The organism is [Clostridium] ultunense DSM 10521 (assembly GCF_000511955.1).
Lineage (GTDB): Bacteria > Bacillota > Clostridia > Tissierellales > Tepidimicrobiaceae > Schnuerera > Schnuerera ultunensis.
In genome coordinates, this window is the sequence record NZ_AZSU01000003.1 from 148,812 (window position 1) to 206,482 (window position 57,671).

Annotated in this window: 65 protein-coding genes and 1 pseudogene (1 of these 66 only partly in view); 64 read left to right on the top strand and 2 right to left on the bottom strand. The window is 32.2% G+C overall.

Annotation, left to right across the window (positions count from 1 at the left end):
- Positions 1-230 (top strand): annotated as a pseudogene (locus CUL_RS19125) (ATPase); the annotation flags it as partial.
- Here the strand turns inward: CUL_RS19125 and ylbJ are convergent.
- On the bottom strand, positions 231-1,421 hold the full coding sequence (gene ylbJ / locus CUL_RS0107820; RefSeq protein WP_025641052.1) for a dipicolinic acid transporter SpoVV: 1,191 nt from the start codon (positions 1,419-1,421) through the stop codon (positions 231-233).
- 112 nt (positions 1,422-1,533) lie between these two features.
- On the opposite strand from ylbJ, the gene CUL_RS0107825 reads away from it, so the two are divergent.
- Positions 1,534-1,764: a hypothetical protein gene (locus CUL_RS0107825; protein ID WP_025641054.1), complete on the top strand. Its 231-nt coding sequence runs from the start codon at positions 1,534-1,536 to the stop codon at positions 1,762-1,764.
- Here CUL_RS0107825 and CUL_RS0107830 read toward each other — a convergent pair.
- Positions 1,718-2,974 (bottom strand): nucleotidyltransferase, encoded by a 1,257-nt coding sequence (locus tag CUL_RS0107830; protein ID WP_005583358.1) that lies wholly within the window; start codon positions 2,972-2,974, stop codon positions 1,718-1,720. The genes CUL_RS0107825 and CUL_RS0107830 overlap by 47 nt on opposite strands.
- Before the next feature lie 128 nt (positions 2,975-3,102).
- On the opposite strand from CUL_RS0107830, the gene CUL_RS0107835 reads away from it, so the two are divergent.
- The 62 genes from CUL_RS0107835 to CUL_RS0108140 form a co-directional block, all read left to right on the top strand.
- Positions 3,103-4,299, top strand: a complete 1,197-nt coding sequence (locus CUL_RS0107835) for an acetate/propionate family kinase (RefSeq protein ID WP_005583357.1) — start codon at positions 3,103-3,105, stop codon at positions 4,297-4,299.
- Positions 4,300-4,367: 68 nt separating this feature from the next.
- Positions 4,368-4,880, top strand: coding sequence for a YceD family protein (locus CUL_RS17995; protein ID WP_025641055.1), 513 nt, complete (start codon positions 4,368-4,370; stop codon positions 4,878-4,880).
- A 13-nt stretch (positions 4,881-4,893) separates the two neighbouring features.
- Complete coding sequence (gene rpmF / locus CUL_RS0107845; RefSeq protein WP_025641056.1) at positions 4,894-5,073, top strand: 50S ribosomal protein L32; 180 nt, start codon at positions 4,894-4,896, stop codon at positions 5,071-5,073.
- 187 nt (positions 5,074-5,260) lie between these two features.
- Positions 5,261-6,259: a phosphate acyltransferase PlsX gene (gene plsX / locus CUL_RS0107850; RefSeq protein ID WP_025641057.1), complete on the top strand. Its 999-nt coding sequence runs from the start codon at positions 5,261-5,263 to the stop codon at positions 6,257-6,259.
- A 27-nt stretch (positions 6,260-6,286) separates the two neighbouring features.
- Positions 6,287-6,517, top strand: a complete 231-nt coding sequence (acpP, locus tag CUL_RS0107855; RefSeq protein WP_005583353.1) for an acyl carrier protein — start codon at positions 6,287-6,289, stop codon at positions 6,515-6,517.
- A 62-nt stretch (positions 6,518-6,579) separates the two neighbouring features.
- Positions 6,580-7,302, top strand: a complete 723-nt coding sequence (rnc, locus tag CUL_RS0107860; RefSeq protein WP_025641058.1) for a ribonuclease III — start codon at positions 6,580-6,582, stop codon at positions 7,300-7,302.
- Positions 7,295-8,392: an elongator complex protein 3 gene (locus tag CUL_RS0107865; protein ID WP_025641060.1), complete on the top strand. Its 1,098-nt coding sequence runs from the start codon at positions 7,295-7,297 to the stop codon at positions 8,390-8,392. Before rnc ends, CUL_RS0107865 begins: the two co-directional genes overlap by 8 nt.
- Positions 8,393-8,405: 13 nt before the next feature.
- Positions 8,406-11,984 carry a chromosome segregation protein SMC gene (gene smc, locus CUL_RS0107870; protein WP_025641063.1) on the top strand — a complete coding sequence of 1,193 codons (3,579 nt, stop codon included), beginning with the start codon at positions 8,406-8,408 and terminating at the stop codon, positions 11,982-11,984.
- A gap of 11 nt (positions 11,985-11,995) precedes the next feature.
- On the top strand, positions 11,996-13,060 hold the full coding sequence (ftsY, locus tag CUL_RS0107875) for a signal recognition particle-docking protein FtsY (RefSeq protein WP_025641065.1): 1,065 nt from the start codon (positions 11,996-11,998) through the stop codon (positions 13,058-13,060).
- A gap of 101 nt (positions 13,061-13,161) precedes the next feature.
- Positions 13,162-13,545, top strand: coding sequence for a YlxM family DNA-binding protein (gene ylxM, locus CUL_RS0107880; RefSeq protein ID WP_025641067.1), 384 nt, complete (start codon positions 13,162-13,164; stop codon positions 13,543-13,545).
- A complete protein-coding gene (gene ffh, locus CUL_RS0107885) occupies positions 13,545-14,885 on the top strand; it encodes a signal recognition particle protein (protein WP_025641069.1) in 1,341 nt (446 codons plus the stop codon). The genes ylxM and ffh overlap by 1 nt, the downstream gene beginning before the upstream one ends.
- A 30-nt stretch (positions 14,886-14,915) precedes the next feature.
- A complete protein-coding gene (gene rpsP, locus CUL_RS0107890) occupies positions 14,916-15,188 on the top strand; it encodes a 30S ribosomal protein S16 (RefSeq protein ID WP_005587772.1) in 273 nt (90 codons plus the stop codon).
- Positions 15,189-15,206: 18 nt separating this feature from the next.
- Complete coding sequence (locus CUL_RS0107895) at positions 15,207-15,437, top strand: KH domain-containing protein (protein WP_005587773.1); 231 nt, start codon at positions 15,207-15,209, stop codon at positions 15,435-15,437.
- A gap of 85 nt (positions 15,438-15,522) precedes the next feature.
- Entirely contained in the window at positions 15,523-16,026 is a 504-nt protein-coding gene (gene rimM, locus CUL_RS0107900) for a ribosome maturation factor RimM (RefSeq protein WP_025641072.1), read from the top strand.
- Positions 16,023-16,757, top strand: coding sequence for a tRNA (guanosine(37)-N1)-methyltransferase TrmD (trmD, locus tag CUL_RS0107905; protein ID WP_005587776.1), 735 nt, complete (start codon positions 16,023-16,025; stop codon positions 16,755-16,757). The genes rimM and trmD overlap by 4 nt, the downstream gene beginning before the upstream one ends.
- Before the next feature lie 109 nt (positions 16,758-16,866).
- Positions 16,867-17,214 carry a 50S ribosomal protein L19 gene (gene rplS, locus CUL_RS0107910; protein WP_005587778.1) on the top strand — a complete coding sequence of 116 codons (348 nt, stop codon included), beginning with the start codon at positions 16,867-16,869 and terminating at the stop codon, positions 17,212-17,214.
- 53 nt (positions 17,215-17,267) lie between these two features.
- A complete protein-coding gene (gene ylqF / locus CUL_RS0107915; RefSeq protein WP_005587779.1) occupies positions 17,268-18,116 on the top strand; it encodes a ribosome biogenesis GTPase YlqF in 849 nt (282 codons plus the stop codon).
- Between the two features lie 14 nt (positions 18,117-18,130).
- The gene (locus CUL_RS0107920) at positions 18,131-18,742 is read left to right on the top strand and encodes a ribonuclease HII (RefSeq protein WP_005587780.1); all 612 of its coding nucleotides are present in this window, start codon (positions 18,131-18,133) and stop codon (positions 18,740-18,742) included.
- A gap of 15 nt (positions 18,743-18,757) precedes the next feature.
- Positions 18,758-20,122, top strand: a complete 1,365-nt coding sequence (locus CUL_RS0107925) for a hypothetical protein (RefSeq protein WP_025641075.1) — start codon at positions 18,758-18,760, stop codon at positions 20,120-20,122.
- 2 nt (positions 20,123-20,124) lie between these two features.
- Entirely contained in the window at positions 20,125-20,415 is a 291-nt protein-coding gene (locus CUL_RS0107930; protein WP_005587783.1) for an EscU/YscU/HrcU family type III secretion system export apparatus switch protein, read from the top strand.
- A complete protein-coding gene (locus tag CUL_RS0107935) occupies positions 20,405-20,761 on the top strand; it encodes a YraN family protein (RefSeq protein WP_005587784.1) in 357 nt (118 codons plus the stop codon). Before CUL_RS0107930 ends, CUL_RS0107935 begins: the two co-directional genes overlap by 11 nt.
- A 70-nt stretch (positions 20,762-20,831) precedes the next feature.
- Positions 20,832-22,361, top strand: coding sequence for a YifB family Mg chelatase-like AAA ATPase (locus CUL_RS0107940; RefSeq protein WP_005587785.1), 1,530 nt, complete (start codon positions 20,832-20,834; stop codon positions 22,359-22,361).
- A 9-nt stretch (positions 22,362-22,370) separates the two neighbouring features.
- Positions 22,371-23,465: a DNA-processing protein DprA gene (gene dprA, locus CUL_RS0107945; RefSeq protein WP_005587786.1), complete on the top strand. Its 1,095-nt coding sequence runs from the start codon at positions 22,371-22,373 to the stop codon at positions 23,463-23,465.
- 28 nt (positions 23,466-23,493) lie between these two features.
- Complete coding sequence (gene topA, locus CUL_RS0107950; RefSeq protein WP_005587787.1) at positions 23,494-25,578, top strand: type I DNA topoisomerase; 2,085 nt, start codon at positions 23,494-23,496, stop codon at positions 25,576-25,578.
- A 106-nt stretch (positions 25,579-25,684) separates the two neighbouring features.
- The gene (hslV, locus tag CUL_RS0107955) at positions 25,685-26,215 is read left to right on the top strand and encodes an ATP-dependent protease subunit HslV (RefSeq protein WP_005587788.1); all 531 of its coding nucleotides are present in this window, start codon (positions 25,685-25,687) and stop codon (positions 26,213-26,215) included.
- 13 nt (positions 26,216-26,228) lie between these two features.
- Positions 26,229-27,614 (top strand): ATP-dependent protease ATPase subunit HslU, encoded by a 1,386-nt coding sequence (gene hslU / locus CUL_RS0107960; RefSeq protein WP_025641079.1) that lies wholly within the window; start codon positions 26,229-26,231, stop codon positions 27,612-27,614.
- Between the two features lie 13 nt (positions 27,615-27,627).
- The gene (codY, locus tag CUL_RS0107965; RefSeq protein WP_005587791.1) at positions 27,628-28,410 is read left to right on the top strand and encodes a GTP-sensing pleiotropic transcriptional regulator CodY; all 783 of its coding nucleotides are present in this window, start codon (positions 27,628-27,630) and stop codon (positions 28,408-28,410) included.
- 259 nt (positions 28,411-28,669) lie between these two features.
- The gene (gene flgB, locus CUL_RS0107970; protein ID WP_005587792.1) at positions 28,670-29,077 is read left to right on the top strand and encodes a flagellar basal body rod protein FlgB; all 408 of its coding nucleotides are present in this window, start codon (positions 28,670-28,672) and stop codon (positions 29,075-29,077) included.
- 2 nt (positions 29,078-29,079) lie between these two features.
- On the top strand, positions 29,080-29,520 hold the full coding sequence (gene flgC / locus CUL_RS0107975) for a flagellar basal body rod protein FlgC (RefSeq protein WP_005587794.1): 441 nt from the start codon (positions 29,080-29,082) through the stop codon (positions 29,518-29,520).
- Positions 29,521-29,524: 4 nt separating this feature from the next.
- Positions 29,525-29,824 (top strand): flagellar hook-basal body complex protein FliE, encoded by a 300-nt coding sequence (gene fliE / locus CUL_RS0107980; protein ID WP_005587795.1) that lies wholly within the window; start codon positions 29,525-29,527, stop codon positions 29,822-29,824.
- Positions 29,825-29,855: 31 nt separating this feature from the next.
- Positions 29,856-31,382, top strand: a complete 1,527-nt coding sequence (gene fliF / locus CUL_RS0107985) for a flagellar basal-body MS-ring/collar protein FliF (protein ID WP_005587796.1) — start codon at positions 29,856-29,858, stop codon at positions 31,380-31,382.
- A 12-nt stretch (positions 31,383-31,394) separates the two neighbouring features.
- Positions 31,395-32,399: a flagellar motor switch protein FliG gene (fliG, locus tag CUL_RS0107990; protein ID WP_005587797.1), complete on the top strand. Its 1,005-nt coding sequence runs from the start codon at positions 31,395-31,397 to the stop codon at positions 32,397-32,399.
- Entirely contained in the window at positions 32,392-33,156 is a 765-nt protein-coding gene (locus CUL_RS0107995) for a FliH/SctL family protein (RefSeq protein ID WP_040354246.1), read from the top strand. Before fliG ends, CUL_RS0107995 begins: the two co-directional genes overlap by 8 nt.
- Before the next feature lie 5 nt (positions 33,157-33,161).
- Entirely contained in the window at positions 33,162-34,493 is a 1,332-nt protein-coding gene (fliI, locus tag CUL_RS0108000) for a flagellar protein export ATPase FliI (RefSeq protein ID WP_025641082.1), read from the top strand.
- A 17-nt stretch (positions 34,494-34,510) separates the two neighbouring features.
- On the top strand, positions 34,511-34,945 hold the full coding sequence (gene fliJ, locus CUL_RS0108005; RefSeq protein ID WP_025641083.1) for a flagellar export protein FliJ: 435 nt from the start codon (positions 34,511-34,513) through the stop codon (positions 34,943-34,945).
- A gap of 14 nt (positions 34,946-34,959) precedes the next feature.
- Positions 34,960-36,195 carry a MotE family protein gene (locus tag CUL_RS0108010; RefSeq protein WP_025641085.1) on the top strand — a complete coding sequence of 412 codons (1,236 nt, stop codon included), beginning with the start codon at positions 34,960-34,962 and terminating at the stop codon, positions 36,193-36,195.
- Positions 36,196-36,226: 31 nt separating this feature from the next.
- On the top strand, positions 36,227-37,543 hold the full coding sequence (locus CUL_RS0108015) for a flagellar hook-length control protein FliK (protein ID WP_005587805.1): 1,317 nt from the start codon (positions 36,227-36,229) through the stop codon (positions 37,541-37,543).
- A gap of 12 nt (positions 37,544-37,555) precedes the next feature.
- Positions 37,556-38,152 carry a flagellar hook assembly protein FlgD gene (locus CUL_RS19450; protein WP_005587806.1) on the top strand — a complete coding sequence of 199 codons (597 nt, stop codon included), beginning with the start codon at positions 37,556-37,558 and terminating at the stop codon, positions 38,150-38,152.
- A 29-nt stretch (positions 38,153-38,181) separates the two neighbouring features.
- Positions 38,182-38,562 carry a TIGR02530 family flagellar biosynthesis protein gene (locus tag CUL_RS0108025; protein ID WP_025641087.1) on the top strand — a complete coding sequence of 127 codons (381 nt, stop codon included), beginning with the start codon at positions 38,182-38,184 and terminating at the stop codon, positions 38,560-38,562.
- A gap of 77 nt (positions 38,563-38,639) precedes the next feature.
- Positions 38,640-39,911 carry a flagellar hook protein FlgE gene (locus CUL_RS0108030; protein ID WP_005587808.1) on the top strand — a complete coding sequence of 424 codons (1,272 nt, stop codon included), beginning with the start codon at positions 38,640-38,642 and terminating at the stop codon, positions 39,909-39,911.
- 64 nt (positions 39,912-39,975) lie between these two features.
- A complete protein-coding gene (locus tag CUL_RS0108035) occupies positions 39,976-40,188 on the top strand; it encodes a flagellar FlbD family protein (protein ID WP_005587809.1) in 213 nt (70 codons plus the stop codon).
- 3 nt (positions 40,189-40,191) lie between these two features.
- Positions 40,192-40,977, top strand: coding sequence for a flagellar motor protein (locus tag CUL_RS0108040; protein ID WP_005587810.1), 786 nt, complete (start codon positions 40,192-40,194; stop codon positions 40,975-40,977).
- Positions 40,977-41,696, top strand: a complete 720-nt coding sequence (locus CUL_RS0108045; RefSeq protein WP_005587811.1) for an OmpA/MotB family protein — start codon at positions 40,977-40,979, stop codon at positions 41,694-41,696. Before CUL_RS0108040 ends, CUL_RS0108045 begins: the two co-directional genes overlap by 1 nt.
- An 18-nt stretch (positions 41,697-41,714) precedes the next feature.
- Positions 41,715-42,140 carry a flagellar basal body-associated FliL family protein gene (locus CUL_RS0108050; RefSeq protein WP_025641091.1) on the top strand — a complete coding sequence of 142 codons (426 nt, stop codon included), beginning with the start codon at positions 41,715-41,717 and terminating at the stop codon, positions 42,138-42,140.
- 18 nt (positions 42,141-42,158) lie between these two features.
- Positions 42,159-43,145, top strand: coding sequence for a flagellar motor switch protein FliM (fliM, locus tag CUL_RS0108055; RefSeq protein ID WP_005585542.1), 987 nt, complete (start codon positions 42,159-42,161; stop codon positions 43,143-43,145).
- Positions 43,135-44,262: a flagellar motor switch phosphatase FliY gene (fliY, locus tag CUL_RS0108060; RefSeq protein ID WP_236616450.1), complete on the top strand. Its 1,128-nt coding sequence runs from the start codon at positions 43,135-43,137 to the stop codon at positions 44,260-44,262. The genes fliM and fliY overlap by 11 nt, the downstream gene beginning before the upstream one ends.
- A gap of 30 nt (positions 44,263-44,292) precedes the next feature.
- Positions 44,293-44,655: a response regulator gene (locus CUL_RS0108065; protein WP_005582666.1), complete on the top strand. Its 363-nt coding sequence runs from the start codon at positions 44,293-44,295 to the stop codon at positions 44,653-44,655.
- A 2-nt stretch (positions 44,656-44,657) separates the two neighbouring features.
- Positions 44,658-45,170, top strand: coding sequence for a flagellar biosynthetic protein FliO (locus CUL_RS0108070; protein WP_005582668.1), 513 nt, complete (start codon positions 44,658-44,660; stop codon positions 45,168-45,170).
- Positions 45,154-45,900, top strand: a complete 747-nt coding sequence (fliP, locus tag CUL_RS0108075; protein WP_005582669.1) for a flagellar type III secretion system pore protein FliP — start codon at positions 45,154-45,156, stop codon at positions 45,898-45,900. Before CUL_RS0108070 ends, fliP begins: the two co-directional genes overlap by 17 nt.
- A gap of 10 nt (positions 45,901-45,910) precedes the next feature.
- Positions 45,911-46,180 carry a flagellar biosynthesis protein FliQ gene (gene fliQ / locus CUL_RS0108080; protein ID WP_005582670.1) on the top strand — a complete coding sequence of 90 codons (270 nt, stop codon included), beginning with the start codon at positions 45,911-45,913 and terminating at the stop codon, positions 46,178-46,180.
- A 13-nt stretch (positions 46,181-46,193) separates the two neighbouring features.
- Positions 46,194-46,973 (top strand): flagellar biosynthetic protein FliR, encoded by a 780-nt coding sequence (fliR, locus tag CUL_RS0108085; protein ID WP_005582671.1) that lies wholly within the window; start codon positions 46,194-46,196, stop codon positions 46,971-46,973.
- Between the two features lie 4 nt (positions 46,974-46,977).
- Positions 46,978-48,066, top strand: a complete 1,089-nt coding sequence (gene flhB / locus CUL_RS0108090; RefSeq protein ID WP_005582672.1) for a flagellar biosynthesis protein FlhB — start codon at positions 46,978-46,980, stop codon at positions 48,064-48,066.
- 11 nt (positions 48,067-48,077) lie between these two features.
- Positions 48,078-50,102, top strand: coding sequence for a flagellar biosynthesis protein FlhA (flhA, locus tag CUL_RS0108095; protein WP_005582673.1), 2,025 nt, complete (start codon positions 48,078-48,080; stop codon positions 50,100-50,102).
- The gene (locus CUL_RS0108100) at positions 50,102-51,178 is read left to right on the top strand and encodes a flagellar biosynthesis protein FlhF (protein ID WP_005582674.1); all 1,077 of its coding nucleotides are present in this window, start codon (positions 50,102-50,104) and stop codon (positions 51,176-51,178) included. The genes flhA and CUL_RS0108100 overlap by 1 nt, the downstream gene beginning before the upstream one ends.
- A gap of 1 nt (position 51,179) precedes the next feature.
- Entirely contained in the window at positions 51,180-52,073 is an 894-nt protein-coding gene (locus CUL_RS0108105; protein ID WP_005582675.1) for a MinD/ParA family protein, read from the top strand.
- A 1-nt stretch (position 52,074) separates the two neighbouring features.
- Positions 52,075-52,740, top strand: coding sequence for a flagellar brake protein (locus CUL_RS0108110; protein ID WP_005582676.1), 666 nt, complete (start codon positions 52,075-52,077; stop codon positions 52,738-52,740).
- On the top strand, positions 52,741-53,793 hold the full coding sequence (locus CUL_RS0108115) for a protein-glutamate methylesterase/protein-glutamine glutaminase (protein ID WP_005582677.1): 1,053 nt from the start codon (positions 52,741-52,743) through the stop codon (positions 53,791-53,793). It begins immediately after the preceding gene.
- Between the two features lie 2 nt (positions 53,794-53,795).
- Positions 53,796-55,799, top strand: coding sequence for a chemotaxis protein CheA (locus tag CUL_RS0108120; RefSeq protein WP_005582679.1), 2,004 nt, complete (start codon positions 53,796-53,798; stop codon positions 55,797-55,799).
- Positions 55,800-55,815: 16 nt separating this feature from the next.
- Complete coding sequence (locus CUL_RS0108125; protein WP_005582680.1) at positions 55,816-56,247, top strand: chemotaxis protein CheW; 432 nt, start codon at positions 55,816-55,818, stop codon at positions 56,245-56,247.
- 14 nt (positions 56,248-56,261) lie between these two features.
- The gene (locus CUL_RS0108130) at positions 56,262-56,864 is read left to right on the top strand and encodes a chemotaxis protein CheC (protein ID WP_005582681.1); all 603 of its coding nucleotides are present in this window, start codon (positions 56,262-56,264) and stop codon (positions 56,862-56,864) included.
- A gap of 1 nt (position 56,865) precedes the next feature.
- A complete protein-coding gene (locus CUL_RS0108135) occupies positions 56,866-57,348 on the top strand; it encodes a chemotaxis protein CheD (RefSeq protein ID WP_005582683.1) in 483 nt (160 codons plus the stop codon).
- Between the two features lie 27 nt (positions 57,349-57,375).
- Positions 57,376-57,671, top strand: the 5' portion of a protein-coding gene (locus CUL_RS0108140) for a FliA/WhiG family RNA polymerase sigma factor (protein WP_005582684.1). 451 nt of this gene lie beyond the right edge of the window; the window shows 296 of its 747 coding nt (coding positions 1-296); its start codon is at positions 57,376-57,378; its stop codon lies off the right edge, out of view.

A 57,671-nucleotide genomic window follows, 5' to 3' on the forward strand; every position in this document is an offset into this window, starting at 1 on the left:
TAAATGAGGCGGAATCTAAATTAGAGGAGTTAATAGAAGAAGACGAAATTACAAAAAAAGCCAAAGAAAGGGCTGAAGAGATTATTACTAAGGCTCAAAACAATGCTAAGAGCATTCGTTTAGGTGCTTTAGAATATGCAGATAATATTTTGCATGAAACCCAAGAAGATTTAAAAGAGATTATTGACCTATTAAACAAAAATAGGCAGGAGTTAAGAGGGGATAAATAATCAATCCTGTGGAAGTAAATAGTATATTATCAATAGGATCAAAGAACATATTAACATGTAGACCGTTATAAATATTGCAAGTTTAAAAGAGTTAAAAAATAAATAAGGCCAACTTAAAGGGTATAGGGATTCTTGCCAAGGAAGGCCTGGCATAAAGGAGGGCTTGATTATATTTTTATACTTTATTAAATATAGTATTAGTCCATAGATAGAAGAAAAAATACCATGAAGAAATTTGGCAAATATATAAATTTTACTATCAATATCTGTACCGTTAATAAAGTTTAGAGCTTGGCTATGGATGGATAAACCGCTCCAACCGATTAAAAAGTTGATGATTAATACTTTATATATTAGGTCTATAGGAGCTTGGGATATAACCTTACAGCCGGTGGTTAACTCTAATAGTCCAGCTATAATTCCTTTAACTACATCCATATTTAATGGAATTATATGAACTATCATATGGGCTATTTGGTTGAACAATTTAGAAATAAAAAGGAGTTCTACTAATACGGAATAAAATATTATGAACCCACCGATTAAGGCTATTGTATTCAGACTGTTTTTAACACTATTGCCTAATGCTGAGCCAATGGAGAAATTATTCTTAAGGGTTGGTATTTTAAAATTCTTTTTATTCCATTTATTTTTAATACTTATAGTAGATGGATTATCCTTACTTTTGTAAAACCTAAATATAACCCCTAATGTTATAGTACCCAAATAGTGGGGGTATAGAATTAATGGTGCAATTGTAGGGTTATTCAACATGCCTATAGCTACTGCACCTAGCATAAATAGAGGACCCGATGTACTGGAAAAACAGATAGTTCTTTCTGCCTCAATTTTCGATATAATATTTTTTTTTCTTAAATTGGATACTATTTTTGCACCTATTGGGTATCCAGATACTAGGCTCATGGAAAGGGGAAAAGCTGAAGCACCTGGGGTATTGAATAAGGGTTTCATCAAAGGCTCTAAAAATCTACCAACTAAATCTACAAATCCAATGGCTGTTAATACTTCTGTAACTATGAAAAAAGGTAGTAAGGAAGGAATGATTATGTTAAACCATATTAATAAACCTTCATAACTACTGTCCAAAGATAATTTTGGGTATTTAATTATACCAACTAAAATCCAAAGAATAATTACTAAAAAGAGAAAATTGGTAAAGGACCTTTTCATTTATTGACCTCCTTTGTTTATTTAGCAGTTTTAGTATAAAGGCTTTTATTTTAATTATATTTTTTATAAATATTAATATGATAATAAAGTAGTAGCATAAGGAGCTAAAACGATGGCAGCCTTAATATCAACAATCGTTTTTTCTGAATTGTTTTTCATTAATTTTGTAAATATATTAAAAAAGATCAATGAAGATAAAGATACAATTAGTGAAACCATATTGGGTTCAATATTAGTTGGATTTATTATTCTGGGTATAGCAAACCTTCTTTTAAAAAAACAGCAGAGAAATTCTGCTATTTTTTCTTTATATAGGGAGTTGTATAATAGTCCATGTCCATAAATGTGTTATTGGTATCTAGTCCAAGAAAGAATAGATCTGTAGCTTTTTTATCAAACTCTATGATCTTTTGTAAATATAAATCTTCATATTTAACATGATCAGAAAACTTTATTATTATCGGTAGCTTTGATTCTTTTTTAATCTTATTTAGTAGGATAAAACCTTTTTCATTTGAGCCTAAAACCCTTATATAAGCAGGATAATGAGAATATAAATCTTGAAATAAAGGCTTAGTCAGGTTTGCCATTAGGTGAACTAATATTCTTTGAATTCTAGTCTTAGTATATCTTTTAGTTGATACCGCTTGGGCTAAGGAGTTTATGTCGTTGTGTTGAGCACTCTTTCTAATTATCCGATTTTCAAGACCTGGTTCAACATCCATAATTTGAATTAAATTATCAATAGGGCCAATATTTAATAAATAATGGATTATTTGGGTATAATTATCTAACATATTGAATTTTTTATATTTATTGATATAATTTATTAGGTGGTTATAGGATGGGACAGGGACATATTTTTCTATAGCATCCATATTACCATTTATAATTTTTTTTCGTATGCTAGTAGCACTTGCTATTCTGTGGTTTAGCTGGGTTTCTGTATAGGGGCTGCCAACCCGTTTAATGGTTACAGGTTGGATATTGCTATTTAAAAGTATTAGAGCTTTTAGGTACTCAATAGCTAATATATTGTTAGACATTCTTATAATTTCCTTAAGCTCCATATTGTATTTTCTATTGAGTTTAAATTTACTAAAACAGTCTTCTAATGCATTGCTGCGAGATACGGAATAGGAATTTCCTGTATTTAGATATTTTTTTAGTCTTTCTTTATAATAGGGAGGTTCGTCGACTAAAATCAAGGCTATTTCTTTTAGGTAGTCAAGACTACCTAATTCACTACCAAAGACAACATAATCAATAATGTTTAGATTATGGAGTAAAGCAATACTGCCGTAGGCAAATAGTTCTGCTGATTGAGTCGAAAATATAAAGGGTAGTTCTATAACTAAATCTACTCCATTATCTATTGCCATTTTAGCTTTAGTCCATTTATCTATTAAGGATGGTTCACCTCTTTGAACAAAAGAACCACTCATAATGGCTACAGAATAGTCTGCACCAGTCAATTTTTTTGACTTGGTCAGGTGATATTTGTGCCCAAGATGAAAAGGATTATATTCAGTTATTAAACCTATTACTTTCATATTGGTAACCTCCAAAAGGGTTTTACCAATATTATAACATAAAATTTATGAACTATAATATCGTTGATTTTTTAACAAATATATAATAAGATAATCATGAGAAAGGAATTTGATAGGAGGAGTGTAGTATGAATATTTTAGTTATTAACTGTGGTAGTTCTTCGTTAAAATATCAGTTAATCGATATGGAGAATGAAGAAGTATTAGCAAAGGGTTTAGTTGAAAGAATAGGAATTGAAGGTTCAAGAGTTAAACATACAACTACGGGTAAAGAAGAAGTTATAATAGAAGAACCTATGCCAGATCATAGAAAAGCCTTAGAGTTAGTGCTAAATGCTTTAGTAGACACTAATTATGGTGCCATAGAATCCATGGATGAAATTGGAGCCGTTGGTCATAGGGTAGTTCACGGTGGAGAAAAGTTTGCAAATTCTGTCTTAATCGATGATGCAGTAATGGAAGCTTTAAATGATTGTATAGAATTAGCCCCTCTCCATAATCCACCAAATATAATGGGGATAGAAGCTTGCAAAGAACTAATGCCTAATACACCTATGGTAGGCGTTTTTGATACTGCCTTTCATCAAACAATTCCTATGTCCAACTATATATATCCACTACCTTATGAGTTATATGAGAAATATGGTATTAGAAAATATGGTTTTCACGGAACATCCCATAAATATGTATCTCAAAGAGCAGCTGAAATGTTAGATAAACCTATTGAGGAGTTGAATATTGTAACTTGCCATTTAGGAAATGGAGCTAGTGTCTGTGCTGTACAAGGTGGTAAATCTATTGAAACAAGTATGGGCTTTACTCCATTAGAAGGTTTGGCAATGGGTACTAGATCGGGAGATGTAGATCCTGCAGTAATTCCATTTATTATGGAGAAGGAAGGTTTAACCTTTGACGAAGTTAACGAAATGCTTAATAAAAAATCTGGTGTGCTTGGAATATCAGGAATAAGCAGCGATTTTAGAGATTTAGAAGAAGCTGCAGCCAATGGGAATAAAAGGGCAAAATTAGCTTTAGAATTGTTCTGTAATAGGGTTAAAAAATATATTGGTGCTTATGCCGCTTTAATGTGCAATATCGATGCATTAGTTTTTACGGCAGGAATTGGAGAAAATTCTATTTCAATTAGGGAACAAATATGCGATGATTTAGAATGTATCAATATTAAACTTGATAAGGAATTAAATCAAGTTAGAGGAGAGGAAGCAATATTGAATAAGGACCTCACTTCTACTTCAATCCTTGTTATCCCAACCAATGAGGAATTGATGATAGCTAGAGATACTTTGGAGCTAGTTGAAAAATAATTTAAATTTCTTGACAAATAGGAGCCTCCTTTATATAATAAAGTGTGTTAGTTCAAGAGGTGAAAACAATGAGTATTGATCTTTCAAACTTTCGTGATAAAGCTGTTGCTAGTATTCCCGTTAAAGGGAAATTGAAGAAGGATAATTTAGATGTTAATGGGAGGAAGATTAATTTTATTGAACCTATAAAGTATGAAGGTGAAATCTACAGGGTAGATAGGGATAAACTATTACACCTAAATGTAATTTACTCCTACCAGGAAGCTTGTGGAAGATGTCTAGAATCTTTTACTAAGAAAGAAAGGGCAGTTTTATCAGGAAAGCTAGTTGAGAAAACGGATAAAATTGAGCAAGATGGAGAAGATGAAATTATTTACTACGTAGACGAAAAACTAGATTTAGCCGAATATATAATTAGCACAATAATTTTATCCCTTCCCATGAAACCTCTTTGCCATGAAGAGTGCAAAGGATTATGCCCCAAATGTGGTACTAATCATAATAAAGAAGATTGCCAATGTGTTATAGAAGATGTAGATCCAAGATTAGCAATACTTAAAGATTTGTTCCCAAAGAAATAAGGAGGTGTTTTAGTTGGCAGTACCAAAGCGAAAAACGTCTAAAGCTAGAAGAGACAGAAGGAGAGCTTCTGCGTACAGATTGACAAAAGTTACTATTTCAGAATGTCCACAATGTCATGAACCTAAGTTGCCACATAGGGTTTGCAGAGCCTGTGGATATTATAAAGACAGGGAAGTTATAGATGTAGAATAATCATTAAAGATTTTATTCTATTAACTTAGTAGTATTGAGAATACGGATTTTTTAATACTTTCCTAAGGTTAGAAAAGATAGTGAATAGATATCACTATCTTTTTTTCTATAAATATTGCAATTTTATATGTTCTATAATATATTTAATATCAGTAGTCCTATTTATAGTTGGATTAGGAGGTTGATTATGAAGATTATTGTAGATGGTATGGGGGGAGACAATAGTCCCGAAGCTGCTGTTAAAGGATCTGTAGATGCAGTTAAGGAACTAGGTCTAAATATAATAATTGTGGGTAGAAAGGAAATAATAGAGAGGGAACTTTCTAAATATGAGGTTCCTAATGGAACAATTGATGTTATTAATGCTAAAGAGGTTATTTCCAACGATGAGGAACCAGTACTTGCCATAAGGAGAAAGAAGGATTCTTCAATGGTTATAGGATTGAAGGCTTTAGTAGAAGGAATTGGAGATGGTTTTGTGTCAGCCGGAAGCACGGGTGCATTATTAACTGGAGGCCTATTTATTGTAAAAAGAATTATGGGTATAGAAAGGGCAGCTTTGGCTACTGTCTATCCGACGACTAAGGGTATATCTTTCTTACTAGATGTAGGAGCTAATGTCGATTGCAAACCAGAGTATTTAAAACAATTTGCAATTATGGGCTCTGTTTATAGCGAAAAAGTATTAGGGGTTAAAGAACCTAAGATAGGTTTAGCTAATATTGGAGCCGAAAAGGGAAAAGGAAATATTCTAGTAAAGGAAGCTTATGATCTTATGGAAGATTTGGATATAAACTTTATTGGAAATGTAGAAGTTAGAGATGTACCAAATGGGATTGCAGATGTAATAGTCTGTGATGGGTTTGTAGGAAATGTAATATTAAAACTAACGGAAGGCATGGCAAAAGCTTTATTCTCTTCTTTAAAAGAGGAGTTTACTAAATCTTTGCAATCTAAATTTGGGGCTTTAATGTTAAAATCCCAATTGAAATCCTTTAAAGGAAGGCTAGATTACAGAGAATATGGAGGCGCACCTTTATTAGGATTGAAGCAGCCGGTGGTTAAAGCCCATGGGAGTTCAGATGCATTTGCCATAAAAAATGCAATTAGGCAGGTTAAAGATTTTATTGAAATGGATGTAATAAATATTATTGAAAAGGATATAAATGTTATTGAAAAAAATTAATTCTAATATTTTGGAGGTGCTATAAAAATGGTATATGAAAAGATAAGAGGAATTATTTCAGAGCAATTTCATATTGATGAAGATGATATTACTATGGATACTTCTTTTAGAGAAGATTTAAACGCAGATTCACTAGATTTAGTTGAACTTATTATGGCATTGGAAGATGAATTTGAGTTAGAAGTTGATGACGATGATGTGGAAAAAATTAATACAGTAGGAGATGCTGTAGATTATATTAAAAGGATTATAGAGTAGTAAACCGATTAGGGCTCCATAGAGCCCGGTAGGATACTCTTAATTAATTTGGAGGTAATAATGTGAAAATATCATCACAACGTGCTAAATTATTAGAACGACTGCAAGCGGAAATAAAGTATAACTTTCAGGATATAAAATTGTTGAATACTTCATTGACTCATAGCTCCTACGCTAATGAAAACAAGGGAAAAAATAGTGTAAGCAATGAAAGACTAGAATTTTTAGGAGATACAGTCATAAGTTTAGTCGTCAGCGACTATCTGTATAAACGGTTCTCAGAGTTTCCGGAAGGGGAATTGACTAAAAGAAGGGCCTCAGTAGTATGTGAATCATCTTTAGCTTTTGCAGCAAGAAAGATTAACTTGGGGGAATATTTGCTACTAGGAAAAGGTGAAGAGGCAACTGGAGGTCGAGAAAGGGATTCCATCTTAGCTGATGCTCTTGAAGCTTTAACAGGGGCTATCTATGTAGATGGAGGGCTAAAAAAAACTGAAAAATATTTATTGGGTTTGTTTGAACAAGAAGTGATTTATGCTTTATCTAAAGGAACTCTCTTTATAGATTATAAAACTGAACTGCAAGAAGTATTACAAAAAAAGACTAAATCAAGGATTGAATACAAGGTGGAAAAAGAGGTAGGGCCGGATCATAATAAAAAATTCTACATGAATGTGATTGTAGAAAACAAAATCATAGGAAGCGGTATGGGAAGGAATAAAAAGGAAGCAGAACAGATGGCAGCTAAACAGGCCTTATTAAAAATAGGTGAAATAAATGGGTAAAGACCATTTTATCATTCCTATATTTGTTCCTCACTATGGCTGTCCCCATGATTGTGTTTTCTGCAATCAGAGAAGGATAACTGGCCTATCCACCGATATTACACCCCAATATGTAAGAAATACTATAGAGAGTCATTCCTCTACTTTCCCCAAAGGAGAGATTACAGTAGAAGTGGCTTTCTATGGGGGAAGTTTCACCGGTATAGAAAAAGAAATTCAGAAAGAATTATTGGCTGTTCCTTTAGAGTATAAAGACAGGGGGATAATAGATGGTATTAGATTATCTACAAGACCGGATTATATAGATGAGGATATATTAAATTTACTGAAGGAATACAAAGTAGATACCATAGAACTAGGGGTTCAATCTTTAGATGATATTGTATTGAATAAAAGTGGTAGAGGTCATAATAGCCAGCAGGTTTATATGGCCTCTAAACTGGTTAAAGAGTATAAGTTTAATTTAGGTTTACAGATGATGGTGGGTTTAGTTGGAGATAGCAAAGAAAAAGCAATTTATACTGCTAAAGAGTTTGTAAAAATTGACCCCTTCTGTGTTAGAGTTTATCCAACTTTAGTCATAAGGGATACTTATTTAGAAAAAAAATACAGAAATAACACCTATAAACCATTAACTCTAGAAAAGGCAATAGATATAACTGCCCATCTACTTATGATCTTCGAATACTATAATATTGATGTTATTCGGGTAGGATTACAGCCTACAGAGAATCTAAGACTTGGAAAAGATGTGGTTGCTGGGCCTTTCCATCCATCTTTTAGACAATTGGTAGAATCTCATATATATAAAATAATATTGGAAAAGCATTTAGACAGATTGACTAAGGTAATTGTAGACGAAAATATGATAATAGAAGTAAACAACAAAAATGTATCCAATTTAGTTGGACAGAAATCATGTAATACAAGATATTTAGTCAATAGATATGGACTGAAAACTATAAAAGTATATGGTAGGGATATGGAAAAGGATACTATCGGTATCTCCATTGATGGGTTTAATGATAGAGTATATAGGAAAAGGACTATAGAAGAGTATCTACAGGAAAAAGGAATAATACGAATTTAAAGGGTGATTAGATTTGCACTTAAAAAAAGTTGAGATACATGGTTTTAAATCCTTTGCAGATAGGATTGAAATTGAATTTAAAGAGGGTATTACTGCAATTGTTGGACCAAATGGAAGTGGTAAAAGCAATATTGCAGATGCAATTCGATGGGTATTAGGTGAGCAAAGTATTAAAACCTTAAGGGGAAGTAAAATGGAAGATGTAATTTTTTCTGGTACTGATAGTAGAAGGCCTTTAGGATATACTGAGGTAACTATTACTTTTGACAATAAAGATGGAGTAATACCAGTTGACTATCAAGAAGTAGCTATTACAAGGAGAATGTTTCGCTCTGGGGAAAGTGAGTACTATATAAATAAGAATTCTTGCCGATTAAAGGATATTAAGGAATTGTTTATGGATACTGGAGTGGGAAAAGACGGATATTCAATAATTGGACAAGGTAGGGTGGATGAAATACTCAGTACTAGACCAGAGGATAGAAGGAATATTTTTGAAGAGGCGGCAGGTATAGTAAAGTATAAGACTAAAAAAATAGAGGCAGAAAAAAAGCTAGAAAAGACAGATAGTAATCTGATTAGGATAAAGGATTTGATCTATGAACTTTCAAACCAGTCTGAAAACTTAAAGGAACAATCGGAAAAGGCAACTATATTTCTCCAGCTTTCCAATAGATTAAAAGAAATTGAGGTAAATCTATTGATTAGAAAGATTGATGAGTTGGAAAAGGAAATTGACAAAAGCAAAAGGGAGAAAGAGAAGCTTCAAATTCAGATGGAGCAAATGGTGAATAAGAAAAATGAAATTGAAGAGAAGTTTAATTTGATGAAGGAGAAGACTACAGACCTAGATTCATCTATAGATTCAATTGAAGAGGAAAAGGCTAAAACTTTTAATATATTGAATAAAAACAAGAGTGACCTAACCCTTTTAGAAGAAACGGAAAAATTTTTTATAAAGGATAGTGAAAGGTTATCAAAGGAGATAAAGGAATTAAATATAAGGTTAAAGGAACTGGAAGAAGAAAAGCTCGGACTATTAAATATTAAATCGAAATTGGGAGAAGAATTGGATCTATTTGAAAAGGATTACCATAAGAAAAATATTAATCTGAAAAGGCTAAATGAAGAAATTCAGCTAAAGGAAAAGGAGATTGAAGACAAAAAGGGTAAAGCAATAGAGGTTTATAATTTGATTAGGGATAAGAAAAGTAAAATCAATAGTTATTCTAGCTTTAAAGAAAATATTTATAAAAGGATAAATCAAGTGGAAAGGGATATTGAATCCCTATTGGAGCTGGAAAAAACCAATAGGGAATTATTGGACAAGATTGAAATAGAAGAACTGGATAAACAGGAAGAGATAATTAGAGAAAGTAAATATTTAGCTAGCTTAAGATTAGAGGAAAAAAACTTCAAGGATAGATTAGATATTCTTTATAAGGTGATTAATCAAAATAAAGCGGATTTACAGGGGATGATCTCCAATTATAATCTACTTAAAAATATGGAAGAAGATTATGAAGGATATTACAAAAGTGTAAAAAATTTAATGTTGGCATGTAAAAAAATTGTGTCACTTAAAAGTAAGGTAATAGGTGTAGTGGCAGATCTAATTAAGGTGGAAGAAAAATATGAGAAAGCAATAGATGTAGGCTTAGGTGGTAGTTTACAAAATATTGTTACTAAGGATGAAGGGGATGCAAAATATATAATTGATTATCTACGGAAGAACAAATTAGGTCGGGTAACATTTTTACCAATTTCTACAATAAAAGGCAATCCCATATATATAAGTCCTAATGATAGGAAAAAATATAATATATTAGGGTTAGGTTCCGAACTAGTAAGTTATAACTATGAATATAAGGATATTCTTGAATACCTATTGGGTAGAACTATAGTTGTAGAGGATTTAGATGATGCTATTGTAGTAGCGAAGAAATACAATTATTCCTATAGAGTAGTAACATTAAAAGGGGATATAATTAATGCTGGTGGTTCCATGACCGGAGGAAGTTTACCTAAGATAAGCGGTAACCTTCTTAATAGAAAGTTTAGAATAGAAAAAATTAGGAAGGATATTAATGACCTATCAAAGCTTCAGAATAGTTTAGAGGAAGAAAAGAATTTATTAAAATTGAAAATAGACGACAAAATTAAAACGTTGAAGGAGCAAGAGGAGAAACTTCAAAATAGTAATATTGAGGCTATAAAGATAGAAAATGAAAAGAATAAAACTAGTATGGAATTAGAAAGAATAGATAATTCATTAATTAAATATAAAGATGAAATAGGAAAGTTAAACTTAGAATTGGATAGAATAAACAAAGATGAAGAAAAGTTAAAGGAAGATTTAAATTTGATTGATGAAGAGAATAAGAAGGCTCAAGAAGATATTAGAGAAATGATGTTGGAATTTGAAAAAGTAAAGGCTATAAAAGAGGATGTTATGAAAGAGGTAACTGATGCAAAAATACAGATGAATTTAATTGAAAACAAACAGGTCAATAATAAAGAAAAGATTGAGTCTGTTGATACTGAATTGGAAAATACAGTTTATTTACTTGAAGCAAAGAAAGAAGAATTATTAAAAAAGAATATTGAAATTGATAATATAGCAAATGAAATGATTCGTATACAAGAGGAGATATCTAAATCTTCTATATTAAAAGAAAAACAAGATAAGGATTTTATGTTGCTGAGAGAAGAAAAGGATCTTCTAATGAAAGATTACTATTTTGAGCAAAATAGATTAAACAAGATAAATGAAGAAATAAATGAGTTAGCAAAGGTAATAAATAATTGGAATTTAAAAGAGACGCGATATAGCGTTCAACTGGATAATATTAATGGTAAACTGCTAGAAGACTATGAATTAGAATATAAAGATGCTATAAATCTGTGGATTGAAATAGATGATATAGATAGGGCTACTGAAAAAGTAAAAAGACTAAAGAATGAAATAAAGAAGATTGGGACTGTTAATTTGGATTCTATTGAAGACTATAAAATGGTGAAGGAAAGACTTGAATTTATAACGAAACAGCATGAGGATTTATTATTGGCAAAAGAAAATCTATATGATGTAATTGCTGATATGGAATCAAAGATGAAAGAGCAATTTTTATATAGCTTTAATAATATTAATGAGAAATTCAATGAAGTGTTTTCCATACTGTTTAATGGTGGAAAAGCCAGTCTAGTTCTAGAAGACGAAGAAAATATATTAACTTGTGGAATAGACATAAAAGCCCAACCCCCAGGGAAAAAGCTCCAAAACTTAAATCTTCTTTCGGGAGGGGAAAAATCCCTGACTGCCGTAGCATTGTTGTTTGCAATACTTAAAATAAAACCAACACCTTTTTGCATATTAGATGAAATCGATGCTGCTCTAGACGAGGCTAATATTAGTAGGTATACTAATTATTTGAAGAATTTTTCCCATAATACTCAATTTATTATGATAACTCATAGGAAGAGTACTATGGAAATGGCAGATATATTATATGGAGTAACTATGGAGGAAGAAGGTATTAGTAAAATTATCTCTGTTAAATTAACGGATAATCTTGAAGAAATAGCAAGTTAAGGAGGATTTATATGTTTAAAAATCTATTTAAACGTAAAAATAAAGAAGATAAAAGCAAAGAAAAAGAAGAACGAAAGGTTGTAACTGAAGAAATTGAAAGGGATGAACTAGGGACAAAAGTAGATGAAAGAGAAAGATTGGATATAAAAGAGGAATCCAATTTAAGTTTTTTTGATAAATTGAAAGTTGGTTTAGATAAAACTAGAAAAGGGATGACTGAAAAAATTGATGCTATTCTTAAATCCTATGGGAAGGTAGATGAAGAATTATTTGATGATTTAGAAGAGATATTGGTTACTGCTGATATAGGAATTAATACTACAATGGAAATTATAGATAGATTGAGAGATCGAGTAAAGGTAGAAAAGGTTACTGAGCCTGATAGAGTAAAAGGGCTATTGAAAGAAGAAATAAAGGAAATTATGAAAGAAGCCAGAAAAGAGAATAGTTTAAGTATAGAATCCTTGCCAGTAGTAATTTTAGTAGTCGGGGTGAACGGTACTGGTAAGACTACTACAATTGGAAAACTATCCTATAATCTAAAAAATGAAGGTAAAAAGGTAATAATCGCAGCAGGCGATACCTTTAGAGCGGCAGCTATTGAACAACTTGAGGAATGGAGTAATAGGTCTGGGGCAGATTTTATTAGTCATAGGGAAGGTTCAGACCCAGCGGCAGTTATTTTTGATGGTATACAAGCAGCTAAGGCGAGAAAAGCCGATGTATTAATTTGTGATACTGCTGGAAGGCTCCATAATAAGAAGAATTTAATGAATGAATTGAATAAGATTTTCAGAGTGGTAGATAGAGAATATCCAGAGGCTCAAAAGGAAGTGTTATTGGTATTAGATGCTACTACAGGACAAAATGCAATTTCTCAAGCTAAGGTTTTTAAAGAAGTCTGCGATATTACGGGGGTAGTCCTTACAAAACTAGATGGAACGGCTAAAGGTGGAGTTGTCATTGCACTCCAATCTGAATTGGGTTTACCTGTGAAACTTGTAGGAATTGGTGAAAAAATTGATGACCTACAAGAGTTTAATGTTGACGATTTTGTGGAGGCTATTTTTAATTAAAAGATTAAATTAGTATTTTTGTATTGACAAATTAAATATATTATACTAAGATAGTACTGTCAAGCAAACAACTTGACAGTACTATTAAATTTGGTGATAATATGTTTGAAAGGATCGTTGAAGTAGGTATTTTATTCGATTTTTACGGCAAATTATTGAGCGAAAGGCAGTTTACAGCTATTGAATTGTATTATGTTCACGATCTATCTTTAGCTGAAATAGGGGAAGAATTAGGCATTAGCCGACAAAGTGTATATGATACTTTAAAAAGAGCAGAAGAGAACCTATATGAATATGAAAAGACACTCGGATTAGTCAGGAAGTTTAAATATAATAGGGAAGAAATCGATAAGCTCTTTAAGCTTATGGATGATATGGAAATAGAAGCTAGAAATATAGACAACTTGATAATGCAAAAAAAAGTTAAAGACCTGAAAGAGACAATAACAAAAATAATCGATAATAACCAGGAGGTCGTTAATTAATGGTGTTTGAATCTTTATCCGAAAAATTGCAAAATGCATTAGGAAAATTAAGGGGTAAAGGAAAACTTTCTGAAAAAGATGTTGATTTAGCTATGAGGGAAGTAAGACTTGCCCTTCTAGAAGCGGATGTTAACTTTAAAGTTGTTAAAGATTTTGTTAAGAGGGTGAAGGAAAGGGCTATTGGCTCTGAGGTAATGGAAAGTCTAACTCCTGGACAACAAGTAGTTAAAATCGTTAATGAGGAATTAACTAAGTTAATGGGGGAAAAAGAATCTAAATTGAATTTTGCCTCTACTCCTCCAACGGTTATTCTAATGTGTGGATTACAAGGGGCAGGGAAAACTACTACCGCAGGGAAATTAGCTAATAACCTTAAAATTCAAAGTAAAAGACCTTTGTTAGTAGCCTGTGACGTATATCGTCCTGCTGCTATAAAACAATTAGAAGTTGTAGGAGAAAGGGTTGGGGTTCCCGTTTTTACAATGGGAGATAAAAACAACCCAGTTGATATAGCAAAGGCAGCTGTTGAACATGGTAAAAGGAATAACAATGATTGTATTATAATAGACACTGCTGGTAGGCTCCATATAGATGATGATTTAATGGATGAATTGGAGGGCATTTATAATGGAGTAAATCCTCAGGAAATTCTATTAGTAGTGGATGCAATGACTGGCCAAGATGCAGTTAATGTGGCTGAAACCTTTAATGAAAGATTTGAAATAACAGGAGTTGTACTTACTAAGTTAGACGGGGATGCAAGAGGTGGAGCTGCCCTTTCAATTAGAGCTGTTACGGAAAAACCCATTAAATTTGTAGGTATGGGTGAGAAATTAGACCAGTTGGAACCATTCCATCCTGACAGAATGGCTTCTAGAATATTGGGAATGGGAGATGTATTGAGTCTAATTGAAAGAGCACAATCATCTATTGATGAGAAGAAAGCTTTAGAATTGGAGAAGAAGATAAAGTCTCAACAATTTACATTAGATGATTTCTTAGAACAAATAGATCAGATGAAAAATCTAGGACCTTTAGATGAATTATTAGGGATGATACCTGGAGTAAATTCCAAGGCCCTCAAGAATTTAGATGTAAATGAGAAGGATATTATCAAAATTCAAGCCATTATTCAATCTATGACTCCTCAAGAGAGGAATGACCCTTCAATTATAGATAGCAAAAGGAGAAAAAGAATAGCAAATGGTAGTGGTACAACTGTACAGGATGTAAATAAATTATTAAAACAGTTTAGAGATACTAAGAAGATGATGAAAAGATTTACTGATATGGAAAAATCCATGAAGAAAAAAGGGAAGTTTGGATTCCCCTTTTTCTAGATAGATATTAAAGTTGAAGGAGGTGAAAAGATGGCAGTAAAGATCAGACTAAGAAGGATGGGAGCTAAGAAAAATCCCTTCTATAGAATTGTTGTTGCCGATTCCCGTTCTCCAAGAGATGGAAGGTTTATCGAGGAAATTGGCTATTATAATCCATTAACTGAACCAAAAACAGTTAAGATAGATGATGAAAAGGCTACCAAATGGCTAAAAAATGGAGCTAAACCTACTGATACTGTTGACAGGCTATTTAAAGAAAATGGTATTTATGAAAAAAGTAAGGAAACCAATGCTGAAGAATAATTTCTAGGAGGTGCTAAAATGGGAGAATTAGTTGAAATAATAGCGAAGGCACTTGTAGATAATCCTGATGAAGTAGAAGTTAACGAGATTGAAGGAACTCAATCGGTGATTATTGAGTTAAAAGTAGCTGAAGAAGATATGGGAAAGATAATAGGGAAACAAGGTAGGATTGCAAAAGCTATTAGAACAGTAGTAAAAGCAGCCGCTATTAAGGAGAACAAAAGGGTGGTAGTGGAAATTATTCAATGATGTAGTATTTTTCTTTCAATAAAGGAAAATACTTAGGGGGTGCCTTTTATGGTACCCTTTCTACTATAATTTGGTTGGTGAAATTATGGATTATATTAAAGTTGGATGGATAATGAATACTCATGGGATTAAAGGTGAATTGAAGGTATATCCATTAACGGATGATATAAATAGGTTTAGTCGTTTGGAAACAGCCTATTTAGGAGAAGATAAGCTAAAAGTTGAAATTGAAGAAGTCAAATATAACAAAGGATTAGCAATTTTAAAATTTAAAGAATTCAACGATATAAATGAAGTATTGTCCTTTAAAGAAAATTATATTTTTATAGACGAAGAAGATAAAATGGATTTACCTAATGGTCATTATTATATCTTTGAAATTATAGACTGTATCGTATTTGATACTAAAGGAGAAGAAGTTGGGACAGTAGTTGATGTAATACAATCTGCAAGTAATGATATATATGTGGTCAAAAACTTTGAAAAAGATAAAGAATATCTCATACCTGCAGTGAAGGAATTCTTCGTCAATATAGACATCCCTAAAAAGAAAATAATAATCGACCCTATAAAAGGAATGATAGAATGAGGATTGATATATTAACTTTATTTCCAGAGATATTTGAGAGTTTTGAAAGGTGGAGCATGGTAGGTAGGACTATTGACAAAGGATTAATCAACCTAAATAAAATAGATATTAGGGATTTTTCAGAAGATAAGCATAAGAGGGTTGATGATTATCCCTATGGTGGTGGGCCTGGTATGGTGATGAAACCGGAGCCGATTTACAGAGCGCTTAAAAAAGTTGAATCGAAAAATTCAATAGTTGTCTATTTATCGCCTCAGGGAAAGGTTTATGACCAGCAATTAGCTAATTCATTATCAATAGAAGAACATTTAATTTTATTATGTGGCCATTATGAGGGCATAGATAATAGGATAGTTGAAAATTATGTGGATTTAGAGATATCTATTGGAGATTATGTTCTAACCGGTGGAGAAATACCCGCTATGGTTCTAATAGAATCTATTATTAGATTGTTGCCAGGCGCCTTAAGTGGTGATGAATCCTATAAAGATGAATCCCATTACAATGGGATGTTAGAGCATCCTCAATATACAAGGCCAAGAATTTTTAATGGTTTAGCCGTTCCAGATATATTACTTTCTGGAGATCATAAAAAAATTGGAGATTGGAGAAAATATAAATCTTTAGAAAATACCTATATAAAAAGGCCAGACTTATTAGATAAACTACATCTGACAGAAGAAGAGATTGAAACACTGAAAGGTATAAAAGATAAAATTGCAAGAAAATAAGTTGTATTTTATAAATACATATGCTATAATACAGAACGTATGGAAGTAGGGACGGTCCTCTGCCATAGAGAGATGGTATGAACGTCTAGGGAGAAGGGAGGTTTGAACAGTGGATATAATTAAAATTTTAGAAGATGAACAAAAGAGAGATAACCTACCAGATATTAACGTAGGTGATACTGTTCAAGTTCATTATAAGGTAAAAGAAGGTACTCGTGAAAGAATACAAATTTTTGAAGGTACAATTATTAAAAAGCAAGGTGGAGGAATTAGAGAAACTTTTACTGTAAGGCGATTATCTTATGGCGTTGGCGTTGAAAGAACATTCCCTCTACATTCTCCAAGGATTGAAAATCTTGTTGTAACAAGAAAAGGTAAAGTAAGGAGATCTAAACTTTACTACTTAAGAGAAAGACAAGGTAAGGCAGCTAAAGTTAAAGAAAAGAAGAGCTATTAATGTATTGGGACTTTATATAGTCCCAATTTTATTTATAAAAAGTAGGTGAGTATATGAATATTAATTGGTATCCAGGACATATGAAAAAAACTAAGGAATCTATAAAGAAAAATCTATCTTTAGTCGACATAGTTTATGAAGTAATCGATGCTAGAATACCTTTTAGTAGTCAAAATCCTGAAATTGATGGGATCTTAGGAAGGAAGTCCAGAATAATAATTCTAAATAAATCGGATTTAGCGGATATGGAATCTAATAAAAAATGGCAAGACTATTTTGGGAAAAAAGGAATTTCTTCAGTTATAGTTGATTGTATTAATAATAGGGGTTTAGAAGAGGTAATAAAATTATCCTATAGATTAACTGGGGAAAGAAGAAGGCATTTAGCTAAAAAAGGTATAAAAAATAGGCCTATTAGGGTCATGATAGTAGGTGTTCCTAATGTTGGTAAGTCTACATTAATTAATAGTCTGTCAAAGCGTAAGGGGACAAAAGTTGGTAATAAACCAGGGGTAACAAGGGTAAATCAATGGATAAGGTTAAAGGGAGATCTGGAATTATTAGACACACCTGGTATATTATGGCCTAAATTTGAAGATAAAGAGGTTGGATTGAATTTAGCTTTTACAGGGGCCATTAAGGATGAATTGTTAGACATAGAGAATTTGGCTATAAAATTAGTGGAAAGGCTTAATGCCATGTCTAAAGCTTTTATTGAGGAAAGGTATGATATTTTAGTTGAAAATAAGGCTCCCCATGATATCATATTAGAAATTGGTAAAAAAAGAGGATGCATTGTAAAGGGTGGAGAAATTGATTTTAGCAAAGCCAGCAATATAATTCTGGATGAATTCAGAAAAGGGATTATTGGAAGGATTACTTTAGAATTACCTGTTCTTTAATATAGGGGGTTAATATGCCACTTAAAATAGAAAAGGATTTGCAGAAGAAAGGTTATGAGCTTATTGCTTGTATAGATGAAGTAGGAAGAGGTTGCTTAGCTGGAGATGTGGTTGCCTGTGCAATTATTATGCCTAAAGGTATGGCAATTGAGGGAGTTACTGACTCAAAAAAACTATCTGTTAAAAAGAGAGAAAAACTATATGGTGAAATTACAAAATATGCTGTAGCTATAGGCATAGGGCAAATAGGGCCTAATATTATAGACCAAATAAATATAAAAGAGAGTACCAGGTTAGCAATGAAGAAATCAGTATTAAATTTAAAAGACGGAAATGGCCGGTCAATACTTCCAGATTTTTTATTGGTGGATGCAGAGAATATTCCTATTGACATACCTCAATTGAGTCTCATAAAAGGCGATGAAAAAAGTCATGGTATCGCCTGTGCTTCCATTGTGGCAAAAGTATATAGGGATAGATTGTGCGAAAAGTGGGGACAAGATTATCAGGGTTATAAAATTGAAAAAAATAAGGGTTATGGCACTAAAGAACATAGGGAAGCAATTGAAGCTTTTGGACCTTCACCTATACATAGGATGACTTTCTTAAAAAACATAGTAAAATAAGGTGGTGGAGAGATTATGAAGATTGAGGATTTTATAGATTTTAAAAAAATATTTTTAGGCGAAAAGGGAGATCTTTTCCAAGAGGGAAACTTAATTGAAGGAGAAATTTTAGATATAGACAAAGGTCTAGTATCAATCCATATTAAGGATTTTGGAGTAATAAAGGCTAAATCTGAAAAACCTTTAAATCATCCTAAAGGTAAAACCTTAAGCTTCATAATTAAAGAGTCATCGCCTGATAAAATCCAATTAAAACCCATCTTAGAAAATATGGAGATTAAAAGACCTTCCCTATCCTTAAATGAAAGAGACGAATATTTGCTAAATATTTTGAAAGAGTTTAATATTAAAGCTAGTCCTATTTCCCTTGAATTCTTAGACAATCTGGTGAAATTCAATCTGCCTATAAATAAAGAGAATTTGGTTTATGGAATTGGTATATTAGACAAATTAGAGCAATTATTAAATCTGAAAGAGGATGAAGCAATAGTTTTGCCTAATTCAAGAGAAGAAATTGAGGATATAGGAAAAGAAGATGTTAGAAATTTATTAATAGTTAAAGAGGATGAATCTATATATAAAACCAGTCTTAAAGAAAGCATTAATGCTACAATAGAAGAAATTAGAAGTATTGTTCCACCAAATGAAATGGGTATAGTTTTACAAAAAGCAATAATTTTTTTTATTAAATACAATATTAAACCTACTCTAAACAATATTAAATATTTTTTAGAGTTAAACGAGAACTTAACATTATTTTCTAAAGATTTCGAAAAGTTAAAAGAGATTTTAGATAAAAAGTTTACAAATCATTTGAAAAGGATTATTATAAATAGTGATGGCTCAAAAAATCTAAGCGAGAAAAGCCAATCTAAATACAATGATAGTTTGAACAAAATTTTAAATTATCTTAATGACTACAGTTTAAACGTTAATGAAAATCTAAAGGATAAAATTGAAGAATTGATTAATAAAATTGATTTTTTAAAGGAGATGAATAAAGAATTAACCTTTGTTTATTTGCCTTTAAATTTAGATGACAATATTCAGGATACCGTTATAACTTTGCTAAAGAAAAACAAGAGAGAAAGTAGGCATAAGGATAAATTAAATGTGTTTATCAATTTAAATACTAAAAGGTTAGGAAATATTAAAATATCCTGTTTAGTTTCTAATATCTATATAGATATTAAATTTAGTGGTATAAATAAAGAGGATATTAATTTATTTAAATCTAGGGAAGATGGATTGGGGACTTTAGTGGAAACTACAGGTTATGAAATAAGAGCTATCGAATATTTATTTGAGGATAATTATTCTATCTTAGATTCTTTAATCGTAAATAGGAAGACCATATATAACTTGGATGTGCAGGTGTAACTATGAAAAAGGAAAAGGTTAATAAAAGTAAGAAAGCTATAGCTCTTTCCTATAAGGAAGGAGATAATGTACCAAAGGTAATAGCTAAAGGGAAAGGTGAAATAGCAGAAAGAATAGTAGAAGTTGGGGAAAAGGGGAATGTGGAAATATACGAGGATAAGAAATTAGCTGAAGAGTTGATAAAATTGGATTTACATGATGAAATTCCTTCACAATTATATGAAGCGGTTGCTAAAATTATATTTTTCGTATATCAGTTGGATAGTGAAAAAGGTGAATCATATGAAGGATAATATAAAAAAAGGTTTATTAGGAGAAAATGAAGCTATTAAATATCTTATTTCCCAAGGTTACAGGATAATGGATAGAAATTATAGAACAAGGCTTGGGGAAATAGATATAATTGCTATTAAATCTAAAATCCTAGTTTTTGTAGAAGTTAAGGCTAGAACTAGTGCTAATTATGGATACCCCTATGAAGCAGTAAATTGGAAAAAACGGGAGAAGATTTATAAATCTTCATTAATATATATAAAACATAGGAAGTTGGAAGACTATCAAATAAGATACGACATAATAGAAGTATTTTTAAGAGAAAAACCTAAAATCAACCATATAGAAAATGCATTTTGTATATAAAAGTTCGAAAATAGGTAATTTTCACTATTACCCAGGGAATAGTATATCATTTTAATATAAGGGGGCCAATATGTATTCTAAAATTAATACTTGTATTTTACAAGGATTGAATGGATATACAATTGAAGTGGAAACTGACTTATCTAGGGGCTTACCAGTATTCAATATTGTAGGCTTGCCTGATACATCTATCAAAGAGTCAAAGGAAAGGGTAAGGACTGCAATAAAAAATAGTGGATTTGAATTTCCTTTATCTAGAATTACCGTAAACTTAGCACCAGCCAATTTAAAGAAAGAAGGTTCACAGTTAGATTTGGCCATTGCATTAGGGATTCTACAGGCCATGGGGGTAGTCAACGATTCTAATTATAGGGCTACCGCCTTCATCGGAGAACTATCTTTAGATGGACGGCTAAACCCTATAGAAGGTGTATTACCAATGGTCATATCTATGAGGAAATCGAATATAAAGAAATGTATAGTTCCTTATGATAATAGGGATGAAGCTTCAATTGTAGAGGATATAGAAATAATTCCAATTAAAAATTTAAACCAAGTGATTAAATTTTTAAATAAAGAAGAGAAAATATTTCCCTATAAAAGTCCAAATACCTTTTCACAGGATGAAGAGGAACAATTCGATATGGATTTTAGCGATATAAAAGGGCAAGAAGGTTTAAAAAGGGCTTTAGAAGTGGCTGCTGCTGGTGCACATAATATGCTTATAATAGGGCCGCCAGGAGCTGGTAAAACTATGGCAGCTCGTAGATTGCCTACTATATTGCCTAAATTGTCTTTTGAAGAGGCTGTAGAAGTTACTAAGATATATAGTGTGGCTGGATTGTTAAAATCCAAAGCATTAATAAGGCAACGACCCTTTAGGGCTCCCCACCATACCGCCTCTCCTACCTCTTTAATAGGAGGTGGAAGGATACCTAAGCCAGGGGAGGTTTCTCTAGCTCATAATGGAGTCCTTTTTTTAGATGAGATACCAGAGTTTAAAAAGGATGTATTAGAAGTTCTAAGGCAACCTATGGAAGATGGGATTGTAACTATATCCAGGGTTAATGCTACCCTTACCTATCCATCTAAGTTTATGATGATAGCTAGTATGAATCCATGTCCATGCGGTTACTATGGAGATCCTTATCATGAATGTACTTGTTCACAAAATAGTATCGATAGATATCTTGGTAAGTTGAGCAATCCTCTGCTGGATAGGATCGATATCCATATTGAGGTGCTGCCAGTAGATTATAAGGATTTAAAGGGAGAGAAAAATTTAGAAACATCGGAAGATATTAGAGCTAGGGTAGGCAGGGCTCGTCAAATACAGTTGGATAGATATAAAAAAGGTAATATATACAGCAATTCCCAACTAGGCCCAAGAGATATAAAGAAGTATTGTAAACTCAATAAAGAAGCAGAAAATATTTTAAAAGCAGCATTTAAAAAGTATAGATTCAGCGCCAGAACATATAACAAAGTTCTAAAAGTGAGCAGAACCATAGCTGATTTAGATGGTGAGGATTTAATGCTTGAAAAGCATATACTGGAAGCTGTAAGATATAGAAGCTTAGATAATAAATACTGGGGGTAACATGGAATTATGGAAATCTCCAATAGAGATATACTAATTTGGTTAAACAGTTTAAATGTTGGAAATAGAACTATTGAAAGAATAATGAAGCAAGTTCCTCAACTGGTAGATCTTTGGGAACTGCCTTCAGATAAATTATATAATTTAAAGAGTATTAACAATAAAATTATAGATAAGATAATATCCAACCGCAAAGATGATTATTTAAAAAGATTATTTCATATTGTAGATGAGCAAAATATAAATATAATTACTATTTTTGATAAAGATTATCCGAGGAGATTACACTATATATACGATAATCCTAAGGTTATATATTTAAAAGGAAATTTAACCGAAGAAGACAGTCTTGCTATTGCCGTAGTTGGCTCAAGAAAAGTCACATCTTATGGGAGATGGGCTACAGAAAAGTTTGTCGAAGAATTGGTTAAGCTAGATGTTACCATAGTTAGTGGTTTAGCTTTGGGAGTTGATGGTATAGCACATAATAAAGCTTTAGAGGGAAATGGTAGAACTATAGGAGTACTAGGAAATGGGTTGGACATTATCTACCCCCGAAAAAACAGAGACCTTTATAGGGAAGTTCCTAAAAATGGAGCTTTAATGTCTGAATATTTCTTAGGTGTACCACCTTTAGCCTATAATTTTCCTCAGAGAAACCGAATAATCAGCGGGCTATCTTTAGGGGTAATTATAATTGAAGCTAAAGAAAAAAGTGGTTCCCTAATAACAGCTAGCCATGCTTTAGAACAGGGGAAGGAAGTGTTTGCTCTTCCTGGTAATATAAATAGTATTTTTAGCAAAGGTACAAACAAGCTAATAAAGGATGGTGCTAAATTAATAATGGATATTGATGATATAATTGAAGAAGTATATGAACTACAAGTAAAAATGAAAATAAAAAAAGAAGAAAGCTTAGATTATTCTCAATTTAGCCCTTTAGAGCTGGAGGTAATAGAATGTATAAAGGAAGGGCCTATTCACTCTGATAGCATAGCTTTGAGTACAGGACTAGATATTTCCACTATAAACAGTATTCTGACCGTATTAGAGCTTAAAGGAGCCATCAAAGAGATGACAGGTAGGGTATTTACTTTATCTTAATGAATTTGGTTAATCGGAGGTGTAATCATTGCAAAAGAACTTAGTTATCGTTGAATCACCTGCAAAGGCAAAAACAATAGGAAAGTTTTTAGGTAAAAATTATAAAGTTAAAGCTTCTGTAGGTCATGTTAGGGATTTACCCAAAAGCAGTTTGGGCATTGATATAGAGAAAAATTTTCAACCGAAATATATAACTATAAGGGGAAAAGGGCCTGTAGTGCAGGAATTGAAAAATGAGGCAAAAAAATCAGATAAAATATTTTTGGCAACGGACCCAGATAGGGAGGGGGAAGCAATATCATGGCATTTAGCTTATATTTTAGGGATAGAGGAAGATGAACTGGTAAGAGTTGAGTTCAATGAAATAACAAAGGATGCTATATTAAATGCTATAAAAAAGCCTAGACCCATAGATAGAAATTTAGTAGATGCACAACAGGCAAGAAGGATTTTGGATAGGCTTGTAGGCTATAAAATCAGTCCACTACTTTGGAGAAAGATAAAAAAAGGATTAAGTGCAGGTAGGGTCCAATCGGTAACTGTTAAGCTTATATGCGATAGGGAAAAGGAAATTGAAAGTTTTGTGCCTAAAGAATATTGGAGCATTAAAGCTTTATTGGAAAAAGATGAAATCCCTTTTGAGGCCGCTTTTTATGGTATTATGAAGGATGGTAAGGAGAAAAAACTAGATCTTCCGAACAAGGAAGAAGTAGATAGAATATTAAAATCCTTAGACAAAAACAATTTTGTTGTAAAGGAAGTAAAAAAAGGAACTAAAAGGCGAAATCCCTATGCACCATATACAACTAGTACTTTGCAGCAAGATGCATCGAAAAAATTAGGTTTTTCCACTAGAAAGACTATGATGTTAGCACAACAGATTTATGAAGGAATAGATATTAAAAAAGAAGGCACCGTTGGGTTAATTACCTATATGAGGACTGATTCTACTAGGGTTTCAGAGGAAGCTGTAAAACTTACTAAATTATATATTATTGATAATTTTGGAAAAGCTTATAGTAACGGTGGAAAAACTTATATTAATAAGAGCAAGAAAGAAGCTCAGGATGCTCATGAAGGTATTAGACCAACCTCTGTATTAAGAAGGCCAGACGATGTTAAAAGTTCTTTAACAGAAGATCAATTTAAACTGTATCAATTAATATGGAATAGGTTTATCAGTTCACAAATGAGTCCTGCTAAATACGATACTATATCAGTTAAGATATTTTCGAATGAAAATATTTTTAGAGCTTCAGGTTCAAAATTGAAATTTGATGGATTTTTAAAGGTATATAATATTGAAGAAAATGCTGAAGACTCTAGGGAAATGCCAATTCTCAAAGAGGGAGAAATAGTGAAGGTTAATAAAATTGAACCTAATCAGCATTTTACCCAGCCACCTGCTAGATACACTGAGGCTTCCTTAATAAAAACTTTAGAAGAGTTAGGTATAGGGAGACCAAGTACCTACTCTCCAACTATTTCTACTATATTAAATAGGGAATATGTTAATCTGAACAATAGATCCTTCGTACCAACTGAGCTGGGTATATTAGTAAATGATTTATTAGAAGAGTATTTTAAAGATATAGTAGATGAAAAATTTACTGCAGAATTAGAAGAAAAGTTGGATGAAATAGCAGAAGGTAAATATTCATGGCAATTAGTTGTGGAAGAATTTTATAGAGAATTTGATAAGGTACTAAAGGTAGCTGAAGAAGAAATCGATAAGATTAAAATTGAGGATGAAGTTACCGACGAAGTTTGTGAAAAATGTGGCAAAAACATGGTAATTAAATATGGTAGATATGGGAAATTTTTGGCTTGCCCTGGGTATCCGGAGTGCAAGAATACAAAGCCCATATTAGATCAATTAGATATTGCCTGTCCATATTGTGGCGGAAACATTGTTAGAAGAAGGTCTAAAAAAGGGAGAACATTTTATGGTTGCAGTAATTTTCCAGATTGTAATTTTGTTTCTTGGGATGAACCTATAAAAGAAAAATGTCCCCATTGTGAAGGACCTATGGTAAAGAGAAAATCTAAAAAGGGAGTAGTAAAAAAATGTATGGATAAAGATTGTAATTATAGTAGGATTGATAAAGAATAAATTTTTCTGTACATTTTGTTAATAATATAGTAATCTATTATATAGATGATTAAATATTCTGAAAACAACAAATTGATTATGCTTATATTTTAGTGGGGTGTTGCTTATGATGAGTGGTACTACTATTGTGGCCATCAAAAAGGATGGTGAAATTGCAATTGCTGGAGATGGTCAAATAACATTTGGAAATGCAACAATTATGAAAAATACTGCAAAAAAGGTTAGAAAGATATATGACGATAATGTTATAATAGGTTTTGCTGGTTCCGTAGCTGATTCTTTAACATTGGCAGAAATATTGGAAGAAAAATTAGAACAATATAGTGGGAATTTAAAAAGGGCTGCTGTTGAATTGGCAAAAGATTGGAGAAGAGATAAAGTATTAAGACGGTTAGAGGCTTTACTAATTGCATCAGACAAGGAGAATTTGCTTCTGGTTTCAGGAAATGGTGAGGTTATAGAACCAGAAGGAGGAGTAATTGCCATTGGTTCTGGTGGGAACTTTGCTCTAGCTTCTGGAAAAGCATTATTAAAGTATTCTGATCTAACAGCTGAGGAAATAGCTAGAGAATCCATCTTAATCGCTTCATCTATTTGTGTTTATACTAATGATAATATAACTGTTGAAGTTATTTAAGGAGGATGATATGATGAAGGAATTGACCCCAAGACAAATAGTGGAGGAATTGGATAAATATATTATTGGCCAAAGAGAAGCAAAAAAAGCTGTTGCTATTGCTTTACGAAATAGATATAGAAGGAATCTACTTCCTGATGGATTTAAGGATGAGGTGAAGCCTAAAAATATACTAATGATTGGTCCTACAGGAGTTGGAAAAACAGAAATCGCTAGACGGTTATCGAAACTAGTAGATTTACCTTTTATAAAGGTGGAAGCTACTAAGTTTACAGAGGTAGGATATGTTGGGAGAGATGTAGATTCCATGGTTAGAGATTTAGTAGAAGAATCTATTCGAATGGTAAAGGTAAAAAAAATAGAAGAGGTCTATGAAAAGAGTAAAAAATTAGCAGATGATAAGTTAATTCAAATCTTATTGCCCTACCCTTTAAAGAAAAAGGGCACCAATCCACTAGAAATGATTTTTGGGGCTACAGAAGAAAAAGATGATATAGCAGAAAGCGAAAAGGAGATAATAATTAATAGACGTAAAGAATTAAAGGAAAAACTGTTAAAGGGTGAATTAGATGATGAGATCATTGAAATCGATGTAGAAGATAGTTATAATTCTACTGTAGAATTATTTAGTGGTCTTGGCATGGAAGAATATAATATTAATATGGAAGACATATTTGGGGATTTATTGCCTAAAAAGACCAAGAAAAAAAAGGTAACCGTTAAAGAAGCGAGAAAGATAATTAATAATCAAGAGGCACAAAAACTAATCGATATGGATGAAGTAATTGATGTGGGAATTAAAAGAGCAGAGGAAAGTGGAATGATCTTTATAGATGAAATAGATAAGATTGCTGGAAAGGATTATGGTGGTGGTCCTGATGTATCAAGGGAAGGAGTCCAAAGGGATATATTGCCTATAATCGAGGGTACAACAGTCATGACTAAACATGGACCAGTTAAAACAGACCATATATTATTTATTGCTGCAGGAGCATTCCATGTATCAAAGGTGGGAGATTTAATACCGGAAATCCAAGGTAGGTTTCCTATTAGAGTTGAGTTAGAAAGTTTGACAGAGGAGAATTTTAAAGAGATTTTAACTAAACCTAAAAATGCAATAACTAAACAGTATAAATATCTAATTAAGACTGAAGGTATTAATTTAGAGTTCACTAATGAAGCAATAGATGCTATTGCTAAAGTAGCATTTGTCTCTAATGAGCAATCTGAAAATATTGGGGCAAGAAGATTGCAAACAGTGATAGAAAAATTGCTTGAAGATATTTCTTTTGAAGCCCCTGATTTAGATACCAATGAAATAATAATAGATGAAGCTTATGTGAACAAAAAATTAATGGCTTATATACATGAAAAAGATATATCAAAATATATATTATAGAAGGAGGATATAGATGACTGAAAGTCTATTACAAAAAACAAGAAGATTAAATAAAACCTTACAAAGTTCAGGTTCAAAACCCGTTTCATTTCAAGAATTAAGCAAGATACTTAGCGAAATACTAGATGCCAATGTATATATTGCTAGTAAAAAGGGTAGAGTTTTGGGATATGAATTATCCACTGGTTTCGATTGTGATATTATTCAAGCTGAAATTGTTAAAGAAAAGAGGTTTCCAAAAAAATATAATGATGAGCTGTTAAAGGTTACAGAGACTAAAGAAAATGTTAAAGAGATAACTGAATGTGTATTTGATCAAGTATCAAATTGTGATTATCCAGATAAGATTACTACTATAATTCCAATTAACAGTGGTGGTGAAAGGTTAGGAACCTTGGTATTGGCCAGATTTGGTCGAATGTTTACAGAAGATGATATGGTATTAGCTGAATATAGTGCAACTGTAGTAGGGATGGAGATATTAAGATCTAAAACTGAAGAGATGGAAGAAGAATCAAGGAAAAGGGCTATGGTACAAATGGCAATAGGCACTTTATCCTACTCGGAATTGGAAGCAATGGAACATATTTTTGAAGAATTAGATGGAGAGGAAGGGCTTTTAGTAGCTAGCAAGGTAGCTGATAGGGTAGGTATTACTAGATCTGTAATAGTCAATGCTCTGAGAAAGTTTGAATCAGCAGGTGTTATAGAATCCAGATCTTTGGGGATGAAAGGAACCCATATAAAAATCTTAAATGATAAGCTATTAGAAGAATTGGAAAAAATTAAAGAGTGATATTAATTAATATCAGGTAGAAAGTAGTGGTTTTCCCACTACTTTTTTTATTATAGTTGGGTCTAAAGGCGCATTTACCAAAATAGAGAAAATTATACTATAAAAATGCAGAATTATGTTGTATTATATAAAATAGTAAATGATAAATGGGTATATATTGTTTAAAAAAAAGGGCTTATGGCAAAAAAGGCAAATAATGGACTTTTTATCTTGAAATCTATACTATTAAGTATTAATATTTAAAGTATGAGGTGATAGAATGTTTGAACGTTTAAGTACCAATATAGATATGCTTAATAAAGCATTAGATGGCTTATGGCTAAGGGACAAAGTAATCAATCATAACATATCAAATGTGAACACCCCTAATTATAAGAAGCTTACGGTTAATTTTGAAGACAAATTAAAAGAAGCTATAGGAAACAATCAATCTAAGCTAAATAGAACTCACAATAAGCACCTACCAATATCGAAGGGTATAGATGAAGTAAATCCCAGTATCAGTGTAGATGGAAACCATTCCTACAGATTCGATAAGAACAATGTAAATATAGATACGGAAATGGCGGATCTAGCAAAAAACACCATAATGTATAATGCTGTAATTAATCAAGTTATAGGTGAGTTTGACAAGATAAAAAATGTAATCAATGAAGGGAGTAAATAAGAATGGGTATATTTGATTCAATTAATATTAGCGCTTCTGCTTTGACAGCAGAGAAAACTAGAATTGATATTATCAGCAAGAATATGGCAAACGCCAACACTACTAGAGCTACAGGAGGAATGCCCTATAGGAGACAGATGGTAGTCTTTGAAGAGAACAAGGGTAATTCTTTTAAAGATTATCTAAATAGATATACCAACAAATTTGCTGGTAATGGGGTAACTATTAGTGAAATTACAGAAGACAATACTCCTTATAAATTGAGATATGAACCTGGCCATCCAGATGCAGATGAAAATGGCTATGTTATGTTGCCTAATGTAGAAATAGTAAGTGAGATGGTGGACATGATAGATGCTCAAAGGGCTTATGAAGCAAATATAACTGCTATGAATGGAACAAAATCTATGTTGATGAAAGCATTAGAAATAGGTAGGAGGTAGTTAAATGGAGATAAAAACTATTGGTTTAAACAATCATATTTTACCTAATGATGGACTAAATGGAGATTTTGAATCTAAAAACGATAATCAATTTAGTCTATTTTTAAATAAAGCATTAGATAGAGTCAATGAGTTGCAGTTGGAAAGCGATGAATATAAAAGGCTATTAATTACTGGTGATGTGGATAATCTTCACGATGTGGCTATAGCTCAGGAAAAGGCTAATATTTCATTGCAATTAACATTGAGTATCAGGAATAAAGTAGTTGAAGCCTATAGAGAAATAATGAGAATGCAGATATAGAAGAATAAGCTGTAAGAAATGAGGTGTTAAGGTGGGGGAAACAATACAGCAAATGAGGAATCAATTAAATGAATATTGGCAGGAGATGGGCAAGAATAAAAAAACTAAGCTAATTATAATTGGTATTATTACCATACTATCAATAGTCATACTTTCAATAGTATTTATAAGGCCAAAATATGAAGTTCTTTACCAAGACTTATCTTTAAAAGACACGGCACAAATAACAAAAAAGTTAGATGAAATGGGCGTAAAATGGAAGACTCCAAAGGACGACACTACAACCATATTAGTACCATCTGAATTAAAAAATAAGATAAAAATTGAACTAGCTTCCTATGGTCTTCCTAAAGAGGGATATAGTTTCCAAGATGCATTTAACGATAGTAGCTGGACTATGACAGATTATGATAAAAAGGAAAGGATGAAGCTGGCTTTACAAAATGAACTATCTTTAACCATTTCCGATATTGATGGAATCGAAAATGCTACTGTGTACATAAATGAAAAAGAAGATTCTGGTTTTGTATTAGAGGGAAACAATAAAGAAACCACCGCTTCAGTCTTTATAGAGAAAAACGATAATAGACCCCTAAAGGCTGAAACGGTTATGGCTATTCAAAATTTAGTGGCTGGATCCATAAATATGGATCCGGAAAAAGTGCAAATAGTTGATAGCGAAGGGAGACTACTAACGGGGGAACAAGATGAATCTGAATTTTTAATGACAGATCAATTTAATATTAAGAACAATTTAGAACTGAGAATAAATGATAGCATAAGGAATTTTCTAGAAAATATTTTTGGACCTGGAAATGTGGATATAAGATCTAGCGTTAAGATCAATTTTGATAGTGAAAAAACTACCATAGTAGAATTTGCCCCTCCAATTGAAGGAAGTGAAGAAGGTTTAATAAGAAGTATGGAGGAAATCGAAGAACATATGGTAGGGGGTGCAGCTAGAGGTGTACCGGGAGAGGAAGAAAACCCGCCAGATTATGTAATGGAAGATGATGGAGGGGAAAGGTATGATAAAAGGAGTAGCATTATTAATTATGAATTGGATGAAATAAACAAAGAGATTAAAAAAGCCCCAGGTCAAGTGGAGGATATAACTGTGGCAGTTTTGATCAATAGAGATGTATTAATCGACGGAAATTTTTCACCAGATATGGAAAGGGAAATTTCTGATTTAATATATGCGGCAACAGGCTTAGATACTAGACAAGTTGCAGTAAAAGCTGAAAGCTTTAGAACCCAAGATTTAGCCGATAGTGTAGGAGATACTAAGAGCTTTAATTGGTTAGCTATTATATTAGCGCTAGTAGCTGCATCTTCTGTAGCAGGATACATCATATATAGAAGGAAGAAGATAAAGGAGCTAGAAGAGCTAGATGAATTTGATACCCAGATGGAGGATGTAAGATCTATAAAAGATGAAGTAGAAGATTTAGAATTTGAAACTGAAGAGTCAAAGATGAAAGCTCAGATAGAGAAATTTGTTGATAGAAAACCTGATGCGGTAGCCCAATTATTAAGAACTTGGTTGAATGAATAGGAGCGAATCAATATGATGAAGAGACAGTTTAATGGGAAAGAAAAGGCAGCAATATTATTAATTGCGTTGGGACCAGAAAAATCTGCTGAAATATTTAAACATCTGAATGAAGACGAAATCGAAGAGCTAACTTTGCAAATAGCAAATATGCGCATGGTTTCTTCAGAGGAGAAGCAGCAGGTTATAGAGGACTTTTATCAAATAGCATTAGCTCAAGAATATATATCAGAAGGTGGAATAAATTATGCAAAAGAGGTACTTGAAAGAGCCCTGGGTACTGATAAAGCTGTTGACATTATCAACAAATTAACATCATCATTACATGTTCGACCTTTTGAATTTATTAGAAAGGCTGACCCAAACCAGTTGCTAAACTATATACAGAATGAGCATCCTCAAACAATAGCTTTAATCCTATCCTATCTACAACCTAACCAATCAGCCCAAATCCTTGCTAGTCTAGCACCTGAAAAGCAAGGAGAAGTGACCATGCGGATTGCAACTATGGATAGAACATCTCCTGAAGTAATTAAGGAGATCGAAAAGGTACTGGAAACAAAGTTTTCTGGCATGTTATCCCAGGATTTTACATCTACTGGTGGTATCCAATCAGTTGTGGATATCTTAAATTCAGCGGATAGGGGTACGGAGAAATTTATTATGGAAGAATTAGATATGATGGATGCAGAATTAAGTGAAGAAATCAGGAAGAGAATGTTTGTATTTGAAGATATAGTGTCGCTAGACAATAGAAGTATTCAAAGAATTATTAGGGAAATCGACAATGCTCAATGGGCTATTGCACTAAAAGGCGCCAGCGAGGAAGTAAAAGAAGTGGTATTTACAAATATGAGTAAGAGACTTGTAGAGATGATTAAAGAGGATATCGAATTTATGGGACCAGTGCGTATAAGGGATATAGAGGAAGCCCAGCAAAATATTGTTAATATAATTAGAAAACTTGAGGAAGATGGAGAAATAATCACTCCTAGAGGAGGAGATGAGATTATTGTCTAATATAATTAAATCTTTTAGAGTTATAGAAAAAAATGTTGTAACTGATGAGAAGGTAGATCTGGAGAATATATCCTTAAAAGAAGAGCTATTGGAAGAGGCTAAAGAAGAATATGAAAAAATAATTTTAGAGGCAGAGGAAGAAGCTAGAAAAATTGTAGAGTCTGCCCATGAAGAGTATGAAGATAGGTTAAACTTAGCCTATGAAAGGGCCAAGAATATATTCAATAAATCTGAAAGGGAAGGGTATGATAAAGGCTTTAAGGTAGGGCGAGATGAAGGCAATAAAGAAGGTTATGCAACAGGATATGGAGAAGGCAAAAAAGAATCAGAGAGGTTGATAAAAGAAGCCTTGAACATAAAATATGATTATATAGAAAAAAGGAATAGGATGTTGAAGGATTTAGAAGAGGATATAATCCAGCTTGTAATAACTATATATGAGAAGGTATTGAATAAAAAAGCAGAAGAAGATGAAGAACTCATAGTTTCCCTAATACTGAATGGAATAGATAACCTAGAGATATCTGAAAGATTGACAATAATCATATCCCAAGAGGATTATGATATGGTAAATAAATCTAAGGATATTATATTAGCAAAAGCTAGTTTAATAGATGAACTAGATATTAGGATAAATAGTGATATGGAAAAAGGAGATTGTATATTGGAAACTTCTAAGGGAAGTGTGAATGTGAGTATAAAGAATCAATTAGATGAAGTGAGAGATTTATTAATCTCAATTTTGAATAACGAGTGATAGATATGGAAGAAAGTATAAATATTGAAAAATACATAAAGATGGTAAATGAAAAAAGATTTATTAAATATACGGGGAAGATAACTAAAGTAACTGGTTTAACAATAGAATCCAATGGCCCAATAGCTACTATTGGAGAACTATGTTATATACATCCTCATGATAAGGATGAACCTGTACTAGCAGAGGTGGTGGGGTTTAAAGATGATAAAATTCTTCTTATGCCTTTAGGGGATATGGAAGGCATTGCTTCTGGAAGCAAAGTAGTTGCAAGTGGAAAGACCTTAAGGGTGAATGTAGGGGATGAGCTAGTAGGTAGAATATTAGATGGATTAGGCAATCCTATCGACGGGAAGGGACCTATAAAAGCTCAAAGGACTTATCCTGTATCCAATCCTCCGCCAAACCCATTAGATAGAAGATTGATAAAGGAACCTTTGCCGTTAGGTATAAAAGCTATTGATGGGTTCCTTACCTGTGGGAAAGGTCAAAGAGTTGGTGTTTTTGCAGGAAGTGGAGTAGGAAAGAGTACTCTTATGGGTATGGTGTCACGAAGTAGCTCTGCAGATGTAAATGTAATAGGGTTAATTGGAGAAAGAGGAAGGGAAGTTAGAGAGTTTTTAGAGAATGATTTAAAGGAAGAGGGATTAAAAAAATCGGTGGTAGTAGTAGTTACTTCAGATCAACCTGCCTTAATAAGGGTTAAGGGTGCCTTAGTTACCACCGCTATTGCAGAATATTTTAGGGATAGGGGAAAAAATGTATTGTTATTAATGGATTCTGTAACAAGATTTGCAATGGCCCAAAGGGAAATTGGACTTGCTATAGGGGAACCGCCAGTTACTAGAGGATTTACTCCGTCTGTTTTTGCCATTATGCCTAAATTATTAGAAAGAGCAGGAACATCTTCAAAAGGTACTATTACAGGATTGTATACGGTTTTAGTTGACGGAGATGATTTAAATGAACCGATTACCGATGCTGTAAGGGGTATTTTAGATGGCCATATAATCCTTTCTCGAAAACTGGCTAATCAAAACCATTATCCAGCTATCGATATTCTGGCTAGTGTAAGTAGAGTTATGCCTAATATAGTAGGACAAGATCATCTGGATAAAGCCAATTCTATAAAAAACATAATGGCAAGCTATAAGGAATCTGAGGATTTAATTAATATAGGAGCTTATAAAAGAGGTTCAAATAAAAAGATAGATAAAGCCATAGAATTGAAGGATTATATTGATGAATTATTAATCCAAGAAACTTTAGAAGTATATCCCTTTGAAGAAACTGTTGCAATGATGGAAAAAATAGATCGTCAAATCAATGAATTGTAATAGGGGGTAGGTAGATAATGAATTTCAATTTTAAATTGGAAAAAGTCCTTAACTATAAAAGAACCATAGAAGATTTGAAAAAAAATCAATATGGTGTAGTTCAACAAAGGTTAAATAGTGAAGAAAGCAAATTAGATGATTTCAATAGATATAAAAAGAATTTATTAGATGAAAAAAATTCAACTGCTACCAAAACCAAGGTAGGTAATCTAGCTATGTACAGTACTTACATAGAGGATGTAAATACGAGGATAAAAGAACAAGCGGAAGTAGTTACTGAAATACAAAAAGAATTAGAAGAGAAGAAAGAAGAAATGATTACAGCAGTACAAGAAAAAAAGATCTTTGAAAAACTAAAGGAAAATGAATATGAAAAACATCTATATGAGATTAAAAAGCGGGAAGAAAAGCAAAATGATGCAATAATAAGTTATAAAGTTAGTACCCAATAGTAGGGGGAGAAATAATGGAAATTGTAGAAGTAGCTAAGAAGAATAAATCAAGAAAATTAAAATTAATTTTAATAATATCCTTTATAGTTATTCCTATTTTAGTAGCAAGTTTAACTTACTTTAATAATAAGACCTTTAAGTTAAAGGTTAATAACCTTCTGGGAAAGGTACCAGGAAAGATTGGTGAATACTTTAGGTCTTCTCCTGTCGAAGCGGAACAGAATGGTAAGAAGACATATTTAGCAGATTATTATCTCTCCTTAGACCCAAATATTGCTGCAGATAAACTATATATAATTAAAAAAGAGGATGGAAAACTATATAGCGAAATTATAAGGTTGATGAATTCTAATTCTACAACTAAAACTGGAGAAGTAATAAAATTAGTTAGGAATATAGAGCTTAGGAAGGATTTACTGTCTTCAATTTATGAAGAAATTAAAGGGGAAAAGGAAGGCGAATTCTTAGATGAGATAAATAGATTAGAAAACCAAGATCTTTTAATAACAATAAAAGAGATAGAAGGTAGAGTGGAGAAGGATAGTCAATTTAAAGAAAGTCTGTCAGATATCTTTACCTTTATAAGTGAAGATAGGGCAAGGGATATTCTTTACTATATAGATGGCGACATTAAAGAGGATATTCTATATTCATTATCTGATGATAAAAGGACTAGTATAGAAAGCAAACTATCTGCTAAAGAGATTCAGTATTTAAAACTTGCTGATTTAGCAAATTTATATGAAGTAAAACCTATTGAAGAGGTTTTAGAGGAAATTGGAAACACCAACGAATATTCTATGGAAGAACTGGGAATTATCTATAAGAATTTTTCTGTTTTAAGATCTGCAGAAACTTTGTCCAAAATAGAGGAGGATACTTTCATAGAGGAATTATTTACTGCTATTCGTAAGGAAGAAGAGTTGGAAGGTGTAGAAGAATCTATTACCAATGAAATTGGTAAGTCCATCCAATTTATTACTGAATATAATAGAAAGATAGATGATCTGGTAGCCGTTTATAATAAGATGAGCCCAGATAAGGTAGCTGAAATTGTTGAGCAGATGATGGGGAATAACACTACAGTAACTGCTTTAGAAATAAACTCAGAACCAGTATTCCAAATATCGGATGCTTCCATAATAGTAGATGTAGTTACTAGGATGAGAAATAAAACCTTATCCAGCATTATGGATAATATGAGCACTGAAAATGCCTCTAAGCTAACTCAAATGTTAGCTAGACCATAAATTAAATAATATTATAGGAGGAGGTGAAAAATTGACTAGTTTAATAATTCTAGCGAATAACCTTCAAGGGGTAAATAAAAATCCTTCTAATCTCAAAAATTTTGATGTAGATAACGAGAAAGATTTTTCTCAAATACTTGAAGGAGAGAGAAAAAAACAGAACAATACAATAGTAGACCATAAACATAAAGTTAAACCATTTGCTGAAGAGAAAATAAAAGAAGAAAATACAGTTGAAAAAGAGATGGATATTAGATCTGAAGAAGGACATAAATCAATAGGTGAATTAGAAGATGAAATAAGTCCTATTTTTAATTCAATTTTAAATTTGCTTTTTACATTAAATCCATTGTCAGAAGAGTTTAATGAAATGGATATAGAGAATTTAAATACAGAAATTAAAAAAGCTACTACTATCTTAGGAGAACTAATACTTCAAAAGGGCCTATCCTTTGCTTATGAAGATTATGAAAATATTTTTGAAATATTTGAGTATATTGACGGTTTAGTACAGACAATAGAAAAGGAATTGAATATAGAAAACGAATGGATAGAGGAAGGGTTTATAGAATTTAAGGATAATTTTGATGGATTAAAGGAAATGTTAGAGTCTAAGATACCAATAACCTATGGGGATACACAAGGTGTAGATGAATATCAAATAGACTGTGAAGGAGAAGAGAACTCAATAAACCTAGATCAAGGACAAGCTGAAAAAATAGATTTTGATGAAACTTCTACTACGGAGAAGGAACTATCGAAAAAAGATGAACCAAGCATAGAAAATGTAGCAGATATAATAGATGAAGCTAATATAGAAGATGTGGAATCAAATACTCCGGTATTACAAATAGAAAGCAGGATTGTCTTGGAACCCAATCCAAAAATTCTAGATAAAGAGTTTGAAGAAATAGATAAAAAGATGGTATTTGAACAGATAGTAGAAAAAGCAAAACTAATAGTAGATGATAACAAACAGGAGATAAGGATTAAACTAAAACCTGAAATCTTGGGGGAACTTATCCTAAAAATGGAAGTGGAAAAAGGGTCTCTTTTGGCTAAGGTTTTAGTAGATAATTATAGGACTAAGGAATTGTTGGAAGCAAATCTATACCAATTTAAAGAGGAAATGAAGGATAACGGTTTGGAAATAAAGACCTTTGAGGTGTTTGTAGGAACCAACGAGGATTTTGAAAGGGAGAATAGAAAGGAATTCTATCTAAATAAAAAACCCTCTAAATTGAAGATTAAAAACAATAGATCAAAGGGGATTGAAATTTACGACGAGGCTCCAACAAGAACTATTCAAAGAAGCTATCATGAAGGTCAATTAAACCTATTTGCATAAGGAGGTGGAAGTGTGAAAGTAAATAATTATGATGATTTAGAGTATATTTATAAATTTGACGATAAAAAAGAAAAGGAAAAAGTTGTAGATAGTCGAAACAATGACTTAGATAAAACTGCTTTTTTGAGGCTTTTAACAACCCAATTAGCAAATCAGGATCCATTAAATCCGATAGAGGATAGAGAATTTATTGCCCAGTTGGCTCAGTTTTCAACTTTAGAACAGATGCAGAATTTAAACAAAAATGTAGAAGCCTTAGGTGAAGAAGTGTTGGATTCTATGGAAAAGTTAAACCTAAACCAGATACAAGCAAATATCCATATACTTAAGGAAGTAATAAATATTAGAAAAGCAATGGAAAGCTATTTAGGCATAGAACCAGAACCAGTTGATAAGGCAGAATTAAAAGGGAAAATAGAAATGGTTGAAAGGTTAAAGGGAGAAAATTATACAAAAGAGACTTGGGAATTCCTCGAAAAAGCCCTTATAAATGCAAAAGCGGTAGTAGAAGATGAAAATGCAACAAATACGGAAATAGAAAAGGCATATAAGGAACTAATAATAGCCATAGATGGGTTGGAGGAAGTAGAATCAGAAGAAGATAATTAAAGTCTACTCTAAGGATAGGGATGATAAGTATGAATAATTTACAAATTAAAAGATTGGAGAATCAACTTATTAATTCATCTCGACCAATTACTAGAAATAAAAACTTACCTAGCAAAAATTTCGAAACTGTGTTGCAGCAAATTCAAAATAGAGATGATGAAATTATATTTTCTAAACATGCGATAAATAGAATGGATCATAGGGATATGACTTTAAGTATGGAAGAACTTAAAAGACTAAAGTCAGGTTTCAATAAAGCTGAAGAAAAAGGTGTGAAAGACGCTTTAATCCTTATGGGAGATAAAGCCTTTATAGCAAGTATTAAAAATAAAACAGTAATTACAACGGTGAACAAGGAACAATTAAAAGACAATGTATTTACTAATATAGATGGGGCAGTTATCGTATAACCGGACCTTTATAGGAGGTTATATATATCTGATTGACAGAGGATATATTCCTGCCCAAATAATGGGAGGTAATAAGTATGATGCGATCAATGTACTCAGGTGTATCAGGATTGAGAGTACATCAAAACAAGATGGATGTTATAGGTAATAATATAGCCAATGTAAATACTATTGGCTATAAAAGAAGTACTATGACTTTCCAAGAGGTATTTAGTCAAGTAATAAGGGGGGCTAGTGCTCCACAAGATGGTAGAGGAGGGACAAACCCTCAACAGGTAGGGTTAGGTGTGAACATTGGGGCTATAAATACTATCCACACCAAAGGTCCAGCCCAAAGAACAGACAATCCTGAAGACTTAATGATAGATGGAGAAGGTTTCTTTGTAGTATCTGACGATACCAATTTTGAAAATAGATTCTATACAAGAGCCGGTAATTTTACATTGGATAGGGATGGAAATTTAGTTACTGCCGATGGATATAAAGTATTGGGGTATCTAGCTGAAGATGGAGAAATTACTTCCAATGTAGGTGGAATTCGGGTTAATAGATCTGAAACTGTACCAGCAACAACCACCAAGAATATTGAAGTGAGAGGTAATTTAGACTCTAGGATACCTATAGTAACAGAAGACCCAGAAAAAGGTATACACATAACTGATACCATAATAAAGGATAGTTTAGGCAATTCTTATAAGGTGAATTTTAGGTTTGAAAAAACAGGTGTAAAGACATGGCAAGTAACTATAGTTAATGTTATAGATCAAGCAAGTAAGGAAGATATTTTAGGTGGAGAAGTTGTTATGCAAGACCCGTTAGAATTTGATGATTATGGGAAGTTGATCAATGCACCTGAAGGTGAAGTTTTACCTCTAAATAAAGAGGGTGTTAGGTTTGGTGATGCAGATGGCAATATTACAATTGACTTCTCCAAACTCACCCAATACGCTAACGACATGGATGCAAAACCTCATGCAGATGGCAATTCATCAGGAAAAATAGAGGGTTATGCTATTGATGATAAAGGGGTAGTTGTAGGGATATTTACCAATGGTGAGAGAAAGGCTTTAGGCCAGCTGATGCTAGCTAAGTTTGACAATTCCATGGGATTACAAAAAATCGGAGGCAATTTCTTTGTTGATACCAGGAACTCTGGAGAACCTCAATATGGGAAAGCAGCAAATAGTGGTTATGGGGCCATAGCTCCAGGAACTTTGGAAATGTCAAATGTAGATCTATCTATGGAATTTACCGAGATGATTACTACCCAAAGGGGATTCCAAGCAAATTCTAGAATAATTACTACATCAGATGAAATGTTACAGGAACTTGTAAATATGAAAAGATAATTTTATAAGGTAATGGGATAGGGGATAACATCCCCTAAGCCCTATACAAAAGGTGGGATTATATGTGATAAAGGTAAAGAGATTAAATGGAAAGGAATTCGTTGTAAATAGCGATTTGATTCAATTTGTTGAGGAAACCCCAGACACAGTAATTACATTGACGACGGGGCAAAAAATCGTAGTGGTTGAATCAGTGGACCAAATAATTGACAAAGTAATTACTTATAAATCAAAAGTCATTGAATATAAAAGAAGAGCTGAAAAGAAAGAGGTGTAGCAATTGGATATATCAACAGTACTTGGTCTCCTTCTTGGTGTTGTTTTTATAATAGGAGGTATTCTAACATCTGGACAGATAGATTCTTATGTACATATTCCATCTATAATAATTGTTCTGGGTGGGACTATAGCCTCTACTTTAGCTAGCTTTCCTCTAAAAAACTTTTTAAATACTTCAAAGGTAATTAAAAAAGCTTTCGTTTACAAGGAAATTCTACCAGATGAGGTTATAGGAGAGATAATCAATTTGGCGAATATAGCAAGAAAAGAGGGACTTTTGGCTCTAGAGGAATATGCTGAAGAATTACAGGATGATTTTTTACAAAAGGGAATAATGCTAATTGTTGACGGGACTGATCCTGAACTTGTAAGAAATATTTTAGAAACGGAGTTAATCTTTTTAGAAGAAAGACATATGGATGGACAAAGTATTTTTGAAACTATGGGTACATATGCTCCTGCTTTTGGTATGATAGGTACCTTAATTGGATTAATAAATATGCTGAAACATCTGGATGATCCTAGCATGATTGGACCTAATATGTCTGTTGCATTAGTTACAACATTTTATGGTTCAATTTTAGCTAATGTTGTATTTTTACCTTTAGCACGAAAGTTAAAGATAAGGAGCAAATCCGAAGTGTTGGTTAAGGAACTAATTGTAGAAGGATTATTGTCAATCCAAGCAGGAGAAAATCCAAGGATAATTGAAGAAAAACTTAAAACCTTTATTCCACCAGAACTTAGGAAGAATTATAGGGAACATCTGGAGAGAGAGGGAGTATAATGAGAAGAAGGAGAAAGGTAGATCAAAACAATGCAGACAATTGGCTTACCACTTATAGTGACATGGTAACTCTATTGTTGGCCTTCTTTGTACTTTTATTTTCCTTTTCTGAAATTGATGCACAAAAATTTAGAAGTATAATGACTAGTTTTCAAGGTGGAACAGGAGTATTGAATGGAGGTACTACTTTAGAATTAGAACAAAATATAGAATCCTTGGAGGATACATTAGAGGGAGATTTAGAGAGTTTAAAAGACCTATTAGAAGAGTATGCAGATAGTGTTGGTCTTGGTCCCGAGATCATTCTTTCTATAGAAGAAAGAGGCTTGGTAATTAGATTTATGGATAAAGTTTTGTTTGATTCTGGAAAGGCATATTTAAGACCTGAGTCCGTTGAGATATTAAGCTCTATTGCGGAAATATTGAATATGGACGAATTTAACGATAGATTGATTAAAGTAGAAGGTCATACGGATACAGTACCAACCGGTAACTCATCCGAGTTTCCTACTAACTGGGAGTTATCATCTGCCAGAGCAACTAATGTCTTAAGGTTTCTTGTCGAAAAAAAGGGAATTGATGGGGACAGGATTTCTTCCTCAGGGTATAGTTACTATAGGCCAATTGCTCCAAATGATACTGCTGAAAACAAGCAGAAAAATCGAAGGGTTGACATTGTGATTCTTAGATCTTCCTATGAAGAAATGGAACCAAAGTAGAAGGGAATGAGATGAAATATGAATAATAGAAATATAATATTGATAATCATCTTGGTTGTAGTAATAATATTTGCAATACTTGGCGTTGTTCTAGGCGTAACATACTATAGGAATAGCAAAGTTAATGATTCTAGTGGGAAACAAGTAGAAACATTTAATCTGACCTTAGATGATATGTACTGTAATATAAAGGATAGTAAAAAAATAATGAAGGTAAAGATAACCATTGAAACTAGCAATAAAAAGACATTAGATATGTTAGGTGAAAAACAATTTTTAATTAGGGATGATATCAATAAGATCATAAGAAATAAAACAGAAGATGAAATACAAGGTGAAGAGGGACAAGTTGGATTACAGAAGGAGATAAAGGAAAGTCTAGTGAAACTTTTTAATAATAGTACTATAACAAATATTTACTTCAATGATTTAATTATTCAGTGATGAAGGAGGTAGAGGCAATTGGCAGAAGTATTATCTCAAAATGAAATTGACGCCCTACTTCATGCACTTAGTTCTGGAGAGGTAGATGTTCAAGAAATAAAAGAAGTAGAAAGTTCAAAAAAGGTCAAGAAATATGATTTTAAAAACCCGCAAAAAATTGCAAAAGATCAGTTAAGGACTTTAGAGATAATCCATGAAAATTTAGGTAGATTGTTTCAAACATTTTTATCTGGATATTTAAGAGCTCCTGTGAAAATATCCATATTGACAGTTGACCAATTTGCGTATAGTGAATTTAGTAATGCCATTTCCAATCCAGCTTTCTTAAGTATAATTGATTTCAAACCTTTAAATGGCCAAATTCTAATAGATATATCCACTAATGTTGTTTTTTCAATGATAGATAGGCTTTTAGGTGGAGATGGTACTAAGGAGCAAGAATTAAGAGCTTTTACTGAAATAGAGTTAACATTATTGGAAGGTATGATGGAAAAGGCAATGCCTTTAATTAGTGAAGCTTGGAGCAATGTAATCGACCTAAAACCAAAGCTAGATAAGATCGAAGTGAACCCTCAGTTTGCCCAAATAGTTCCCCATAATGAAACCATAGCATTGGTTACTTTGAATTTAGAAATTGGGACAACAGAAGGAATGTTAAATATATGTATTCCCTATTTAGTCATTGAGCCAATTTTAGATAAATTAAGTACAAGATTTTGGTTTTCAACTACACAAAAAGAGTTATCAGATAAAGAATTGATGATAATAAAAAGGAGAATGTTAGATACTAAAGTGCCTGTAAAGGTGGAGCTAGGCTCAACTTTAGTAAGGGTAAAGGATATACTAACCTTACAGGAAGGTGATGTTATCAAATTGGATACAAGCACTGGTGATAAAGCTAAGGTTAGGGTAGGTTCCAATGTAAAGTATTTAGGAAATATTGGTACTTCCAAGAAAAAAATGGCAGTTAAAATAGTAAATGTTGCAAAGGATGGTGAAGATTAAGATGGATAAGGATATGCTTTCTCAAGAAGAGATAGATCTTCTTTTAAAAGGGACAGAGGATTTAGGTAATGAGAATACGAATGAACAGGTAATTACAGAAATTGAAAGGGATACATTAGGAGAAATAGGGAATATAAGTATGGGCACTGCAGCAACTACATTATCAACCCTATTAAATAAGAAGGTAACAATTACCACTCCTAAAGTGGAAGTTACAACTGCAGGTGAATTATCCTACGAGTATCCAATTCCCTTTGTTGCAGTTGATGTTAAATATAAGGAAGGATTAGAAGGCTCCAATATATTGATGATAAATATTGATGATGTAAAGATAATTACCGATATTATGATGGGAAAAGATGAAATAGATACGAATAGGGAACTGACAGAGCTGGATTTAAGTGCTATCTCTGAAGTGATGAATCAAATGATGGGTTCCTCTGCCACTTCATTATCAGAAATATTTTTAAAGAGGATAGATATTGAACCACCAAAATCCTATGAGATAACTTTCAGTGAGGGAAGAGAAAAATTAGAAGTTTTAAAGACTTTAGCTCCTATAATAAAGGTATCTTTTAAAATGGTAGTGGAGGATTTAATTGATAGTGAAATTATGCAATTAATCCCTTTAGATTTCGGGCAACAGATGGTAGAAAACCTAATGGGTAGTCCAAAAGATGATTTTGTTGAAGATGGTAAGACTGAAGAAGAAAATATTAATTCTTTTGAAAAAACTGATAAAGGTCCTTCAAAGGAGATTGTCCAAAAAACTCCCAAAGTTGACAAGGAGTATGAAAGTGAGAATAAAGAGCATATAATCATCAAAAAACCAGAGTTTGAAACTTTTGACACTACTGCTGATGTTAGTTATAATGAATCTATCGATTTAGTTGGAGATATACCGGTGGAATTAACTGCAGAATTGGGAAGAACTGTTAAGAAAATTGGCGAGATTTTAGAATATGGGCCAGGAACTGTTATAGAATTAGATAAATTAGTTGGGGAGCCGCTAGATATCTATGCCAATGGAAAATTCATCGCCAAAGGTGAAGTAGTAGTAATAGATGATAATTTTGGAATAAGGATTACTGATGTTAATAATAATTATACTGGTTGATTAATTTTGATTTAAAAGGGAGGAATTAACATGGCAAAGGGAATATTAATAGTTGATGATGCTTCGTTTATGAGGATGATGATAAAGGATATACTTACAAAAAATGGTTTCGAGGTTGTTGGAGAAGCTGAAAATGGTATAACTGCAGTGGAAAAATACAAAGAACTAAATCCTGAATTGGTCATTATGGATATTACAATGCCAGAAATGGATGGTATTCAAGCAGTAAAGGAGATAAAAAGTATAGACCCTAATTCAAAAATAATAATGTGCTCTGCTATGGGACAACAGGCTATGGTAATTGAAGCTATTCAAGCTGGTGCAAAAGATTTTATTGTAAAACCATTTCAGCATGAAAGAGTGATAGAGGCAGTAAAGAAGGCCTTGAGTTAGATATGAAATCCGATAGAAAAATATTTTTTTACACATTAATACTTTTGATTTCGATAAATACCATTGGCTATGCAGCTGAAATTGAAGATTACAGTCTAGGAAAAGCTATATTTAAACTTGTTTTTTATATCATTATAACTTTGATAGTGCTTATTATCGCCGTTTACGGCACTAGATTTATTGCAAAGAATTCAAAAAGGTTTGTTAGTAGTAAATATGTTAGAATTATAGATAGTTTAAATTTAGATGCTAATTTTAGGATACTGATTGCAGAGATTAACGACAATATTTATATTCTAGCTATTACTAACAATAATGTAGAGGTTATAGATAGAATTTCCAAGGAAGATTTTGACAAGAATATGGGTTTTGACGATCAGCTGCATAAATATAGTAGTAGTTATTTTAAGGATTATGATTATTTTAATAAAATTCGATCAAATATTAAAAAGACGTTGGTGAAACCTAACAAAGATATTGATAAGGAAGACGAAAATTATGAAAAAGACAACTAAAATAGTATTATTGACGATATTTATTATTATTCTAATGGGTGAGGTCTCCTATGCCCAACCGAACCTGTCTTTATTGGATAGGATTGTTGGTAGTGAACCTGAGAATTATGTTTCTTCCTTACAAATTTTGTTCCTATTGACTGTGCTTACATTAGCTCCATCAATTTTAATAATGATGACCAGCTTTACAAGGTTGATCATAGTACTCTCCTTTATAAGGAATGCATTGGGGCTTCAACAAACACCGCCAAACCAGGTCATAATAGGACTAGCTTTATTTTTAACTTTTTTTATTATGGCACCAATAGGATCACAAATAAATGAGGAAGCAATTCAACCTTATCTAAGGGAGGAGATAAGCCAAGAATTAGCTTTAGAGAAAGCTTTAGAGCCTATAAGGGAGTTTATGTTTAGACAGACTAGGGACAAGGATTTAGGACTTTTTTTAAATATGAAGAAATTAGATGGAGTAACTAGTCTTGAAGATATTCCAAACCATGTATTGATACCAGCTTTTATAATTAGTGAATTGAAGACTGCATTCCAAATAGGGTTTGTTATCTACATTCCCTTTCTGGTAATAGATATGGTTGTGTCTAGCACTTTGATGTCAATGGGTATGATGATGTTACCACCTGTAATAATTTCACTACCTTTTAAGATATTATTATTTGTTTTGGTGGATGGTTGGAATTTAATTGTCAAGTCTTTAGTACTTGGTTTTAAATAGGGGTGATGAAATGAATCAAGGAGATGTATTGAAATTAGCTCAAGATGCCATAAAAACTATTTTAATGGTGTCAGCACCTATGTTAATATTTAGCTTAGTAGTTGGATTAATAGTGAGTATTATACAGGCTGTAACCCAGATTCAGGAAGCTACTTTGGCTTTTGTACCTAAGATCGTTGCTGTTCTATTATCCTTGATAATATTTGGACCCTGGATACTGAAAGTTATTACTCAATTTACTACTGATTTGCTTACTAATGTTAATTTTTATATACAATAGATAGGTGTTGAATATGCTAAATATCTTTGAATTGCTATTTGATAAAAACGAAATTTTTTTATTAGTTCTAGTTAGAACTTCAGGAATATTTGTTGTTTCGCCTTTTTTCAGCTCTCAAAATGTACCTAATACTTTGAAAGCAGGCTTCTCTTTTATACTATCAATACTCTTAACTTTGTCCTTAGATATTGAGGTAGAAATTCTAAGGACTACATTCGCAATCCTAATAATTAAAGAATTGATGGTAGGCCTTATTATCGGATTTATCAGCTATGCTTTTTTTTCTACTTTCTATGTGACGGGACAAATTGTAGATATGAAGATTGGATTTGGTATGGTAAATGTTATTGACCCTCAACATAGAGTTCAGGTTCCCGTTATGGGAAATTTTTATTACATATTAGCTTTTTTACTTTTATTAACTATTAATGGTCATCACGCCATTATTAATGGACTAATAGATAGTTATAAATTTATTCCCATTGGTAAATTTACATTTAATTTAGACACTGGATTTTTTTTAATAGATATTTTATCTAAATCATTTATTACCGGTTTTAAACTAAGTGCACCTGTTGTTGTTACTATATTTTTAACTGATTTATTATTAGGTATTCTAGCTAGAACTATTCCACAGATGAATGTTTTTGTAGTAGGTTTGCCTTTGAAGATTTTAATTGGATTAATAGTTATTGGTCTATCTATACCAATCTTTTACTCATTAACAACTGGTGTTTTTAATAATACAATTGAAGAAATTTATAATTTTCTAAATTCCTTTGTTAAAGGTTGATATTATGGAAATGAAAATCAATTTACAGCTATTTGCAGAGGCGGAAAAAACTGAAAAACCCACTCCTAAAAAGCGAAGGGATGCAAGGGAAGAAGGGCAAGTATTACAAAGTAAGGAATTAACCTCTACTTTTATACTATTTGCTACCTTCTTAGGATTAAAAGTCTTCGGTAAATATATATTAAATTATCTAATGAAATTTACAACTAATGTCTATAAAATAATTGAGAATGTAGATGAACTATTTTACGAAAACAATTGGATGACCAATTATACCAAAATTGTTACAGTTTTTTTTGGATTAGCTGCTCCAATTATATTTGTATCATTTTCATCTGCCCTTATTATTAGTCATTTGCAGGTAGGATTCTTATTTACTACTAAACCGCTGAAGGTGAAATTAAATAGGATAAATCCGATAGAAGGATTTAAAAGGTTGTTTTCTAAAAGAGCTTTAATGGAATTGATAAAATCAATTTTAAAAATCCTATTAATCGGTTATGTGGCTTATTCCTTTATTAAGAAAAACTTTATACAAGTGATGAATCTTCAAAGATTAGAATTATCTATAATTATAAAAAACTTTTCTAGTTTAGTCTTTAGTTTTTCTATGAGGATTGTAGGGGTATTAATATTTCTATCTCTACTAGATTATCTATTCCAATGGAGAGAACATGAGAAAAACTTAATGATGACAAAACAGGAAATAAAAGAAGAATACAAACAGACGGAAGGTGACCCGTTAATTAAATCAAAGATAAGAGAGAAACAGAGAAGAATTGCAATGTCCCGGATGATTCAAGATGTACCAAAAGCTGATGTAATTATAACGAATCCTACTCATATAGCCATTGCAATAAAGTACGATAAAGAACTATATGATGCACCCTATGTATTGGCCAAAGGGGTTGATATAATTGCTGAAAACATCAAAAAAGTTGGCATAGAACATTCTATTCCTTTAATCGAGAATAAGCCTCTAGCGAAGACCTTATATGATACAGCTGAAATTGGAAGCTTAATACCAGAAGAGTTATATGAAGCAGTAGCTGAGGTATTAGCATATGTCTATAGTTTGAAGGATAATTATTAGGAGGAAAGATAATGAAATTTGGTGATATTATTGTTGCCCTAGGTATTATTGGAATTGTTTTAATAATAATAATACCTATACCAAATGGGCTATTAAGCGTTCTATTAAGTATTAATATAGCTTTATCTTTACTTATTCTATTGGTCTCCATGTATGCGAAAGATGTGCTAGAAATTTCCATATTTCCATCTTTACTTCTAATTGCAACTCTTTATAGGTTAGCATTAAATATATCTACTACTAGGGGTATATTAACCGATGCAGATGCAGGTAAAGTGGTAGAAGCTTTTGGAAAGTTTGTAATACAGAACAACCCAGTAGTAGGTTTTATTATATTTCTAATAATCATAGTAATACAGTTTGTTGTAATAACCAAGGGCGCAGAAAGGGTTGCTGAAGTATCTGCAAGGTTTACATTAGATGCAATGCCTGGAAAACAGATGGCTATCGATGCAGATTTAAATTCAGGGTTGATTACAGAGGAAGAGGCAAGAAAGAGAAGAAAGGATATTCAAAAATATGCAGATTTTTATGGGGCAATGGATGGAGCTACTAAGTTTGTTAAAGGAGATGCTATTGCTGGTATAATAATTACCATAATTAATATAGTTGCAGGCTTGATAATTGGCGTAACCTCAGGCATGCCTTTAAACGAGGCTATGCAAACCTATACCCTATTAACAGTTGGTGATGGATTGGTTAGTCAAATACCAGCGTTGTTGATTTCAACGGCCACTGGTTTGGTAGTTACTAGGGCTGCTACTGAATCCAATTTAGGTCAAGATTTGATTAAACAGTTATTCAGCAATAACTCAAAATTGCTTTATGTAATAGGTGGAGTAGTTGCCTTCTTAGGTATATTTACCACCTTACCAACTCTTACTTATTTGATTCTTGGATTTATATTTGTATTTTTAGGGTATTCAATGGAAAAAGGGGTTAAAGAAGAAATAGAAGAACCAATAGAGGAAATGTCAGAAGCAGAAGAATTGAGAAAACCTGAAAATGTACTAGGGCTATTGAAAGTAGATGATATTGAATTAGAGTTTGGCTATGGATTAATACCCTTGGCTGATGTAAATCAAGGAGGGGATCTACTAGATAGAATTGTTATGATACGAAGGCAAATAGCCATGGAGCTGGGTTTAATAGTTCCTATTGTTCGACTGAGGGATAATATTCAACTAAATCCTAATGAATATATAATAAAGATAAAGGGAGTACAAGTATCAAAGGGAGAAGTTTATTTTGATCACTATTTGGCAATGGATCCTGGTACAGGAGAAGGAGAATTAGAAGGTATTGAGACCATAGAACCTGCTTTTGGTTTACCTGCTAAATGGATAGCTGAAAGTGAAAGAGAAAAGGCTGAGATTTTTGGTTATACAGTTGTGGATCCTCCATCTGTAATAGCCACCCATCTAACTGAGGTTATAAAGGAAAGGGCTTATGATTTAATAGGTAGGCAAGATGTAAAACTATTAATAGACAATGTAAAGGAAGAATATCCAGCTGTAGTTGAAGAAGTTGTACCCAAGGTTTTATCTATTGGTGAGGTACAGAAAGTATTATCTAACTTACTTAAAGAACAGATTAGTATCAGAGATATGGTAACTATTTTAGAAACTTTAGCCGATTATGGTAATGTAACAAGGGATACAGATTTATTAACAGAATACGTGAGACAAAGATTATCAGGTTACATAACTAACAAATACGTTGAAAATAGTGCTTTGAATGTAGTAACCTTAGATAGTGAAGTTGAAGAGATTATTATGAATTCCATCAATAAAACTGAAACTGGTTCTTATTTATCCTTAGAACCTAGTACAGCTCAGAGAATTCTAAATAATACTTTAAAAACAGTACAAAAATTAACTTCTATTGGAGAACAGCCTATTATATTAACTGCTCCAATAGTTAGACTGTATTTTAAACGCTTAACAGAACAATTAACTAGAGATTTAATTGTACTCTCCTATAATGAAATAGAACCATCGGTAGAAGTTCAATCTGTTGGGATGGTGAATTTATAATGAAAGTAAAAAAATATACTGGATATACTACCCATGAAGCTATGACTAAGTTAAAGAGGGAGCTTGGCTCGGATGCTGTAGTTTTAAACACTAGGACGGTTCGGCAAAAAGGATTTTTAGGTTTTTTTAGAAAACCTTTAGTTGAGATTACTGCCGCTTATGAAAAAAAGGATTTATTGTCCTTTAAAAGCAGAGAAGAGGATAGCCTTAGTAGAATAAACAATGAATTGAATACTCTTAGGAATATGGTTGAACAAATATCTAGTCGTGTAAAAGAAAAAGACTCAGAAATTCCAGGAGAACTTGATAAATACAGAATGAAACTAATTGAAAATGGGGTAGAATATCTTACTGCAACTTCAATACTAAAAAAACTGAGTGATCAAATAAACTTTAGCCATAAGGACCATATTACTATTAAGATGATTATAAAACAAACTCTTATGGAGTATATTGGGCAGGTTGAACCTTTAAGTTTAGATAATTCCTATCAGAAAGTAATATTTTTCGTTGGTCCTACAGGAGTTGGGAAAACAACCACATTAGCAAAAATTGCAGCCCAGTTAGTTATGGAAGATGAGTATGATATAGGATTAATTACTTCTGATACCTATAGGATTGCTGCTATTGATCAGCTAAAAACTTATAGTGATATATTGCAGTTACCTCTAAAAATTATTTATAATGAAGAGGATATGTACAAAACTTTGGTCACGTTTAAGGACAAGGATATTATTCTTGTAGATACTGCTGGTAGAAATCATAGGGATATAGATGAGGAAGATGAAATATTTAAAATAATGAACTCTATTAAAAACAAAGAGGTATTTTTAGTTTTAAGCGGTACTACAGAGTATAAAACTTTAAAATCAATTATTAGACATTATGATTTTATTAAAGATTATAAAATTATTTTTACTAAGATTGATGAATGTGAAGGTTTAGGTAATATTTTAAATACAAAATATCTAACTAACAATCCGGTTTCCTATGTAACTACTGGGCAGAATGTACCAGATGATATTGAAGTATTGAATAAAGAAAAAGTAGTTAGCTCTTTAATAGGGGAGATATAGTATGAAAGATCAAGCTGAAAAACTTAGGCAATTGATGAAGGGGAAGGTTGGTAGAGAAACTAACTCTTTTTTTAAAAAGAAAGCTAAAGTGGTAGCTGTAACCAGTGGAAAGGGGGGAGTTGGAAAAACTAATTTTGCAATTAATTTAGCTATTTCCATAAAGCGATTAGGATATAAGGTTTTAGTCTTAGATGCAGATTTAGGATTGGCTAATATAGAAATACTGACGGGAATAAATATTAAATACACTATTGCAGATTTATTAGCCAGTGGTAAACGAATTGATGAAATTGTTGGTAACGGACCTGAAGGTATTAAAATAATATCTGGTGGAACTGGTTTGCATGAATTATCAATTATGAATGATGAAAATATTGAAAGGTTATTAACCGAGATAGAAAGGTTGGAATCCCTAACGGACTTTATAATAATCGATACAGGAGCAGGAATATCTAATACGGTTTTAAATTTCGTTATGGCAGCTGATGAAGCCATACTTATAACTACCCCAGATCCTACCTCTATAATGGATGGCTATACCATGATAAAAGCTTTGACAAATAATGGATATAGAGGTAAACTAAATATAGTCACTAATATTGTCAACAGCAGAAAAGAGGCTATGGACACTTTTAACAAACTAAATAAAGCTTCTAATAGTTTTTTAAAAATTGAACTCTACTTTTTAGGTTATTTGGAAAAAAACAATATTGTTAGTAAAGCTGTGAAAAATCAAACACCCTTTGTACTATCTAGCCCTAAGTCAACAATATCTAAAAGGATAAATATTATGGCCTTAAAGTTCATAGATTCTAATAGTGATGTTGAAATAGAGAATGATATGGGTTTTACTCAGAAATTAAAAAACTTACTTTTTAGAAGAGGTGGTAGCTAAGATGGTTAAAAAGATAAGTGAATTAAACATTGGTGACAGGATTGAACTTATCAGAATAAATTCTAAAGGTAAGAAAAATTACATAAGCCAAATATTAGATATTATGGACGAGGAAGTATTTATTGTCAGTGGCCCTATTTATAAGAGCGAAATTGTCCTAATACACAAGGATGAGATAGTAAAGGTTAGTTATATAATAGATAATAAAGGAAGATATTCTTTTAATGCTAGAGTATTAAGAAGGGAATACGAAAGAGTTTATAAGTTGGAACTGCAAAAAATCTCAAATACCAAAAGATTTCAATTAAGGGGATTTTATAGGTTTGCTATTGATATTCCTGCAATAAAACAGTTTCCTATAAAACGAGGTAATAAAAAAGAAATTGTTACTGAAAAGTGTAGAACAAAGGATGTTAGTGGCGGAGGTTTAATGTTGTATTCAAACTACAAGCATGAAATTGGGGATATAGTATTATGCAAATTTAATATAGATGATCATCAAATTAATGCAAAGGGCAAAATAGTAAGGATAGAAAATATTGATACTTTTGATTATGATTATGGTTTAGGAATAAGGTTTATAGATATTAGCGAAAATGATAGGGATAGAATAATTCAGTTTATATTTTTGAAACAACGATTGTTAAGGGAAAAAGGACTGATCTAATTGATAAAGATACTTATAGTTGATGATTCACCATTTATACGTAAAATATTGATGGATATACTCAAGGCTGATGATGAAATACTAGTAGTTGGAGAAGCGAGAAATGGGAAAGAGGCTTTAGAAAAAATCCCCTTACTAAAACCAGATCTTATTACCCTTGATGTCGAGATGCCGGTAATGGATGGTATAACTACATTAGAAAACATTGTTAAAAACCATAATATACCTGTTATTATGGTTAGCAATTTAACACAAGAATATGCTACGTTAACATTAAAAGCACTAGAAAAAGGGGCTATTGATTTCATACCAAAACCTAAAAATATTTTTAATTTTAGTGGGGAAAAAATCAAATTGGAAATGATCAATAAAATAAAGATAGCTGCGAAATCAAATAAAAATAATATTGGCCCTATTAACAAATCCATCATTAAACCCATAACTTTAGACTCTGCTATTAGCAAAGTTAATGAAGAAAACTTTGAGTATATAGTTGCAATTGGTACTTCCACTGGAGGGCCTAGGGCGCTACAAGAAGTTTTGCCTTTATTGCCTGAAAACATTAATGGCTCTATCGTTGTAGTACAACATATGCCAGCTAAATTTACTAAATCATTGGCTGATAGATTAAATACCATATGTAAAATTAAAGTTAAAGAAGGTGAAGAAGGGGATAGACTAAGGAAGGGCCATTGTTATATTGCACCCGGAGATTTTCATATGGAAGTAGTTAGAAGGAAATCTGATTATTTTATTCAATTGAATAAAGAACCAGCCATAAAAGGTCTAAGACCTTCTGTAGATGTTTTAATGGAATCTGTTGCAAAATTAGATGGTTTAAATAAGATGGGGGTTATTATGACGGGTATGGGATCCGATGGTTCAAATGGTATTGTTCAAATAAAAAAAGCAAAAGGTTTTACAATTGCCCAAGACCAAGATTCATCTGTAGTTTTTGGAATGCCCAAGTCAGCAATAGGTACTAAACATATTGATAAAATAGTTCCTTTATACAGTATAGCTCATGAAATAATAGGTAAGGTGGGGGTGTAATAATGGATTTAGATTTAAACCAATATATTAATTTATTTGTTGAAGAAGCTAAAGAACATTTACAAAATATGAATGAAGCTTTATTGGAATTGGAAAAGGACAAAGATAATGTATCCTTGATTAATGAGCTTTTTAGAGTGGCTCATACTTTGAAAGGTATGTCTGGCACCATGGGCTTTGTCAACATGGCAAATCTAACTCATGAAATGGAAAATGTATTAGAAGGCATTAGGAGTCATGAAATAGAATTGAGTGAAACTGTTATCGACATCATTTTTGAATGTTTTGATGTATTGGATGACTCCGTTAATCAGATCGCTGAAAATGGCAAGGAAAGTAGCGAAGAACATGATGCTCTTATAGAAAAGCTAAGGACTGTTTTAAGGGGAAATAATGCTACAGAGGTTAAAGAAAATAACAATAGGGTTAATGATATATTCCTTAATGAATATGTATTAAATATTGCAAAAGAAGCGAAGATTAAAGGTCTAAATATTTTTAATATAAAAATAGAACTTAGTCCAAAATGTATGTTAAAATCAGCTAGAGCTTTTATTATTTTTAACACTTTAGAGTCCATAGGAGATATTATCTACTCTAACCCTTCTGTTGAGGATATTGAAGATGAGAAGTTTGACTTTAATTTTTCCCTAGTTTTCATTTCTGAAATCCATGAGGAAAAATTGAGAGATGAACTAAATAGTATATCGGAAATAGATAAAATACATATCTCTGTATTAGAGGATATAGAAACAGCCAAGGTTGGACAAGATTTGGTTAAAGAAGCTGAAAATCTAAAAAAGGACATTGAAGAATTAGCAGTAAGTAGGAGTAAAAATTCAACTTCTACTAGGGATAGTAGAATAGGTAAGACGGTAAGAGTGGATATCGACCGATTAGATAATCTAATGAATCTTGTATCTGAGCTAATTATAATTAAAACTAGGATGGATGATTTAAGTGATATATCCAATAAGGAAAATATGATTGAGGCTATTGAATACCTTGAAAGGATTACTACAAGTCTACATGATGCAGTTATGAAAGTTCGTATGGTTCCAATAGAAAGGGTTTTTAATAGGTTTCCGCGTATGGTGAGGGATTTATCTAAGGAATTAAATAAGGAAATTGATCTTCAAATGTATGGAGAAGATACTGAAGTGGATAGAACTGTAATTGATGAGATTGGAGACCCTTTAATCCATATTGTTAGGAATTCTATTGACCATGGTATTGAAACTCCAGAAAATAGAATAAACCAAGGGAAACCAAAGGAAGGGACTGTTATTTTGAAGGCTTATCCCGATGGTAATAATGTGGTAATAGAGGTTGTTGATGATGGTAAGGGCATCGATATTGAAGGAGTTAAAAGAAAGGCTATAGAAAAGGAAATCATTACTGACCAAGAGGCGGAAATATTGTCGGAAGAAGAGATAAAAACTTTACTGTTTCAGCCAGGCTTTAGCACCTCAGAAGAAATATCTGATGTATCTGGACGAGGAGTAGGATTAGATGTTGTAAAAAGTAAAATTGAGTCTATTAACGGGTCTATCGAAATCGATAGTGAAACCGATATTGGTACTAAATTTATTATAAGAATACCGCTGACACTGGCAATTATACAAGCCCTATTAGTAAAGTTAAAGGATGAAATATATGCCATTCCATTAAGTTCCATAACAGAGATTACTAGTGTTACTAAGGATAGTATTAGAAATATTCAAGGCCAGGACATTATGCTATATAGGGGCAAAACCATACCTATGGTTAGATTACATAGATTAATGGGACTAGAATTCTCCAACACCGATGATGAATATTTAGTTGTGGTAGTAAGAAAAGGAGAGAAACAGGCTGCTTTATTAGTAGATAGTTTAATAGGTCAACAGGAGATTGTTATCAAACCTTTAGGAAAGTATCTATCGAATATTAAATATTTATCTGGAGCAACTATATTAGGTAATGGTAATGTATCATTAATATTGGATGTTAATTCAATAATATAGACGGGGAGGTCTTATCATGTCTTCTGATGGTGAAACTAAATACGTAATTTTCAAATTGAATGAGGAATATTATGGGGTTCCTATTGATAATGTTTTATCCATAGAAAAGGTAGTAGAAACTACCAGGATACCAAATGCACCTGATTATATAAATGGAGTAATCAATTTAAGAGGTGAAGTAATTCCCATAGTTAGTTTGAAAACTAAATTGGGAATGGAAGAGGATAGCATAAACAAAAATTCTAGGGTCATCGTATTAACTGAAAATGAAATAGTTGTTGGTTTGGTAGTTGATTCGTCTTCAGAAGTATTAGAAATAGATAAGGAAAATATAGACAAGCCTCCTACTGCTGAAGACAATCAATATATTGAATATATTAATGGGATAGGCAAGGTTTCGGGTAGGCTGATAATATTATTGAATCTAGGAAAAATTTTAGAACACTAAGGGAGCAGAGAATAATGGATGTAGAGAATTTAAATAGTGTGATGATTGATGTATTGAAGGAAATTGGAAATATTGGATCTGGCAATGCAGTTACCTCATTAGCTAACATGCTGTCAAAGCGTGTAGATATGAGGGTGCCTAAAGTTCGGATTATGGAATTTAAAGATGTGGCTGAAGTTTTAGGAGGAGAAGAAGAGCTAGTTGCCGGAATATATTTAAATCTAGGTAGTGATGTAGAAGGAAATATTATGTTTATTCTTGACTTAGATTCTGCCCTTAATTTAACAAATATGTTATTAGGCAGAGAAGATGTAGAACTAGATGATATAGCTATGTCAGCTCTATCGGAAGTAGGAAATATATTGGCTTCTTCCTATGTCAACTCTTTAAGTGGTTTAACAGGTTTGAAAATAACCGTTTCTGTTCCATCCTTAGCTATTGATATGGCTGGAGCAATACTTTCTGTACCAGCAATTCAATTTGGTCTTATTGCTGACCAGGTATTATTTATTGAAACTGTCTTTCAAGAAGGGAATAATTTTGTACAAGGGAATTTGTTCTTATTACCTGATATGAGCTCCTTTGAAAAAATATTATCTAGTTTAGGGGTTTTGTAATATGAAAATAATCAAAGTTGGCATGGCGGATTTAAATATTGTAAAAGCTCCTGGGATTTTGACAACTCTTGGCTTAGGTTCTTGTGTGGGAATAGCTTTATACGATAGATACAATAAGATTGCGGGTTTGGCACATGTTATGTTACCTTCTAGCAAAGAAATAAAAAATAACGAAAACAAATCTAAGTTCGTAGATACTGGTATAGAGTTACTTATAGAAATGATGATTGATAAAGGAGCTATAAAGAGAAATTTAACTGCTAAGATAGCAGGGGGCTCTCAAATGTTTTCCTTTAATAATAATAGCAGTATTTTAAAAATAGGTGAAAGGAATGTTTTGGCTACAAAGGAAAAATTAAAGGAGTTAAATATTGAAATACTATCGGAAGATACAGGTGGAAACTATGGTAGGACTATAGAACTAAATGCGGAAGACGGTTCTTTATTGATAAAGACCATTGGCCATGGGATTAAGATTATTTGATATTCCATAGGGAGGTAAGTAACTATTATGAAAACAGATGAACTATGGAAAAGGTATGTTAAAACTAAGGACAGAAGTATAAAGCAATTACTTATAGAAGAATATATTGGCTTGGTAAAGATAGTTGCTGGTAGAATGTATAATTTCTATGGAAGCAAAATAGAATATGAAGATTTAGTTGGCTTTGGAGTTATGGGGTTAATAGATAGTATAGAAAGGTTTGATATAAGCAAAAATATTAAGTTTGAAACCTATGCTCAAATAAGGATTAAAGGTACCATTATCGATAATATAAGGAAATTGGATTGGATTCCTAGGACTTT

Excerpts from the sequence above, each read along its gene's own strand:
- fliI (WP_025641082.1), top strand. The coding sequence starts at position 33,162 with ATGGAAGAAAGTATAAATATTGAAAAATACATAAAGATGGTAAATGAA.
- flhA (WP_005582673.1), top strand. The coding sequence starts at position 48,078 with ATGAAATTTGGTGATATTATTGTTGCCCTAGGTATTATTGGAATTGTT.
- CUL_RS0108065 (WP_005582666.1), top strand. The coding sequence starts at position 44,293 with ATGGCAAAGGGAATATTAATAGTTGATGATGCTTCGTTTATGAGGATG.
- ylbJ (WP_025641052.1), bottom strand. The coding sequence starts at position 1,421 with ATGAAAAGGTCCTTTACCAATTTTCTCTTTTTAGTAATTATTCTTTGG.
- CUL_RS0108120 (WP_005582679.1), top strand. The coding sequence starts at position 53,796 with ATGGATTTAGATTTAAACCAATATATTAATTTATTTGTTGAAGAAGCT.
- flgB (WP_005587792.1), top strand. The coding sequence starts at position 28,670 with ATGTTTGAACGTTTAAGTACCAATATAGATATGCTTAATAAAGCATTA.
- ffh (WP_025641069.1), top strand. The coding sequence starts at position 13,545 with ATGGTGTTTGAATCTTTATCCGAAAAATTGCAAAATGCATTAGGAAAA.
- plsX (WP_025641057.1), top strand. The coding sequence starts at position 5,261 with ATGAAGATTATTGTAGATGGTATGGGGGGAGACAATAGTCCCGAAGCT.
- CUL_RS0108135 (WP_005582683.1), top strand. The coding sequence starts at position 56,866 with ATGAAAATAATCAAAGTTGGCATGGCGGATTTAAATATTGTAAAAGCT.
- trmD (WP_005587776.1), top strand. The coding sequence starts at position 16,023 with ATGAGGATTGATATATTAACTTTATTTCCAGAGATATTTGAGAGTTTT.
- fliP (WP_005582669.1), top strand. The coding sequence starts at position 45,154 with ATGAAAAAGACAACTAAAATAGTATTATTGACGATATTTATTATTATT.
- CUL_RS0108125 (WP_005582680.1), top strand. The coding sequence starts at position 55,816 with ATGTCTTCTGATGGTGAAACTAAATACGTAATTTTCAAATTGAATGAG.
- fliG (WP_005587797.1), top strand. The coding sequence starts at position 31,395 with ATGATGAAGAGACAGTTTAATGGGAAAGAAAAGGCAGCAATATTATTA.
- CUL_RS0107825 (WP_025641054.1), top strand. The coding sequence starts at position 1,534 with ATGGCAGCCTTAATATCAACAATCGTTTTTTCTGAATTGTTTTTCATT.
- CUL_RS0107940 (WP_005587785.1), top strand. The coding sequence starts at position 20,832 with ATGTATTCTAAAATTAATACTTGTATTTTACAAGGATTGAATGGATAT.
- CUL_RS0108045 (WP_005587811.1), top strand. The coding sequence starts at position 40,977 with ATGAGAAGAAGGAGAAAGGTAGATCAAAACAATGCAGACAATTGGCTT.
- CUL_RS0108110 (WP_005582676.1), top strand. The coding sequence starts at position 52,075 with ATGGTTAAAAAGATAAGTGAATTAAACATTGGTGACAGGATTGAACTT.
- flhB (WP_005582672.1), top strand. The coding sequence starts at position 46,978 with ATGGAAATGAAAATCAATTTACAGCTATTTGCAGAGGCGGAAAAAACT.
- CUL_RS0108105 (WP_005582675.1), top strand. The coding sequence starts at position 51,180 with ATGAAAGATCAAGCTGAAAAACTTAGGCAATTGATGAAGGGGAAGGTT.
- fliR (WP_005582671.1), top strand. The coding sequence starts at position 46,194 with ATGCTAAATATCTTTGAATTGCTATTTGATAAAAACGAAATTTTTTTA.
- CUL_RS0108130 (WP_005582681.1), top strand. The coding sequence starts at position 56,262 with ATGGATGTAGAGAATTTAAATAGTGTGATGATTGATGTATTGAAGGAA.
- CUL_RS0107920 (WP_005587780.1), top strand. The coding sequence starts at position 18,131 with ATGCCACTTAAAATAGAAAAGGATTTGCAGAAGAAAGGTTATGAGCTT.
- CUL_RS0107830 (WP_005583358.1), bottom strand. The coding sequence starts at position 2,974 with ATGAAAGTAATAGGTTTAATAACTGAATATAATCCTTTTCATCTTGGG.
- flgC (WP_005587794.1), top strand. The coding sequence starts at position 29,080 with ATGGGTATATTTGATTCAATTAATATTAGCGCTTCTGCTTTGACAGCA.
- acpP (WP_005583353.1), top strand. The coding sequence starts at position 6,287 with ATGGTATATGAAAAGATAAGAGGAATTATTTCAGAGCAATTTCATATT.
- ftsY (WP_025641065.1), top strand. The coding sequence starts at position 11,996 with ATGTTTAAAAATCTATTTAAACGTAAAAATAAAGAAGATAAAAGCAAA.
- CUL_RS0107935 (WP_005587784.1), top strand. The coding sequence starts at position 20,405 with ATGAAGGATAATATAAAAAAAGGTTTATTAGGAGAAAATGAAGCTATT.
- CUL_RS0108030 (WP_005587808.1), top strand. The coding sequence starts at position 38,640 with ATGATGCGATCAATGTACTCAGGTGTATCAGGATTGAGAGTACATCAA.
- CUL_RS0108100 (WP_005582674.1), top strand. The coding sequence starts at position 50,102 with ATGAAAGTAAAAAAATATACTGGATATACTACCCATGAAGCTATGACT.
- hslV (WP_005587788.1), top strand. The coding sequence starts at position 25,685 with ATGATGAGTGGTACTACTATTGTGGCCATCAAAAAGGATGGTGAAATT.
- ylqF (WP_005587779.1), top strand. The coding sequence starts at position 17,268 with ATGAATATTAATTGGTATCCAGGACATATGAAAAAAACTAAGGAATCT.
- rpsP (WP_005587772.1), top strand. The coding sequence starts at position 14,916 with ATGGCAGTAAAGATCAGACTAAGAAGGATGGGAGCTAAGAAAAATCCC.
- dprA (WP_005587786.1), top strand. The coding sequence starts at position 22,371 with ATGGAAATCTCCAATAGAGATATACTAATTTGGTTAAACAGTTTAAAT.
- CUL_RS17995 (WP_025641055.1), top strand. The coding sequence starts at position 4,368 with ATGAGTATTGATCTTTCAAACTTTCGTGATAAAGCTGTTGCTAGTATT.
- fliE (WP_005587795.1), top strand. The coding sequence starts at position 29,525 with ATGGAGATAAAAACTATTGGTTTAAACAATCATATTTTACCTAATGAT.
- rimM (WP_025641072.1), top strand. The coding sequence starts at position 15,523 with ATGGATTATATTAAAGTTGGATGGATAATGAATACTCATGGGATTAAA.
- hslU (WP_025641079.1), top strand. The coding sequence starts at position 26,229 with ATGAAGGAATTGACCCCAAGACAAATAGTGGAGGAATTGGATAAATAT.
- CUL_RS0108050 (WP_025641091.1), top strand. The coding sequence starts at position 41,715 with ATGAATAATAGAAATATAATATTGATAATCATCTTGGTTGTAGTAATA.
- CUL_RS0107895 (WP_005587773.1), top strand. The coding sequence starts at position 15,207 with ATGGGAGAATTAGTTGAAATAATAGCGAAGGCACTTGTAGATAATCCT.
- CUL_RS0108010 (WP_025641085.1), top strand. The coding sequence starts at position 34,960 with ATGGAAATTGTAGAAGTAGCTAAGAAGAATAAATCAAGAAAATTAAAA.
- fliJ (WP_025641083.1), top strand. The coding sequence starts at position 34,511 with ATGAATTTCAATTTTAAATTGGAAAAAGTCCTTAACTATAAAAGAACC.
- ylxM (WP_025641067.1), top strand. The coding sequence starts at position 13,162 with ATGTTTGAAAGGATCGTTGAAGTAGGTATTTTATTCGATTTTTACGGC.
- fliQ (WP_005582670.1), top strand. The coding sequence starts at position 45,911 with ATGAATCAAGGAGATGTATTGAAATTAGCTCAAGATGCCATAAAAACT.
- CUL_RS0107865 (WP_025641060.1), top strand. The coding sequence starts at position 7,295 with ATGGGTAAAGACCATTTTATCATTCCTATATTTGTTCCTCACTATGGC.
- CUL_RS0107925 (WP_025641075.1), top strand. The coding sequence starts at position 18,758 with ATGAAGATTGAGGATTTTATAGATTTTAAAAAAATATTTTTAGGCGAA.
- CUL_RS0107835 (WP_005583357.1), top strand. The coding sequence starts at position 3,103 with ATGAATATTTTAGTTATTAACTGTGGTAGTTCTTCGTTAAAATATCAG.
- CUL_RS0108070 (WP_005582668.1), top strand. The coding sequence starts at position 44,658 with ATGAAATCCGATAGAAAAATATTTTTTTACACATTAATACTTTTGATT.
- codY (WP_005587791.1), top strand. The coding sequence starts at position 27,628 with ATGACTGAAAGTCTATTACAAAAAACAAGAAGATTAAATAAAACCTTA.
- CUL_RS0107930 (WP_005587783.1), top strand. The coding sequence starts at position 20,125 with ATGAAAAAGGAAAAGGTTAATAAAAGTAAGAAAGCTATAGCTCTTTCC.
- CUL_RS0108025 (WP_025641087.1), top strand. The coding sequence starts at position 38,182 with ATGAATAATTTACAAATTAAAAGATTGGAGAATCAACTTATTAATTCA.